Below are 56,757 nucleotides of genomic sequence, written 5' to 3' on the forward strand. Positions count from 1 at the left end.
CCGGTTTTTTTTTTTGTTGGGGCGGCGGCCATCCAACCCCCCCGCCCGCGGGGGGGGGGGGGGGGGGGGGGGGGGCGGGGGGGGCCCGCCCCCCCCCCCCCCCCCCCCCCCACACCCGCGCGATCCGGAAACTCAGGTGTACTGCGCCTGCTGGGCGATGACGAAGCCACCCTGCCCGTTGGCGTCCTGCCCGGTGTCGAGAACCTTGTCGTCCAGGAATGCGGCGGCGTCCTCGTCCAGGAAGATTCGCGACCCTTCGGCGGTGAGGATCTGGTCTTGCTCAGCCGGTACCGCGGCCACCTCGAGCTGCAGCGTTTCCGCGCCGTCCGCCGTGGAGATGCGCAGTCCGGCATCCTCCGGCGTGCCTTCCGCGGACGTAATGGTGCGAACGACCTCGATGGCGGTGGGGGTGAGCATCAACATATGTGGTTCCTTCCCGCTGTCGTGACAGTCAGCCAAGAATTTGGCGAACTGCGATCCCGCCGACCCGCCACGACGCCCCCATCGGCGTCGGCAGGCCATACCGGCGTTCTCTCAGGAGTAGCCATAGGCTGATTCGCGAAACTATGTTTTTCGCTGCGGATGGCATTTTCGCCGGTCAGCGGCGGATTGTGAGCCTTGCCGCACCCCTTTGACTAGCGGTCTGGCTGCCCGGCAGCAACGAGCGAAATCACGGCGTGCAGCGCTGCGGCGGCGTCGAGGAACGCGGTGGAACGCATGGTGAGAGTGGCATCCCGGGTAGCCAAGGCGGACTGCACGTCGTCGGATCGGTGAGCTGCGCGCAACTCCGGCAGCACGGCTCGCAGGTGGGTGATCGGGTAGCCCGCTTTGCGGAGTTGATGGACGATGCGGGCGTCTCGAACCTGCGCGGGGGTGTAGTGCCGTGCTCCCTGGTGGGTTCGGCTGCGCTCGGGGATCACCAAACCTTCAGCGTCCCAATGCCGCAACGTCGAGGTACGGATGCCGAGGGCGTCGGCCAGTTCGGTGATGCTCATCGAGTCGGTGCTGTGTACATCACCGATCGGCTCGAACGAGATCGCCGCGGCGGCCTGCTGGGCGTGACCCAGTTCGATGCGCTCGACGTGCAGACGCGCGTGCGCGGCGTCGAGCAGGGCGAGGGCCGCGGCGAGCGGGCCCGTGTGGATCGTCCGAAGAATCTTCTTGGCTTCGGTCGGGCCGGTAGCGGCCGCGAGTGCCCGGTAGGCAGCTGCCGAATGAAGGTGTACCTCCCCATAAACCCGGTGACCGCCCGGAGTACGAGTCGCAGGCGGCAGGACGCCCTCCCGTTCGAGGTTGCGCACCTGCTGTACCGAGTACCCGGCATGGCGTGCGACATCGACGGTGCGCACGACCTGCTGTTTGAGGTTTCGCACACAGAACTCCTAGCAATCGCACAAAAAGTCAACACAAGCACTTCAATGACACGCTGGAACCTATGACCGTAGACGAGATCATCGACTTCGTGGCAGGCCTCGACGGCGTACTGACCCTCCGCCCCACCGCAGGCGACCAGTGGCCGGAGATCAGCTGGGGCGACACCTTCTTCTACTACTCCCCCGACGGCGTCGTCCCCACCAACACCCAGCCCTTCGCCACCATCGTCACCAAGGACTACCCCGACGACCAGAGCTCGCGCCTGAACCGCCCGGACACCTTCCGAGTCAATATCGCCGCAGGAAAAGACGCCTTCGTCGACCACACCGGTCACCAACCTCGCGAGACAACCACCGCAGACGTGGACCACAGCGTCACCGACACCGTCCTTCCCCACCCCAGCTACGGCACCGCAGCCTGGCTCGCCGTCGTCAACCCCGGCCCCCGAACCGACACCGCGACCCGCGAACTACTGCACACCGCTTACCTCCGCGCACGTTCCCGCTACGAGCGGCGGGCCGCGCTGTGAGCGTCCTCCGCACTCCGCCGATCGGCCTTTGAATCGAACCAGGCCAGTTCCCAGCACAAGAAAGACCGCTTGCGAGACCAGACACTTCCTGACCTTCGCCTCGAGCCACGGCACACTCTCTAGCTGATCTTCGGCTCCACAAACGCAGTTATGGGTTTCTTGTCATACGTTTCGTGGCGCCATCATGCTCAGTCCCTCTTAAGCTTGCGATCGCAACGATAAGAGGCTGAAACGCTGGCAGATCAGGTCCCCACCTCTGTTATCGTTGCGATAACAACGATAACGCTCTCGAACACCGCGCAAACGACGTGGATGTCGAATTTCATGCCGTTAAGCTTGCGATAGCAACGATAGGAGGAACCGGTGAGCCGGTCGAAGCCCCGTCGCAGATCACGAGACGAGCCGGGACCCCTCGCCTCGTTCGGCCCCTTCATCGCAGACCGCCGACGCACACTCGGATTGACCCAGATCGACGTGGCAGACCTCGCGGACGTGGGCATTTCCTCGATACAGCACCTGGAAGCAGGGCGAACGTCACCGAGCCTCGCTATCGTCCTGCGCGTCCTCAACGCACTCGGACTCACGCTCGTCTGCATGCCGCATGCCGATGCCCGGAACCAACCCGCAGGCACCGTCGAGGTCAACGACAAATGACCACGCCGGGAGATCTCACCGAGCTTCGCGCCATAGCCGAAGCTGACGTCTACAAAGCGGGCCAACTCGCTGGACACCTACGCCGTGAACGCGACGATGTGGTGTTCACCTATGCGCAGACCTATCTCGCCGACGGGGCGACGCCACCGCTTGCGTTCACCTTGCCGAAGCAGGCAGTGACCGCCCGGGCGACGGGCGGTTCGGTTCCCGCCTTCTTCGCGGGCCTGCTACCGGAAGGCCTACGCCTGACCGCGATTACGAGAGCAACCCGCACCAGCGAAGACGACCACTTGAGCATCCTGCTCGCGGTCGGTGCCGACACCATCGGCGATGTCCAAGTGGTGCCCGCCGGAACAGCTCCCGCCGACCAACCTGCGTTGTTCGATCAAACCAACCCTGCCACTACGGATTTCACCACGCTGTTCACCCGCGCGACCTCCACCGACGCAAACGACCTCGACCGCACAGCACTACCCGGCGTCCAGGTCAAGGTCTCCGCGCAAATGATCTCGACCCCGGTTTCCACCACCCGGGGTCCGGCCATTCTCAAACTCAATCCACCCGAATACCCGCTCTTGGTCGAGAACGAGAACTTCTTTCTCGATATGGCCGAGGCATGTGGTCTTCGCGTCCCCGACCATCAACTCGCCACCGATGGGAACGGCCGCACGGCACTGTTCATCAGCCGGTTCGACCGCATCGTCGAAAACGGTGGCATCCGGCGCCTCGCCCAGGAGGACTCCTGTCAGGTTCTCGGCCGCTATCCGGCGGCCAAGTACCGAATCACGTTGCAGGAAGCCATTATCGCGCTGGCCGACGCCGTCACCACCGGGCGCGGCTCCCCCTCCCTCGCCGTCCTGCAGATGCTTGAAATCGCCGCATTCAGCTACCTCATCGGCAACGGCGATCTGCACGGCAAGAACCTGTCGATCCGGCGCAACCCCGACGGGATTTGGGAAGTCACCCCCGCCTACGACCTGCTCAGCACGCAGCCGTACCTGAGCTGGAACGATCCCATGGCCCTCATGCTGTACGGACGCGACGCAAAATTGACCTACCGCTGGTGGACAGAGGCGGCCGTCCGGCTCGGCGTGACGGAGCGAGCAATCAAACGCAGCTTGGCACGGATCGTCGCCGCGTCGGAACCGTGGGTCGACCGCCTTCCCGGCATCGGCTTCGACGACAAGAGCACTCACCGGCTGGCAGCGCTCATCACGAATCGCCGCGAGGAGCTCCGACAGCCGAGACCGTGACCGAACGTACGATCCAAGATCGCAGACTGACCGCGCCTGATCCATATCGGCTGATCTGGGGTCACGCAGGTTGCCGAAGCAGCGGTACAGCCACACCGAATGCGAGTTGCGTTCACAGCACGCGGAGAGCTGTCAGCCGCCAGCCGGCGCGGGTGCGGGCAATGCGTGCGGCCAGCGCATAATGACGGTGGCCTCGGTCGTACGAGGCGCACAGCTCCGCAGCGGCACCAGTGACCATCACGACGTCGACCCGTCTCAGTACCGCAGTACCCAACTCGGCGCCGGGCACAAAGCCACCCTTGACCACGGTGCGCACCATCGACACCACCGGCGGGTCGGCAATGGCGCCGAGGTGCGCTAGCGGTCGGTGTCGATCTAGCACCTCCAGAGCGCATCGCAGCACGCGGTGGGCGAATTCCTTTGCCTCGCTATCCGATTCATCGACCAAGCGCGAACCGAGATGCCCGGCCCGCAGCATTCGACGCGGGGCCACCCTACCCAACCGTTGCGACCGCTCCTGGTGTGGCGCGTCACCGGATGACCGACTCGCGGACGAGGCCGCACACTGCCGACGGTCTTCCCTCGGTGCGGCATTCAGCGCAGGCGATCCCGCAAAGCAATCCACTTCAACTCCCCCTCGGCTCACGTCGCGTCCCCCGCGATCGAATCGCGAAAGCATGCCACGCACATTCCGCCACGTCTACCAACCAAGCGACCACTCTTCTACGACCGATCTCAACCACTGGCCCGAGTAGACCGGCCACGGCTGGTGGTTCTCGCCGTTGAAGGTGCACCGTCTGGTCAGCACGCAGTGCGGTCCCCTCCCCGCCAAAATGGGGATCGTCTTGCTTGAACCAGGCGGTACACCATCAACGGCGAGAACGACATAGGTGTGTACGCGTCGGCGTGACGAATGTGGTGTGGCATTCGGCGGACTGGTCGACCGGGCCGTTAAGGGCTTGCACCCTAAGGGTTTCCACTCATCACGAATGCAGACTTTGACCACGCACAGGCTACTCAACGGTCTTGCGCGCAAATACTGACGCGGCCAGCGACTTTCGATGATCCGGAAGAAGGAACATTTACGGCTTGTAGCACTTACCGTACGTCCCATTACATTCCGAAGGACTGCCTGTGCGGCGGCGGACCCTGACGGTGTTACCGCGTCTCAACGAGCATTGGGAATGGCGTGGGATCGTCTGCGCTCTCCCCGGCGATCTGCTCTGCGGTCATGCCCATTCGAATTCGGTAGCTGACCATCGGACTACGAACCTGGAGGCAGTAGTCGGCGACCGAGGGCGCGACTTGCCTGTCAAACCCGAGCAGGGGCGAGCCGGACCGGCAGGTGCTGCGGGCCTGCGGTCAGTATCGACTCGACCATCGGGAGGTCGGCGGGGGCGGTGGCGAGAGACAAGTCGGGGTAGCGCGCCAGCAGAGCTCGCAGTGCCACCTGCCCTTCGAGCCGGGCCAGTCGCGCACCGATGCAGTAGTGCATGCCGAGACCGAACGCGAGATGAATCGGGCCACTGCGCTCGCCCAGGTGCACGCGCAGGGGGTCGTCGAAGACCGCGGGATCGGTGTTGGCCGCGCCGAGCCCCACGATGACCACCCGACCCGGCGGGATCTCCACCTGCCCCAGCGTCAACGGCGCGGTGGTGTACCGCATGGTGGCGAACGGTCCCGGGCTCGCGATGCGCAGCACCTCCTCGACATAGGCGTCGATACGGTCCGGGTCGGCGACGAGTTCGTCGCGAAGCTCGGGTGTCAGGAGCATGATGCTGTTGGCGATCAACCCGCGCGTGGTTTCGTACCCGGCGGCCAGGAGCACGGTGGTATTCGTTGCGATCGCCCGGTCGGCCACGGCGATCCGGTCGGCCGTCGGCAACCCGGCAGTCGCGGGGTCTGCCACGACTGCGGCATCGCAGCGAATGATCAGCGTGCCGAGCAGATCCGTCGGCAGCGGGTCGGCCGAGGTCCAGGACACCAGATCGGCGCGCTGCCTCCGAAGACTCACCTGGCCCATGAGGTAGTACGCGAACTTCTTGCTCGCGCGAGCGCGTTCCTGGCCCGGGTTCTGGGACAGCAACATCGTCTGCACCCATTCGCCGAATTGCCGGTGGTCATCCGCTGGGACGCCGAGGATTTCGCAGATCACTTGCACCGGCAGCGGTGTGGCGTACGCCGGTAGCAGGTCGGCCGGCTCGTCGGCGGCAGCGGCGAGGCCGGTGAGCAGTCCGTCGGCGATCTCCTGTACCCGCGGCCGGAGCGCGGCCACGGTCCGGGGAGTGAATGCGTCGGCTACCAGCGCCCGCAGACGGGTGTGCTCGGGCGGATCCGACCACGGCAGTCGCTCCGCCATCGCGAGCGCGGGCAACGTGAGGTCAGCGAACTGCTTGACCTCGGGGCTGGTGGTCGCGGAAGGGTTCTTCCGCAGGCTCTCCTCGCCAAGTGCCTGGCGGGCCAGCTTGTAATCAGTGATCAGAATCGCGGTAGCACCACCGGGGAAGGTCACCTCATGGACGCCACCGGCTTCCCGCAAGCTGGGGTAGATCTCGTACGCGCGCCGGAAGAAATCGTCGGGCAACTGCGCCCTCGGCGGCGGATTGTGCGAGGTGGTCATCCGTGGGCCTCTGTTCGCTTGTCTCAATCGGCACAGCCAGGAATCAACCTCGCTGGAACGATCATGCAACACAAACCGCAACAGGTTCCAGTTTCGCACTGCACCGGTAGCGTGAGCGGGCGGATCAACCCAACTTCTACCGAAACTATTGAACCGCTGGCACATTGGGTTCCCGACCCAACTCCACGGTCGCGTCATCGAGTCGCGGGGCAGCTACGAATCCAAGTCCTCCGCAGCAAACTGCTGCACTGTCCTGACCTCGTATTACCTACAGCGCACGGCACACGCTGCGCATTGACACGCGAAGGAAGGCGGTCTGAGATCTCAGCCTTCGGCAGCGAGCTGTCCGCAGGCGGCGGCGATTTCCTGACCGCGGGTGTCGCGGACGGTGCACGGCACACCTTGGGCGTTTACGCGCCGAACGAACTCCGCCTCAACGGGTTTCGGCGAGGCGTCCCACTTACTCCCCGGGGTCGGGTTCAACGGGATCACGTTGACGTGCACGCGGGAGCCCAAGGCCTTGTGCAACTTCTGCCCCAACATGTCCGCACGCCACGGCTGGTCGTTGATGTCGCGGATCAGCGCGTACTCGATGGAGACACGGCGACCGGACTTGTCGGCGTAGTAGCGGGCCGCGTCGAGGACCTCGGCGACCGGCCAGCGGTTGTTCACCGGGACGAGGGTGTCACGCAGCTCGTCGTCCGGGGTGTGCAAAGAAACGGCGAGGGTGACCGAGAGGTCCTCGTCGGCCAGTTTGCGGATGGCGGGAGCCAGCCCGACGGTCGAGACGACCACGTTGCGCTGGGAGATGCCGAAACCATCCGGTGGTGGGGAGGTGATGCGGCGGACCGCGGCGACGACCCGCTTGTAGTTGGCCAGCGGTTCGCCCATGCCCATGAAGACGATGTTGGACAGCCGGCCCGGCCCGCCCGCGACTTCACCGTCGCGCATCGCGGCCGCCGCGGCGCGAACCTGGTCGACGATCTCGGCGGTGGACAGGTTGCGGTTCAGTCCGCCCTGGCCCGTCGCGCAGAACGGGCAAGCCATGCCGCAGCCTGCCTGACTGGAGATGCAGAGGGTGGCGCGGTCGGGGTAGCGCATGAGCACGCTCTCCAGCAGGGTGCCGTCGCCCGCTCGCCACAACGTCTTTCGCGTTTCGCCCGCGTCGCAGGCGACGTGCTTCACCACCGACATCAGCGGCGGGAACAGCGCCTCGCCGATTTTTTCGCGCACCGGCGCGGGCAGGTCGGTCATCTGGGCCGGGTCGGCCTGCAACCTGCCGTAGTACTGGCGGGCGATCTGGTCGGCGCGGAACTTCGGCAGTCCCAGCTCCTCGATGGCTGCCCGCCTGCCCTCGGCGTCGAGGTCGGCGAGGTGCCGGGGCGGCATGCCACGGCGCGGAGCATCGAAAACGAGGGGCAGGGAGACGGTCATAGTTCCCCCATTCTCCCATCTGGGCGAATGTGCCGCACACTCGCCCGCACGCGGCGGCTCCGACATGGCCGGTTCGTCGCCGGGAAATACGTGTAACTGTCATAGCAGTGGGCAATGATCGAAATATGTCCACCAATGCTGAGCACCTGCCTGAGCCCGATCCGGATCTGACAGACGAGCGCACGGCGCCGACACCACCGACCGCACCGCCGGCCACCACCCCGCCGAGCACCGTCCCGGCCAAGCACCGCCAATCGCTGTCCACGCGCACCGGCACCACCTGGATGAGTCTGATCGCGGGCGCTCTCATCCTGATCATCCTGCTTGTCTTCATTCTGCAGAACCTCGATCAGGTCGAGGTCGGCTTGTTCTTCTGGCACTTCTCGCTGCCGCTCGGCGTCGCAGTGCTGCTGTCGGTCATCGGCGGCGCACTGGTGATGGCGCTGGTCGGCGGCCTGCGCATCCTGCAGCTCCGCCGCGTCGCGAAGAGGTAGCTCACCGCGCCCGGCGGAGGCAGCGGACCGTCACGGCGTGAGAGCACGAACAAGCGCACGGGTGCGCGCCGGATTTCCGGTGCACCTCCGCAATGCGTGTCCCGGCTGGTCGAAGTGCTCACGCAGCAGATCGAGTGCCTCGGTGAACATGGTTCCGCTGGGCCAGGATGTCCGGTCCGCGTATCCGCATTCGAGCAGGCGCGCGATGTCTTCGGCGTCACGCGGAGTGAAGCGGTGCAAGTAAGCGAAGACTTTGAGGCAGATGGCCGTTGCGATGTCCGGGATCGCGACGGTAGCGGCGGTCCGGGTGCCATCGATCAGCGTGGCGCGCAAGGCGATCCACACCGGCTCCCGAGCCAACGCCACATGCAGCGCCGGGATACCGTCCACCGCGATCGGTCCCCCGTCGAGATCGGGGACATGCCGATTGGTGAACGACGGCGCCAGCAAGTCGATCGTCGCGGCTGTTCCACCGACCGAGCGCTCGAATCGGTTGCCCGCCCGTGGATTGTCATAGCCCATGCCGCGCAAACGATCCAGCAGAGCTCCGTCCCGGATGGTGACCAGCTCTACGGCGAGATCGGCATCTCTGGTCGCGCGCAACGGAACCGATACCCCGCTGCGCAGCACATGAAGATTGACCATGTGCCCACCGATCACCGCCCACGATTCCAGCGCGGCACCGACGGCCGCGGCGTCGGCCAGGGCCAGATACGCACCATCCTCGGCCCGCGAACCACTGAACACCTCCAGTTCGATCACGCAACACGCCCGAGCTCGCTTCGGGCGGCGAGGAAGCGCTGTTCGAGTTCGGCTACGGCTTCGGCAGTATCGGGCCCGTCGCCGGTGAGCAGGTGCCGGGCGATCTCGGTAATGGGTGCGAGGGGCCACGCTCGCGCAGGCGGCCCGCCCATCGCCGCGGCGATCGCCGGGTCCAGCCGCAGTCCCGGCGCGAGCTTGCCGACGTTCACCACGATGGTCGCATCGGCGGGACTCGTTTCGACCGGAACGAAACCCGCTGCTCGCAGGTCCAAGTGCCCGTCGGCGTGCAGATAGACGATATCCGGGATTCGCCACGGCGCGACCCGGTCCGCCGCCCAATCGCCGCAGACCTGCAGCGAAATCTGTTGGTCGGAGGCGTGTTCCAGTGCCAGCTCGATCTGCCGTTGCATCGTGTCGAGGGCGTACCAGGACTCGACGACATCGACCTTGGGCGGACGGGCGGCGACAAGACGCTCGAACAGCTCACGCGGACGGCGAACCTGCCAGCCGTCCGGGCCACGTTCGGTCCAGCCGATCGCATCAGCGGCGGACAGGATTTGCGACACTCGCGCCTGCGTCACACCGGTGGCTTCCGCGATGCCGACCTGCCGCTGAGCAGCAGGACTGCCGAGCAGAAACGACAGCACAGCCACTTCGGCACGCGACAGCTTTTCCTCGGACATCCTGCGAGTATAAATTTTCGCCGAGCGAGTGGCAAGAATTTATAGTACCAGGTCAGAGCAGGGTTGAGAGAACCAACCAGGAGACGAAGGCGGAGGGGAGCATGGAGTCGAGGCGGTCCATGATGCCGCCGTGACCGGGGAGCAGGGTGCCCATGTCCTTGATGCCGAGTTCGCGTTTGATCTGGGATTCGATGAGGTCGCCGCAGGTGGCGACCAGGACTAGGCCGACGCCGAGGACGACGCCGATCATCGAGTTGGCTTCCAGCAGCAGGGTGACGGTGAGCAAGCCGCCGATGACGGTGAAGACCAGTGAGCCGCCGAAGCCTTCCCAGGACTTCTTCGGGCTGATCGACGGCACCATCGGATGCCTGCCGAACAGCACGCCTGCCACGTAACCGCCGACGTCGGAGCAGACGACCAGAATCATGAAGGTCAGCACCCGCAGGTTGCCGTCCGGTTCGAGCAGCAGCAGCGTCGCGAACGAGGCGAGCAGCGGGATCCAGGCCAGCGTGAAGATGGCGATGGCGGTGTCGCGCAGGAAGTTTCGCGGCGCGGTTTGCAGTCCGTGGTCGAACAGGCGCCACACCATGCAGGTGAGCGCCGTGCCCGCGAACGCGCCCGCGACCCCGCTGGCCCCGTAGGGCCAGCCGAGCCAGAACACGGCCTGCCCGCCGACGATGAGCGGAATGCGCGGCACCAGGACGTCGGCTTCGCGGAGGCGTTTGGCGACCTCCCAGGTCGCGACACCCACCGCGACGCCGACAACACCGATGAACACCTTCGGCACGAAAAGCAGGATCGCGATGAGCGAGAGCCCGAGACCGAACCCGACCGCGAGCGCCGCGGGCAGATTCCGACCCGCGCGGGAGCCGGGCGCGGGCGGGGCCGCGAGCACCGCGTTGGGACCGTGCGCCTCCGGATCATGCTCGGCCGCCGAGGCCGCCGGCGCCTGTTCGGTGCCCGCGGCACCCGATGCCCACATGGACGTTTCGTCCACCCGGGCCGGTTGCTGCACTTCGGCACCGTCGAGACGGGCGGCCGGGCCATCACCATCGGCCGAAGCGTCGTGACCGGACGCCGCAGCAGAGGCTAACGGCTCGTGACCCGACGCTCCCGCATCGCGCACGTGCTCCTGCCTCGCTTCAGCTGTGCCGCTCACCGGCCTCGGCTCCTCAGCCGCACCGGTCGCGGCGGCGTTCTCGGCCACGATTGTCCCGTCGCTCAACTCGTCGTTCCGTTCGTCCCCCGCCCGGGCGGGCGTGCTGCGGTGTCCCATCGGCGGCATTCCCGGTGCCCATCGCTCACGCCACCGGCGTCAGACCTCGAGCAGTTCGGCTTCCTTGTGTTTGACCAGTTCGTCGATCTGGCCGACATACTTGGCGGTGGTCTTGTCGAGGTCCTTCTCGGCACGACCGACCTCGTCCTCGCCCGCCTCGCCATCCTTCTGGATGCGCGACAGTTCGTCCATGGCTTTGCGGCGGACATTGCGGATCGACACCTTCGCGTCCTCCCCCTTGCCCTTGGCCTGCTTGGCCAGCTCGCGGCGGCGCTCCTCGGTGAGCTGCGGTACCGAAATCCGAATGATGTCACCGTTGTTGGTGGGATTGACACCGAGATCGGAGTTGCGGATCGCGGTCTCGATCGCGCCGAGCTGTGCCTGCTCGTACGGCTTGATCACGACCATGCGCGGTTCCGGCACCGTAATGCTGGACATCTGGGTGATGGGGGTGGGCGAGCCGTAGTAGTCCACGACGATTCGAGTGAACATCCCCGGGTTGGCACGTCCGGTGCGGATGCCTGCGAGATCGTCCTTCGCTACCGTGACAGCCTTTTCCATCTTCTCCTCGGCGTCGAAGAGCGCTTCTTCAATCACGACCGTTTCCTCCACAGCATCGTCATCGTCATGATCCGCGGGTCGCGGGGTCAGGACCGAACCAATGTGCCGATCTTCTCACCGGCGACCGCTCGGGCGATATTGCCCTTGGTCAACAAATTGAACACCAGCATCGGCATCTGGTTGTCCATACAGAGGCTGAAGGCCGTCGCGTCGGCGACCTTGAGGCCCTGTTCGATGACCTCTTTGTGGGTGATCTCGGAGTACATGGTGGCGTCCTCGTCGACCTTGGGGTCGGCGGTGAACACCCCGTCGACCGCCTTGGCCATCAGCACCACCTCGGCGCCGATCTCCAGGGCGCGCTGGGCGGCCGTGGTGTCGGTGGAGAAGTACGGCATGCCCATGCCCGCGCCGAAGATGACCACGCGACCCTTCTCCAGGTGCCGCTTGGCGCGCAGCGGGAGGTAGGGCTCGGCGACCTGGCCCATGGTGATCGCGGTCTGCACTCGGGTCTCGATGCCCTGCTTCTGCAGAAAGTCTTGCAGCGCAAGGCTGTTCATCACGGTGCCGAGCATGCCCATGTAATCCGAGCGGGCCCGCTCCATGCCACGCTCCTCGAGCTCGGCGCCGCGGAAGAAGTTGCCGCCGCCGATCACCACGGCCACCTGCACGCCGGTGGCGACCACCTCGGCGATCTGCTCGGCGACCGTCTCCACCACATCGGGGTCGAGACCGACACGGCCGCCGCCGAACATCTCGCCACCCAATTTCAGAAGCACCCGGCGATATCCTGGGCGGTCGTTCCCCGGGTCCGTCATGGGTGTTCTTCTCCTTCGGCGGTCAACGTGTTCTCGGCAGGCAAGTGCGTCAAAGAATTCGGCAGCTCGGAAAGGCTCCTCAACACGGAGCGGCCCCTATCCTGCCCTATGTGTGCTCGGCGGCATAGGAAGACCCCCCGTCAACCGGCATATCGGTCGACGAGGGGTCTGCTCTATGTAGCCATGGACGGCATTCAGACCAGGTCCCGCGTCGGGATCCCGGCGGCTGCCGGGACGACCATGCGGGGCGCGATCAGTTCGAGCCGACCTCGAAGCGGGCGAAGCGGGTAACGGTGACCCCGGCCTCGTCCAGCAGCGCCTTGACGGTCTTCTTCGAATCGGTGACCGACGACTGCTCCAGCAGCACGACGTCCTTGAAGAAGCCGTTGACGCGGCCCTCGGTGATCTTCGGCAATGCGGCTTCGGGCTTGCCCTCTTCGCGAGCGGTCTGCTCGGCGATGCGGCGCTCGTTCTCCACGACGTCGGCCGGAACCTCTTCGCGGGTCACGTACTTCGCCTTGAGTGCGGCAACCTGCATGGCGGCGGCGCGAGCGGCCTCGGCCGCGGCGTCACCCTCGCCCTGGTACTCGATCAGCACGCCGACAGCGGGCGGCAGGTCCGAGGCACGCTTGTGCAGGTAGGTCGCGACCGGGCCGTCGAACGAGATCACCCGGCGCAGCTCGAGCTTCTCGCCGATCTTGGCGGCCAGCGCCTGCACGGCCTCGTCGGCGGTCTGGCCACCGAGGTCGAGCGCCTTGAGCGCGTCCAGGTCGGCGGGCTTGGCCGTCGCGGCGGCGGCCACGATCTGGTCGGCCAGCGCCTGGAACTCCGCGTTCTTGGCGACGAAGTCGGTCTCGGAGTTGATCTCGAGCATGACGCCGCCCTTGGCGGTGACCAGGCCCTCGGCGGTGGTGCGCTCGGCACGCTTGCCGACGTCCTTGGCGCCCTTGATGCGCAGGATCTCGACGGCCTTGTCGAAATCACCGTCGGTCTCGGCCAGCGCGTTCTTACAATCCATCATCCCGGAGCCGGTGAGCTCCCGGAGCCGCTTCACATCGGCAGCGGTGTAGTTCGCCATCGGGGGCGAGCCTCCTTCGGAGAAAGTACTTGAATACTGGGCAGCGGTGATCACCATCGCACGCGATCGTGATCACCGCCGGAACAGTGCCTGAACGGCGGCGTTCGCTGTCCCTACGTGGTTACGCAGGCTACCGGCGCGCGCCGCCGTGGGTTGAGAAGACTCAGGCCTCGGCCGGGGTCTCCACCGGGGCCTCGGCGGGGGCGGCCTCGGCGGCCGGCGCCTCGGCCGGGGTTTCGGCAGCGGCTTCGGCAGCCGGTGCGGCCGACGCGAGCAGCTCCTGCTCCCACTCGGCGAGCGGCTCGCCCGCGCCCGACTCCGGCTTGTCGTCGCCGGAGGACAGGCCGGCCCGCGCCTGCACGCCCTCGGCCACCGCGGAGGCGACGACCTTGGTGAGCAGCGCGGCGGAACGGATCGCGTCGTCGTTACCCGGGATCGGGTAGTCGACCAGGTCGGGGTCGCAGTTGGTGTCCAGGATCGCGATGACCGGGATGTTCAGCTTGCGCGCCTCGCCGACGGCGATGTGCTCCTTGTTGGTGTCGACGACCCAGATGGCCGAAGGCACCTTGGCCATGTCGCGGATACCACCGAGGGTGCGATCCAGCTTGTTCATCTCACGCGTGAGCATGAGGATTTCCTTCTTGGTGCGACCCTCGAAACCACCGGTCTGCTCCATCGCCTCGAGCTCCTTGAGGCGCTGCAGGCGCTTGTGCACGGTGGAGAAGTTGGTGAGCATGCCACCCAGCCAGCGCTGGTTGACGTAGGGCATCCCGACGCGAGTCGCCTCGGCCGCGATCGACTCCTGGGCCTGCTTCTTGGTGCCGACGAAGAGAACGGTGCCACCGTGGGCGACGGTCTCCTTGACGAACTCGTAGGCCTTGTCGATGTAGGTCAGCGTCTGCTGCAGGTCGATGATGTAGATGCCGTTGCGGTCGGTGAAGATGAACCGCTTCATCTTCGGGTTCCAGCGCCGTGTCTGGTGCCCGAAGTGCGCGCCGCTGTCCAGCAGCTGCTTCATGGTTACGACAGCCATAGCTCCCGTATCTCTCTTTCGTTTGCCGGTTGACGCAGCGAATCGGTGATCCACTGCCCTGGCGCCTCCGAACCGTCGGACCCGACCGCGAGGGTGGGGACCAGCCGACGACTCCCTGCTCCGCACAGACACCGTCGCGAACCGATGGATGATTAGCTCGATTCGAACAGCGCCGTTGCGAACAAGCACGGGGTGGCGCGCGAAGTCGGTCCATGCAGGCACAGACCGCTCGATCAGTCTATCGGGTTCCAGGCCAGCTACTAAATCGGCCTGTCAGGGGGTACGCGGTGGCGGTTGCGGCAGGTGGAACGGGGGATGTCCACAGTCGAGAAAGTTGTCCACATTCGGGGTAGCGGGGGTTCCGGGATCGGTTCGGCCGGATGAGGCTTTGTGGCATGCCTTCGAAACCGATCTCGTCCATGATGACGCTGGTCATACCGCTTTTCTTCGCGCTCGCCGTGTTGACGGCGCCGCCGGTTGCGGCGGGTGGGCTCGGGCCGCCTGTGCCGATTGCGGTGCCGCGAGATGCGGGAGCAGCGAACGTGGTGTGCGCGGGATTGGTCTGTGAAAGGGAGTGGTTGGCGCGGCCACATGCTGTGGGTCAGCCGTTCGTGACCTGCTCGGGTTCTTGCTGCGGGATGGCTCAGCCTGCGCCGGTACGTGCTGCGGCTGAGCGGGTGCCGCCGACCGCGCCCGAGACGTGCACCGGTTCGTACTGCGGATCGGTGCAACCCGCGCCGAGCCGCGTCGCCGACAACCAGGGGCCACAGGACATAGGCGCCGCCCTTGCGAGGTGCACGGGTTCGCCCTGTGGGTTGCTGCGCCCGGCGCCGATCCGCGTCGCAGACAACCGGGCGCCACGGGGCATAGGCGCCGGCCTCGCGAGGTGCACGGGTTCATCCTGTGGGTTGGTACGCCCGGCGCCGTTGCGCGTCGCGGAAGATGGGGCGGCACAGGGAATGGGAACCGGTATGGACCCGTTTGCGATATCTCCGCTGGACCCTGAGTTCTGCGAGTATGTGGGTCCTGCACCGTTTTTCATGTCGCCGAGCGATTCCGAGTTCTGCGGACTCGCCTCGCCTGCTCCGCTGACGTTGCCACCGGTCGCGACCAATTGATCTCGCGTGATGGGGAGCAACACTGCCCGTCGGGCCGTCGTTCTGATCGGTCTCGTGTTGATCGTGCTGCTCTGTGTGGAACCGGTCTCGACAGCCGCGCCCGTCGGCGGGTTCGGCTGGCCGCTGCAGCCTAGACCGACCGTGCTGCGGCGGTTCGACAAACCTGCGCAGAACTGGCTGCCGGGGCATCGCGGGGTGGATCTGGCGGGTGTGTCCGGGCAGGGCGTGCTGGCCGCGGGCGACGGGATCGTGGTGTTCGCCGGGACGGTGGCGGACAAGCCGGTGGTGTCGATCGATCATGCGGGCGGATTGCGGACAACGTATGAGCCAGTGCGGGCGGAGGTTTCGGTCGGGCGCAGGGTGCGGCGAGGCGACCGGATCGGCACGCTGGAGGCCGGGCACGAGGGGTGCGGAACGTGTTTGCACTGGGGGTTGCGCAGCGAGGGAGGTGGTCGGCGCCGAAGGGAATACCTGGATCCCCTCGGGTTACTGCACCTCACTCCCCTGCGCCTGAAACCCGTGGCACCGTCATGAGCCTGGGCGCTCCGTGTCGAAACCGACGCCGCGTAACGCTTCCCAACCGGGCCGGCCGGGGTGAAGATCAAGGCATGGAGCATGGGCCCAGCGATCCGCCGTTCACCTACTCCGAAGTCGGGGCCACGAGCAGTGAGCTGCCGGCGGGGTATCACGGGTTTCGGTTAAGACGGCAGATCGGGCACGGCCGGGCGCTGTTCGAGCACGCGGCGGTGGCAATCCTGGAGTACCGGATGCAGAAGGGCACCGGCGTCTTTCACGAGGCATCGACCCCGACGGCCGAGCCCGGTACGCGCCTGACGGTGCGGCTCGGCATCGGGCCGTTGGCCATCACCGCGCCGTGCCGAGTGGTGTACGTGCTGGCCGCGCCGAACCAGCGCGGCTTCGCATACGGCACGCTGCCTGGGCATCCGGAGAGCGGCGAGGAATTGTTCGCCGTCGAATACGACCCCGCCGACGACGCCGTGTACGGAGTGGTGACCGCATTCTCCCGACCCGCAACCTGGTACACCAGGCTCGGAGGCCCAGTAGCGCGCCTGATCCAGCGCTTCGCCGCCGGCCGATACATCAAGACCCTCCCAACCTCGCCCTGACGCTCACGGCTTGTGGCTTCCGACTACCAGCTACCGGCTCGCAGCCACCAGCTCGCTGTTACCAGCCACCGGACACCGGCTCGCGGCCACCAGCTTCCGGCTCGCGACTTGCGGCTACCAACTTCCGACTTGCAGCCTGCGACCACCGGCTTGCGGCCACCGCCATGAATTCCCGGCTTACGGCTTAGCCAACGGCCACCAGCTCGCGGCTCGCGGCTCGCGGCTCGCGGCTCGCGGCTCGCGGCTCGCGGCTCGCGGCTCGCGGGGATGGGAGCTAAACGAGCCGGTCGATCATCATGCGGGCGGCACCGAACCCTGACTTCGATCACTTCCGTTGACTTGGTTGTGGTCTCAGAGCAAGTTTGCCAACGCCTCGGCTTGCACACTCAACTCTTCGGCCTGGTCCGCGCGCCCGAGTGCTTCGTACTTTTCGGCGGCGGTGCGGCGTTCGGCGATCTCCGCGCGCACGATCTGTTCGATGTCGCCCTCGGTCAGCTCGCGTCGGGCAACTTCGGCGACGCCCAGGCCGACTGCACTGCCCTCCACGGCACCTGCCCGATGCTCACCGACATCAACGGCCTCCGCGTTGTCGATGGCACCCAGCGTGGAACGCAAGGCGGTGATCGCCTGCCGGTTCCGGGATTTCATCGCTACGGACAGTGCGGTGCGCAGGCGCGCACGCAAGGGTTCGGTCGACGGGTCGGTTGACATGATCACCACCGTAGGGAGAGTTGTTTGCGGAGTCGAACAATTTTGGTGGGCGACCTAGCCGACCGTGCCGCGCGGCGTGACGATGGGGAAGTCCGGGTCCGGGGCGTCGAATACGCCTACGAGCTCGGCCAGCTTGGTGACATCGCCGTCGATGAGGATGTCGCCCGCGGCCGCTGCGACCCCGAAATCCTCGCCCGCCAACAGCACTCGGATGAGCGTCGCCTTGCTCAGGGTGAAGGTCGCGTCGGGTTCCGGCAGTGGCACGCCGTCGGGCCGGGCGTAGTGGGTCAGCCGCCCATTGCGCAGTTCGAGGCGGTGCACCCGATCCTCGTCACTGATCTGCCACTCCGCGACGACCCGCTGATTCCACGCCTTCGGCCCGTCGACGCGCAGCGCCATGGCGTCGAAGATCTGCTCGACGGTCAGTGCGGCGAGCATGGTCGGCGAGCTGGCCTTGGTCGGCGTGCCGAACGAGCCGTAGCGCAGTTCGTAGGCGCCACTGAGGTAGAAGTTGCGCCAGGTGGCGTTCTCCGCGCCGTAACCGAGTTGCTCGAATGTGCTGGCTTGCAAGGCTTTCGCCGCATCATTGGTTGGATCGGCGAAGATTACGTAATTGACCACCTGGGCTACCCAGCGATAGTCGCCCGCCTCGTAGGACTCGCGCGCCTTGCGCAGCACCTCCTCGGCGCCACCCATGAATTCCACATGCCGGACAGCGGATTCGGCCGGCGGATGCTCCCACAGATGCGCCGGGTTGCCGTCGAACCAGCCCATATACCGCTGGTAGATGGCCTTGACGTTGTGACTGACCGACCCGTAGTACCCGTGTGTGTGCCAGCTGCCCTCGATAGCCGATGGCAGCGTGAGCATTTCGGCGATCTCGGCGCCGACGTAGCCCTGGTTCAACAGGCGCAGGGTCTGGTCGTTCAGATACCCGTATAGATCACGTTGCAGCGCAAGGAATTCCACCAGCCGCTCGGTACCCCAGGTGGGCCAGTGATGGGAGGCGAACACCACGTCGGACCGGCGCGCGTACAGGTTGATCGCCTCGGTCAGATACTTCGCCCAGACGTGCGGATCGCGGACCAGGGCGCCGCGCAGCGTCAGCAGGTTGTGCAGTGTGTGCGTGGCGTTCTCGGCCATGCACAGGGCGCGGCGCTCGGGGAAGTAGAAGTTCATCTCGGCGGGCGCTTCGGTGCCGGGAGTGATCTGGAAGACGATCCTGATCCCGTCGACCGTCTCCTCCTGCCCGGTCGCGGTGATATCGACGGTCGGCGGGATCAGCGTCACCGTGCCGACCGAGGTGGTCTGCCCGAGCCCCGCGCCGACGGCGCCCAGCGGTCCACGGGGCAGCACCGCGCCGTACATATACCCGGCCCGGCGTGCCATCGCGGTGCCCGCGTACACGTTCTCGGCGACCGCGTGCTCGAAGAAGCCCGCCGGGGCGAGCACCGGACAGCGCCCTGCCGCAACGTCTTCGGTAGTGGTCACGCCCATCGCACCACCGAAGTGGTCGACGTGCGAATGGGTATAGATGAGACCCGTCACGGGCCGGTCGCCGCGGTGCGCGCGATAGAGCGCGAGCCCGGCGGCGGCGGTCTCCGCGGAGATCAGCGGATCGATCACCAGCACACCGGTTTTGCCCTCGACGAGCGTCATATTGGACAGGTCGAGCCCACGAACTTGATAGATCCCCTCGGTCACCTCGAACACGCCCTGCTTGATGACCAGTCCGGCCTGCCGCCACAGACTGGGATTGACCGACGCAGGACAGGATTCGCGCAGGAAGTCGTAGGAGTCGTTGTCCCACACCACGGTTCCGTCGCTCGCCGTCACAACGCCGGGCTCCAGCGCGGCGATGAACCCGCGGTCGGCGTCCGCGAGATCGGCGGTGTCGGCAAACGGCATTGCGGCCGCGACACGCCGCTGCTCCGCAACGATGAAGTCGCTCGGCTCGGTCGCTGTGCTCATGCCCGCACCCCGCTGACACCCGACTCCGGCATGCGCCACACCCGCCGACACACGATCCGCTTGCTTCGTTCGCTCATGTCATCCTCCTGAGAGTCGGTGCAACGTCGCTGTGCCGATGTAGCTCTAGGGCCACGAATCGGGAAGTTGGATGGCTGCCGCGAGACCGGCCACAACCACCACCACCGCGGTCGTCGCGCCGACGACCCGGCTGCCGTGGCGGTAGTCGCCCTGATGCAAGCTGCGGTTGCGCAGGTAACTCATGCCCGCCAGCGCGGCCATAGCGATCGCCGCACCGATCGGGGCGGTCATCGCGGGACGCCACCCGCTGCTCACTGCATGGTTCAGCAACAGCGCGCCGGTGATCATCGCGGCCACGGCAGTTCGTCGCCAGGCCAAGGCGGTACGTTCCGCGGCGAGCCCGACGCGGCTCATCGCAGCAACACCGCAACGCCCGCGAGCACCGAGACGACGGCGATGCCCGCGGACAGGATCGGCACCAGCACCGTGTCGGGCAGCGGACGCCCCCGCCGCATCGCCACACCGACTCGGCGCCAATGCACGTACGCGCCCACCGCGACGATCACCGCCAGCACCAGGCAACTCAGCGCGAGCGCACGCCGCACACCGCCCATCCGGAACGGCTGCACCAACGTGTGCACCGCGACACCGCCGGCGAGCAGGCCGAGTGAGGTGCGCATCCACGCCAAGAACGTGCGCTCGTTGGCGAGGGTGAAGCGGTAGTCGACCTCTTCTTCCCCGTCCTCCGACACCGCGTCGGGGCTCGGCAGCGTCATGCCGCCCCGGCTCGGACTGCGGTCTTGCGGCGCACCCACAACCAGGTCGACGCGAGCATGACGACCAGCGCGGGCTTGCCGAAGACCAGGGCGAAGGCGCCAACCTTGTCGGCCAGGTATCGCGGCACCACCACCGCCACGTGCGCCGCCCAGAACCCGAACCAGACGAGCGTGATTCGGCGATGCAGGTGCTGCCGGGCCGCAGCGTCGGCGGGCTCGGCCGGTTCGAGCCGAATCCTGCGGCTCACCGAGCAACTGAGCGGCTTCCCGGTGAGCAGTGTCGCGCCGAACAGCACGGTCATCACGACACTCAACGCTACTTCGGGCAGATAGAAACCGCGCCCCTCCCCGGTGATCTCGACGAACAGCGAGAACACCAGGATTACCAGCACCGCGCCCGCAACCACTCGCACCGAATCGCCGCGCATCAACCGCACAGCGCCCAACACGACCGCGATCAGGATGGCGAGGAAAACGCCGACCTCCGCACCGGCCACGGGGTATCCGATCAGAAATCCGAACGCCGGAGCGGCGCCATCCGGCATGTGCTGCGGACCGTGCCTCGCCAGAAACTTCGCCGACATCTCGGCCACGACTCCGTGTGATCCCGCCGGGCTCTCGCCTGGATCCAGCACCTTGCGCTGGTTGTCGGGGTTCACGGGCACCTCTCCCACACAGGTCGGTTCGGGCTGCGAGCGAATAGTCCGCTGTGTCACCGTTATGCGAGCAAACAATCCGCTACGTCACCCTAACCGGCCCTTCGCAGAGCGTCCACGAACCGCGCGCGGCCGTGATCATGCGGTTATCGACCGAGGTCGGGCTGGTGGTAGCCGTGGTGGCTTACACAGGAACGGCGTCCTCGAAGGTCATTGCCAACTGGGCGATGGTGGACGTCATGAGCGCACGCCGGGGCAGGCCGAGCACCTTCAGTTCGTGGGCGATGGGGTGGTCACCAAGAGACAGGGTGGCTCCGCCCAGACGGGCGCGCATGCCCGATGGCTCCATCCGCCACGGCGTGCATCGAGTGACGCCGTCGATGTGTGCGTAGGCGTCGAACGAGGAGGCGGTGCTCCGACGTTGCGGGGTGGGAAAGCCTTGGCGAACAGTCAGGTCGACGATGAGCGCACCGCCCTGGCGCAGCGCACCGTGGCGCACTGCCCCGTCGTGCCGCACGCTGAAATCGGCGAGTTCCTTGGGGAAGCCCCAGATTCCGCGGCCCGCCGCGAGCGTGAAGTCGCCGTCGACCGGCAGTCGATGGATGAAGACTCCGGCCTGGTTCGTCGCCAAGGCCCGGACGTCGCCGAACGGGGCGGTCGGCGCGGCGGTGTGGTGTCGGACCATGAAGGAGACGCCGAACTCGTGGTACGGGCCGAGATCGCCGTCGACGTACTCGACGAAGACGAGCGAGCACATCGCACGACCGCCCGCTAACCGCAGCACCCGCAACCCGCAGTAGTCGATCAATTGCTGCGCGGCGTCGGCGGGAACCAGGTAGGTCGCCATGAAAGCGTGTGCGAGCCGGATACGAACCGGCATGTGAACTTCCTGACCGAGGACGGTGTGGGTGCTCACTCGAACGCCTTCCCGCGTGCCCGCTACTAGTCGTGGGCGCACCGTTTCGCTGAACCATAACCGGCAGCAACTAGAACCTGTTTCAGTCTAACAATATAGTCCCCGCGGGCGCCCGAATAGCTGGAACTGCGGCGATCACGGGAAGGTCAGAATCACCAGGGCGTTTCGACGGGACTCCTATCGCCATCGGCGCTCGTCCGGCGCGCTTGTCCACCGCCCGGCACGACGGGGTGAACGCTCGGCACGATGGGGTCGAGTACCCCCTACACGCCCTCGGCTAGCAGCGGCTGACGGGCGATCGCGAGGACGCCGAGCCGACGCCCCTATCCATCGGAACGACGACTCGCCTCTTCGGCGGCACCGCGCAGACGGTGCTGAAGACCGTCGAGCAAACACAGCAATCCGAAGTCGAACGCCATCGCCCGCGAGACCTCGGTGTCCTCCGGAGTCGCCTCCTGGTAATCCGCGAGCAGCTCGGGATAGTCCTCGGCCACGCCTTCCATCGTTCGCACGATGACGTCCCGGTCGATCTCCACATCCCCATACGTCTTGCTCCAGGCGATCTCCGGCGTCACCACGCCGAGCACATAGGACATCACCGTGCCGCTGGCGAAGTAGATGTCGACGCCGCGGAAGCCCGCGCCGACGTACGCGCGACGCAGCCGATCGGTGAGCCGCAACGCATTCGGCCCCAGGCTGGGTAGCTGACCGATGAGGGTCGCGCCCCAGGGATGTTCGCGCAGCGCGGCGCGGAAGTTGTATGCGAACGTCGTCAGCACCTCACGCCACGGCGCCTGATCCGGTTCCGGAACCTCCACCATGCCCCAGAACTCGTCGAGAACCCATTCCAGGAGCTCATCTTTGTTGGCCACGTACCAGTAGAGGCTGGTGGCGCCCGCGCCGAGCTTGGCACCGATCTTGCGCATGCTCAACGACTCGAGGCCCTCGGCGTCGAGGAGCTCGACGGCGGCGCCGATGATCTGGTCGAGGCGTAAACCCGACGCCTTCGGCTGACGGGGTTCGCGGATCCATACCGAGGTGAACTGCTTGGGCACGAGTCGATCCTATATTCACTCGCACATCGTTCGAGTCTCTCGTACGCTGTTCGAGTGGAATCGAACGTTGTACGAGACCCTCGCCGTTGGTGGATTCTGGGGGTCCTTTGCCTGTCCTTGCTGGTGCTGATGCTCGACAGCACTGTGCTCAATCTCGCTATCCCGTCGCTGATCCGGGAACTGGGTGCCACACCGTCGGACGTGCAGTGGATCCTGGACGCCTACGTGCTGGTCTTCGCCGGACTCCTGCTCACCGCGGGCAGCCTGTCCGACCGATTCGGCAGGCGACGGATGCTGATCTACGGCCTCGCCCTGTTCGGCGTGGCATCGCTGGCCGCGGTGCTCGCCACCGAGCCGTGGCACGTCGTCGCCGCCCGCGTGGCGATGGGCGTCGGCGGTTCGCTGCTGATGCCGTCGACCCTGTCCATCCTGATGACCACCTTTGCCGAGGACGAGCGGCGCAAGGCGATGGCCGCCTGGTCGACCGTCTCGATGGTCGGCATCGTGGCCGGGCCGACGCTGGGCGGCCTGCTACTGCAGCACTATTGGTGGGGGTCGGTGTTCCTGCTCAATATCCCGGTGGCGGTGCTCGCCATCGTGGCCGCGCTGGTGCTGATGCCCGAAACCTCCGGTGAGCAGCGGCCGGTCGACCTGGTCGGCGTGCTGCTGTCCATCGTCGCGCTGGTGTCGACGGTCTACGTGATCATCGAGCGGGAGTGGAACATCGGCATGATCGTGCTGGCCGTGCTGACCGCGATCGGGTTCGTGGTGTGGGAAAGCCGGTCGGAGCATCCGATGTTGCCGCTGGCGGTGTTCCGCAATCGGGACTTCACCGGCACCGCGTTCACCCTGCTGCTCATGGTGTTCGGGATGGGCGCGGTGATGCTGATGCTCACCCAGTACCTGCAGTTCGTGCTCGGCTACGGGCCGATGAAGGCCGGGTTGGCGCTGCTGCCGTACGCGGTGGCCGCCGCGGTGTGCAACGGCCTCGGCGCGACCTTGGGCAAGAAGATCAGCAATAAGGCGCTGATCGTCTCGGGGCTGTCGATCATGGCGGGGGCGTTCGCGATTCTCGCTGTCGGCGAGGGCTACCTGTGGATCTTGGTCAGCATGCTGGTCATGGGCATCGGCGGCGGTTTGGCCGGCCCCGCCGCCTACGCCTCGATCATGAGCGCCATTCCGCTCGAGCACGCCGGTGTCGGTTCGGCCATGAACGACACCTTGCAGCAGGTCGGCATGGCGATCAGCATCGCCATCCTCGGCAGCGTGCTCGCCGGTGTATTCACCGATCACATGCCCACGGACGCACCCGATGCGGCACGCGAATCCATCGGTGCCGCCTTCCAACTCGGCTTCGGTGAAGCCGCGAAGGAAGCCTTCACCACCGCCATGTCCACCGGCTCGTGGATCAGCGCGGGCTTCTGCGTCGCGGCCGCGATACTCGGCCTGACCCTGCTCCGGACGCGGAAAATGCCGACCGGGCAACCGCAGGCAGACACGGTAGAAGTCAGCTGACTCCCAGTAGGGATCCGCGCCACTTCTAGGGATCCGCACTCTTCAGCGGCCCGGAAGTGGCGAGGTTCCCCAAAGCGGCGATGCAGGTGGTGAGCGCCGTGTACTGGCGAGGCGGTGGCGATCCGTGAATGCCCTCCTCCCAGAGCTGGTCCCGGTCTCGCGCCGGGACCAGCGCGGTCACTGCACTCTGGCCACCATTCGGCACAGCGGCCGATCGATTCAGGCGCGAGGGTGCGCTTGGTCGTGCACCTTCTTGAGACGTTCGATGGAGACGTGGGTGTAGAGCTGAGTGGTGGCCATGCTGGCGTGACCGAGAAGTTCTTGGACGACGCGCAGGTCGGCGCCGCCTTCTAGCAGGTGGGTGGCGGCGGTGTGGCGTAGACCGTGCGGACCCATATCGGGCGCACCCGGGATGGACGACACCACCTCGTGGACCACGGTTCTGGCTTGGCGTTGGTCGAGGCGTTTGCCGCGGCGGCCGAGCAGCAGTGCCCGGCCGGACTCGGCGGTCGCGAAGGCCGCGCGACCGTGTTGCAGCCAGTGGCCGATCGCCTCGTCGGCGGGGATGCCGAAGGGAGCCGAGCGTTCCTTGTTGCCCTTGCCGAGCACCCGAACCACCCGGCGTTCGCGGTCCACGTCGTCGATGTCCAGGCCGCACAGCTCACTGACTCGAATTCCGGTGGAGTACAACAGTTCCACGATGAGCCGGTCGCGCAGTGCCATCGGGTCATGCTGTGCGGCACCGGATTCCGCGGCGCCCATGACGCCGAGCGCCTGCTGCTGACCGAGGACCGCAGGCAATACCCGATGCGCTTTGGGGGAACCCAGCCGCAGTCCCGGATCGACGGCCAACCGTCCGGTCTGCGTGAGCCAGGCGGTGAAGGTCCGCGCCGCGGACGCCCGCCGCGCCATCGTGGTCCGCGCCGCCCCCGCGGTCGACTGCTGCGCAAGCCAGGACCGCAGCAACAGCAGATCCAGTTCCCGCACCGCGGAATCCGCCGATCTGGCGTACAGGTGCGCCAGCAGCGAACGCGCGTCCCCCAGGTAGGCCCGCACCGTGTGCGCGGACCGGTTCCGCCCGAGCCGCAGATGCCTGCCGTACTCCGTCAGCAGTGCTTCCAGGTCCTCGGGTAGCTCGTCCATCTCACCACCGTCCCGACAGTAGGCTCCGTTGGCAAGCCACCGCGCCGATCGGCGGTCGTCGGGCCGGACCCGGAAGGCCGCGGCACCGGTCGATGGCCGGATCGCGCGAAAGTCCTTGCGATCGAGGGTAAGGATCACGGCAGTTTCCTTCTCGGGGTGGTTCGCATTCGTTCACTTGTCCTCTGAGTTGCGGCGGCCGACTACTTTTCGGAACCAACCGCCGCCGTCCGTGCCGACCAACTCCGCGAATTCGAGGGCAGGCAGTGCTGCTCGTACAGCGGCCAGCGACAGTCCGGACTGCTGGGCCAGTTCGCGAGGAACGCGCGAACCGACCTCCGGCATGGCGGCAAAGACAAGCGCTTCGTCGCCCGATAAGGCTTCCGCACGCCGATCGACCGGACCGGCGACGCCGGGCATGGGCAGCTGGAGCGGGCCCGCCTCGTCGATGACCTCCTCGGCCCGCGTGACGAGCAGTGCTTCCCCTTCGCGGATCATCCGGTGGCAACCGACGGACGCGGCCGAGCTGACCGGGCCGGGGACGGCCAGCGCCGGACGGCCGAGGCGGCGTGCCCATTTCACCGTGTTGCGCGCGCCGCTGCGCAATCCGGCCTCGACGACCAGGACGCCGTCCGCCAACGCGGCGACCAGTCGATTTCGGGCCAGGAATTGGTGCTTGTGGGCGGTGGTGCCCGGTGGATACTCACTGACCACCAGTCCGGTCTCGGCGATCTCGGCCAGGAGCCGATCGTGCTGTGCGGGGTACGGCCGGTCGACGCCGCAGGCCAGCACCGCGATGGTGCGCCCGCCGACGGCCAAGGCCGCGCGATGCGCCATCCCATCGATCCCGAAGGCGGCCCCGGACACGATAGTCCAGCCTTGGGCCGCGAGGTCGCCGGCAATCTCGCCGGTGACCCGATTTCCGTACCCGGTGCTGCATCGTGCGCCGACGACGGCGAGTGCGCGCTCGCTCGACTCCAGCAACGACAGCGGCCCACGCACCCACAGCACGAGCGGCACCGCGCCGTCCCGGTCCCGATCGGCGCCGAGCTGGGCGAGTCCCAGTAGCCGCCACGCGGGCCACTCGGCATCCTCGGGCGTGACGACGCGCCCGCCCATCCGCTCGATCGTATCCAGATCCCGTGCGGCCGAATCGGTTCGGCGCCGCTGCTCGGTGGGCCCGCGCAGCGACGCGGGCAGGTCGCACTCGCGCACGGCCCGTGCCGCCTCGAGCACCCCGACCGACTCGATCAATGCCGACAGCGCCGCGCACGGCCCGGTCACCACCCGGGACAGATACACCCACGCCAGCCGCCGCTGGTAGGCGTCGAGATCGATGGGCACGGAACACCCTTCCGTGTTGTCCGCCGAGAGCTCTCCACCGACGTACCCCGGAAGCGACACCGTGCCGCCCGTTCGCACGACCTGTCCGGCACTCACTGCGCACCCCGCTGACGAAAGTTCAATGCCGACAGCACATCCTGCGCGGTCGGCAGCTCAGCGCCACGCAAATCGGCGATGGTCCACGCCACTCGGATAGCGCGGTCGGCCCCACGCGCCGACATTCGACCGAGACGCAAAGCCGTCTCGACCGGAGCGATCGCCTCCCGCGGTAGCCGGAATTGTTGGCGCAGAATATGTCCGGGAACTTCGGCGTTGGTCAGCCAGCCGAACTCCTGCCAGCGCCGCAGCGCCGCTTGCCGCGCCTCGGCGACCCGCTCGCGCACCACCGCGCTGCTCTCGGCTTCGTCGGTACTGAACGCGGCACCGGACTGTCCGCGCATCTGCACCCAGATGTCGATGCGATCCATCAGCGGACCGGACAGTTTCCCGAGGTAGCGGCGCCGGGCGAGCGGTGCGCAGATGCAGTCGACGTCCCGTGCCGGTGCGCACGGACAAGGGTTGGCGGCGAGCACCAGCTGGAACCGCGCCGGATACCGGGCGACGCCGTCGCGGCGGGCGATGCGAACCTCGCCCTCTTCCAACGGAGTTCGCATCGCCTCCAGAACCTTGGTTCCGATCTCGGCGCATTCGTCGAGGAACAGCACGCCGCGGTGCGCCCTGCTCACCGCACCAGGCCGTGCGGTGCCCGAGCCGCCGCCGATCATCGCGGTCACCGACGTCGAGTGGTGTGGTGCGACGAACGGCGGCATCGTGATGAGCGGATGATCCCCGGACAGCGCCCCCGCCATCGAGTGGATGGCGGTCACCTCCAGGGATTCGGACTCCGACAGCGGTGGCAACAGCCCCGGCAGACGTTGCGCCAGCATGGTCTTCCCGATCCCCGGCGGACCGGTGAGCAGCAGATGGTGCCCGCCGGCCGCGGCCACCTCCAACGCCCAACGGGCCTCGTCCTGTCCGACCACCTCGCTCAGGTCGCCGCCGCAGCGCACCGGATCGGGCAGCTGCCCTTTCGGTTCGGGCAGCGTGCCTTCACCGCGTAACCAGGCCAGCAGCATGCGCAGGCTCGGCGCCCCGAAAACGTCGACACCGGCGACCAATCCGGCTTCGGCCAGCGCCGCTTCCGGCACCACGACCGCAGGCCATCCCGCATTGCGGGCCGCGATCACCGCGGGCAGGATGCCGCGCACCCGCCGGACCCTGCCATCCAGTGCGAGCTCACCGAGCAATACCGTCTTCGCCAGCCGCTCCGACGGAACGACACCCGACGCGTCGAGCACCGCGATCGCCAGGGCCAGATCGTAGATGCTGCCGATCTTGGGCAGCGTCGCAGGCGACAGCGCCAGGATCACCCGCCCGTCCGGCCACTTCTCCCCCGAGTTCGCCACCGCCGAACGCACCCGGTCCCGCGATTCCTGCAGAGCGGTATCCGGCAGGCCGACCAGGTGCACCGAGGGCAGCCCCTGCCCGATGTCGGCTTCGATCTCGACGAGTAGACCGTCCACCCCGGTGACCGCGACCGAATGAGCCCGGCCGAGGGCCATCAGAACACCGCCGCGAGATGATCGATCTGCGGCTCGTGCCCGCGGATCAGCAGCACCGAGACGACGTCGAACCGGATGTGCCGCCACGGCCCGTCCTGCTCGGCCAGCCACAGCAGCGCGAGCCGCCGAATGCGCTGCCGCTTGGTGAAGGTGACCGATTCGGCCGGTATCCCGAATCCGAGCCCGGAGCGGGTCTTGACCTCTACGAATGCGGTGACGTCGGCGTCCCTGGCGATCAGGTCCAGTTCGCCGTATCGGCATCGCCAGTTTCTGCTGACGATCTCCATCCCCGCGGCCTGCAGGTACCGTGCCGCCAGTTTCTCGCCGTACGCGCCGAGCGCCCTTGTGTCTGTCACTCGGTCAGCGTCCCCGGCCGGGCACCGCGCTTTCGGGCGTCGACCTGGGCAAAGACAAAACCTGTTGATAGCCGAGGCCCTGTGGACAACTCACGCTGCGCAGCGTGAGTTGTCGGTGGGCAGGGCTGGCGGGCTACTCCGGCAGGCGCAGGTCCGGCTTCTCCAGCTCTTCGATGTTGACGTCCTTGAAGGTGATCACCCGGACGTGCTTGACGAAGCGGGCCGGGCGGTACATGTCCCACACCCAGGCGTCGCTCATCCGAACCTCGAAGTACACCTCACCGTCGGCGTTTTGCGGGCGCAGCTCCACGGAGTTGGCCAGGTAGAAACGACGCTCGGTCTCCACCACGTACGAGAACTGACCGACGATGTCTTTGTACTCTCGGTACAGCGAGAGCTCCATCTCGGTTTCGTACTTCTCGAGGTCCTCGGCACTCATCGGGTGGGACGTCCTCCTTCTCGCCGCGCTGCGTCGTGTGCTGACATCATCGCGCATGGGTAGCGCCGGTAGCCACTCGGCTATCCGGACGCACGACTTGGAACTCCTCGGACATCATCGGGTCGACCTCGCCCGCGAGTACCGCATCGGCCTCCTCGGCCACCGTGGCGACCGGCCGCAGGCCCGCCGCCTCCCGCACATTGCGCCAGGAACGCCGGTGTTCGTCGCTGGGGCCGAGGCGGTGCAAGGCGGCGATGTGGTCGGGCGTGTTGTAGCCCTTGTGGGACGCGAAACCGTAGCCGGGGAACCGCTCGTCGAGCTCGACCATCATCCGGTCCCTGGTGACCTTCGCCAGGATGCTGGCGGCGGCGATGCAGGCCGCGGCGGCGTCCCCGCCGATCACCGGCAGCGACGGCGCCGGAATGCCCGGAACCCGGAACCCGTCGGTGAGCACATAACCCGGCGTCCGGCCGAGCCCGGCGACCGCGCGGCGCATGCCTTCGATATTGGCGACGTGGATGCCGATCGAGTCGATCTCCCAGGCCGGGATGACCACCACGTTCCAGGCCAGCGACAGCCGGGTGATGATCGGGTACAGCTCTTCCCGGACGGGCTCGGTGAGTTTCTTCGAATCATCGAGCCCGGCCAGCTTGTCGTAGGCCTTCGGCGCCAGCAGGCACGCCGCGACGACCAACGGTCCCGCACACGGTCCGCGACCCGCCTCGTCGACGCCGGCCACCGGGCCGAGCCCGCTGCGGATCAGTGCCGCTTCCAGCGTGCGCAACCCACCGGCCTTGCGCATGACCACGCGCGGCGGCCACCCATTGCTCTGTACCACTCGACCCTGCCCCACCGTCCAATTATGCTGCGGCCGCTGATGGTCTAGTTTTCCTGGGCGTTCTCCGAACGCACCGGACCGATCCGCCCGGGCGGCCAGATCTTGAAGACGGCCTTGCCGCGGACGTTGTCCACCGGCACCGTGCCCTGGAGTTCGTCCTTGATGTGGGCGCGCGAATCCCGCGACTCGTTGCGGTTGTCGCCCATCACCCACAGATGCCCCTCGGGCACCTTCACCGGCTTGAACTCGCGCCCGCCACCGGCGCCGAACGGCTGGCCGGGGGTGTACGGGACGATGTAGCGGGCGTACGGCTCGTCCAGCGGCTTGCCGTCGACGATGACCCGCCCCTGCGGATCACAGCACTCGACCGTCTGGCCGCCGACCGCGATCACGCGTTTGACCAGGTCGTTCTCGTCCGGCGGGACCAGACCGAAGAAAGAGAAGAAGTTTTGCACGCCGCGCACCACGGCGTTGTCCGAACGGATCGACCGGTAGGTGTCGTTCCAGGAGGGCGGCCCGACGAACACGACGACGTCGCCCGGCTTCGGATCACCCCAGTAGTAGCTGAGTTTCTGCACGTAGATGCGGTCGCCGGTGCAGCCGGCGCAGCCGTGCAGGGTGGTCTCCATCGACTGGGACGGAATCACGTACGGGCGCCCGATGAAAGTGACCATGAGGGCTGCGATCACCGCCGCGATCACGACCAGGATCGGCAGCTCCTGCCAGAACGGTCGCTGTTTGCGCTGCTTTCCGCGCCGCCTGCTGCGCGGACGGTTTCCTTCGTCGTCCGACCCGGACACCGCAATCGACCCGCTTTCGTCTGCCACGCGGACTAGATTAGCCCGCTCATTGGGGGTGCTGCAGTGGAGTACTGCTTCACGTCCACTGAGGCGACCTTCGAGTACTGCCCGTCGGTTGATCATGCCCGACGTTCGGGTGGCCATCGATCAGCCGACGCGGGTGTTCCCACCCAGGTAGGCGGCGAGCCCGCCCCCAGAGGCATGCCACGAAGCCTGCCCGCGCGGATTCGGGCGTGGCCCGGCACCTTCACCGAGCCGGCCACGCCGGGTGCTCGCGCCGACCAACCGGCGCGACCCTTCTAGCCCCGGACAGACGAATAGCCCGACATCCTCAGATGTCGGGCTATTCGAGATATCTATGCGTGGTGACAACCACGAATTGCCGCGCGAAGCGACAGTCAGCTCAGCGCTTTTCCTTGATCTTGGCGGCCTTGCCGCGCAGATCGCGCAGGTAGTACAGCTTGGCGCGACGGACGTCACCGCGGGTGACGACCTCGATGTGGTCGATGTTCGGGGTGTGCACCGGGAAGGTGCGCTCCACGCCGACACCGAACGACACCTTGCGGACCGTGAAGGTCTCGCGGATGCCGCCGCCCTGGCGTCGGATGACGACGCCCTTGAAGACCTGGATGCGCTCCTTCGAGCCTTCGATGACCTTTACGTGCACATTGAGGGTGTCGCCCGGCCGGAAGTCGGGGACGTCGCTGCGCAGCGACTTCTCGTCGACGAAGTCAAGGGTGTTCATTTCCATCCTTATGGGTTCGCGCGAACAGAGGACCCTGGCGGCACATCGCGTGCTCGGCCGGTTCATGCTCCGATTCAAGGGGATGCGCCTGGTCCACGATCACCCAGGGCAACCTGAGTATTGTGCCAGATCAGCGGGTCGCGAGAAAAATCGACCCCCGGAACGGGCTATGCACCGTCGTTGCCGTCGCGCAGGGAACGAATCATCGTCCGCATGATCCGGAACGCGGCCGACTGCTCGGCCTCGGTCAGGTCGGCCAGCATCCTGACCTCGACGGACCGGACCGCCGCGCTCGCCTGCTCCAGCTTCCGTCGGCCGAGCGGCGTGAGCCGCGTGGGCAGAATCTTCCCCACGGGGGCCTGCGCGGGCCTGGTCACGTGACCCTCTCGTTCCAGCGCCTGAAGCAGCACGTTCATCGACTGCCGCGTCACGAACGCACCCCGCGCGAGTTCGGAATTCGACAGGCCCGGTCGCTGCGCAAGCAGTTCGAGGCAGGAGTAGTGCGTCACCGTCATGTCGAGCGGCCGCAGCACCTCCTCCATGGCCGCGCGCAGCGCGCTTGACACCTCTTTCAGCAGGTAGCCCAGCGACTTGTCCAGGTCGACGCCGTCTTGACTCATGTCAGTATTCTGACATACATTGGGCCGTGTCAGAAGACTGACACGCAACGAAGGAGCATCATCATGCCCGCCACCGGCCCCGACTTCCTCTCGCTACAAGCGCGTGACCTCAACGCTTCGCAGGCGTTCTACGAGCAGTACCTCGGCCTCGTCCGCTCGCCAGCCGGACCTCCGCACGCCGTCGTCTTCGAGACGAAGCCGATCGCCTTCGCACTCCGCGAGGTCATTCCCGGCACCGATCTCGCCTCCATTGCCCAGCCCGGCATCGGGGCCGCGATCTGGCTGCACGCCACCGACGTCCAGGCCATTCACGATGCGCTCGTCGCCGACGGGCACACCATCGTCGCCGCGCCGATCGACGGCCCGTTCGGCCGGACATTCACCTTCGCCGACCCCGACGGCTACCAGATCACCCTGCACGACCGCATCTGACCGAACGAGCACCAGCGGTTACGTCGGCGCCGCGGCGGTTAGCAGCCTGAGCCCACCGCACCGGTCCGTGTCCGGTCGCTCACTCACGATCGGGCGCGTGCGCCACCGGCTCGGCGTCGGCCGGGTCCGCCACCGGCTCGTGGTCCGAGGAGAACAGGGACAGGTGGTGGCGGTGGGGTGCCGGCGGGGCGGGCACGACGGTGCGGGTGAGCTCGGCTTCGGCTGCGGTGCGGACGTGTTCGACGTCGGGTTTACCGGCGACCAGGTCTTGGACGAAGATTTTGGCGCGAATGACGGGGCGCCGGTAGCGGCGTTCGCGGACGATGGCGCGGTACATGAGGCGGCGGCGGTCGGCGTAACGCCAGCGGGCCCATGGGGCGCCGGGCCTGCTGAGCCGGAGCGCGCCGACCACGAGCAGCGGCAGGAAGAACATGCCGAACAGGCCGGTCCAGATCTTGCCCTTGGCGATGACCATCGCCGCGAGCCCGAGGTTCACCACGGCGAAGGCGACCACGAACACCCGGACTTCGATGCTCGGGTCGCTGCGGAAGTCGTTGATGTCCAGCAGCCAGAGCGGGTGAAAACCCAGTAGTAGCAAACCGGTTACCGCGAGCGCGACGAACACCGCGTCCACCGAGGTGCGTCCCTGCTCCTCCCAGTACACGTCGCGCAGATAGAAGATCAGCGCGAACTCGTCGAGGGTGAGCGCGGCACCGACACCGAAGGCGGCGGCGAGCACGGCGGCAGTGGTGGTGTCGGCGGTCTGATAGACGGTGACCATGCCGACGCCGGACGCCAGCACCAGGATCACCCCGAACACCATGTGGTGAATGTGCACCCCGCCGGACCGCACGTTGCCCGGCCACCAGCGCACCTGTTTCCGGATCAGCCGGACGCTGAGCCGGATCAACAGGAAGCCGACGATGAACCCTAGAAGGAAGCACAGCAGCGGGAGCCTGCCCTGCGCGATCACATCCTCACTGAGCCACCGTCGCATGGCCGCCTGAATCCTCCGTCCGAACTACTGCCCGAAACCCGCCCGGCGCAACGCATCCGCCATCGAACCGGTGGGCGCGGGCGCGTTGCGGCGCTGATTGCCACCGCCGCGAGCCTGGCCCTGGCTCCGCTGACCCTGATTGCGGCCCTGCTGGTTCTTGCCCTGCCCATTCTGCCGCTCCGGTGCGCCACCCTTGCGCTCACCGTGGCCACGCTGCCGATTCTCGCCTCGTTCACCCTTGGCGGCGACGCCCGGTTCATCGTCCAGCCGCAGCGACAGTCCGATGCGCTGCCTGGCGACGTCGACCTCGAGCACCTTCACCTTGACCACGTCACCGGTGTTCACCACCTCGCGCGGATCCTTGATGAAGTTGTGCGACATGGCCGAGACGTGCACGAGCCCGTCCTGGTGCACACCGATGTCGACGAACGCGCCGAACGCGGCGACGTTCGTGACGACCCCTTCGAGCACCATGCCGGGCTCGAGGTCGGCGACCTTCTCCACGCCCGCGGCGAACTCCGCGGTCTTGAACTCCGGTCGCGGGTCGCGGCCCGGCTTTTCGAGTTCGCTGATGATGTCGGTGACGGTCGGCAGACCGAAGCGTTCGTCGGTGAACTCGTCGGCGCGCAGCGAGCGCAGCACGGTGGTGTTGCCGATGACCTCGGTGATGTCGCGGCCGGTCTTCGCCATGATCCGCCGGACCACCGGGTACGCCTCGGGGTGCACCGCGGAGGTGTCCAGCGGGTCGTCACCGCCGCGAATGCGCAGGAAGCCCGCGCACTGTTCGAACGCCTTCGGCCCGAGCCGCGGCACCTCGAGCAGCGCGGTCCTGCTGCGGAACGGCCCGTTCTGATCCCGATGCGCCACAATGCTTTCCGCCACCGAACCGGCGATGCCGGACACCCGCGACAGCAGCGGCACCGAGGCGGTGTTCACGTCGACGCCGACCGCGTTCACCGCGTCCTCGACCACCGCGCCGAGCGAGCGCGCCAGCAGCGTCTCGGACACGTCGTGCTGGTACTGGCCGACGCCGATCGACTTCGGATCGATCTTCACCAGCTCGGCCAGTGGGTCCTGCAGGCGGCGCGCGATCGACACCGCGCCGCGCAGCGACACGTCCATGTCGGGCAGTTCCTGGGTGGCGTAGGCGGAGGCGGAGTACACCGACGCGCCCGCCTCGGACACCACGATCTTGGTCGGCTTGTTCTCCGGAATGCGCGAGATGAGCTCGGCGGCAAGGGCATCGGTCTCCCGCGAGGCGGTGCCGTTGCCGATGGCGATGAGCTCGACGCCGAACCGGGCGACCAGCGCGCCGAGCACGGCAAGGGACTTCTCGGTCTGCCCCTGCGGCTTGTGCGGGTAGATCACCTCGGTGGCGACCGCCTTGCCGGTGGCGTCGACGACGGCCACCTTCACACCGGTCCGGTAGCCGGGGTCCAGACCCATGGTGGTGCGGGTGCCGGCCGGCGCGGCGAGCAGCAGGTCGCGCAGGTTCGCCGCGAACACGTCGACGGCGTCCTTCTCGGCCGCCTGCCGCAGTCGCATCCTGGTGTCGATGCCAAGGCTCACTTGCAGTTTGGTCCGCCACGCCCAGCGCACGGTGTCCAGCAGCCAGGAGTCCGCGGCGCGGCCCTTGTCGGCGATGCCGAACTTGACGGCGATGCGGCCTTCGTAGATGGAGCGTTCGCCCGGCTCGAGCTCTTCGGTGTCCGGCTCGAGGTGCAGCGACAGCACGTCTTCCTTCTCACCGCGCAGCAGCGCCAGGATGCGGTGCGAAGGAAGCTTGGTGAACGGTTCGTTGAACTCGAAGTAGTCGGCGAACTTGGCGCCCGCCTCCTCCTTGCCCGCGCGCACGGTCGACCGGACCTGGCCCCGGTTCCACATCAGCTCGCGCAGCTCACCGACCAGGTCGGCGTCCTCGGCGAACCGCTCGACCAGGATCGACCGCGCGCCGTCGAGCTGCTCGGCGTTGTACTGGGCGGGATCGGTGGTCGGGTCGTTGATCAGCGCGTCGGCGACCGGCTCGTGGCCCGCCTCGCGGGCGATCTGCGCCTTGGTGCGCCGCTTCGGCTTGTACGGCAGGTAGATGTCCTCGAGCCGGGCCTTGGTCTCGGCGAGCATGATCTGCTGGTGCAGCGCGTCGTCGAGTTTGCCCTGGCCGCGGATGGATTCGAGGATGGCGCCGCGGCGCTCGTCGAGCTCGCGCAGGTAGTGCAGACGCTCGTCGAGCAGGCGCAGCTGCGCGTCGTCGAGGCCGCCGGTGACTTCCTTGCGGTATCGCGCGATGAACGGCACGGTCGAGCCCGCGTCGAGTAGCTCGACGGTGGCACGCACCTGGCTCTCCCGCACCGCGAGCTCGTCGGCGATGCGACGGTTCACGCTCGCTTGGCTCGCGACACCGACGGGCGTCGTGGCGGGGAGCACGGCGGGGTCGGACTCTGCACTTACAGTCTCGGGCGCTGTCGTCACGTCCGCAGACACTACCGGGACCACCCGACAAGGGGCCCGCACCCAGTGGAACCGGGTCGCACGTGCCGCGTCACCGCTGGTCCCGGCCTTCGGCACGACGCGACGAACCAGGCCGAGCGCACTCGGCCTGGTTCGATAGTTCGCGCAGCCGGACCCAATTGCCTACGGCAAGATCAGTTCCGGGCTGTACATCCGGATGAGCCCGTTGCCGTCCTTGGTGATCTCGGTGAAACTGACATACCGATGTCCCGGCTTCGCCAGGGCCTGGTCAACAGTCAACGGCGGGGAGGGGTATCTGCCGTTGGTGCACGGGAATGGCCCGCTGGTCGCGACGTGTTCAGTGGTGCCGCCGTTGGCCAATGCGTCTTTATCCACGACGGTCACCACCATGGTGCAATTCTTCGAATTGATGGAATCGTTTTTGAAGGTGATTCCACCGAATGCCCTCGGCACTCCGTTCTCGGCATAAATGCAGGACTCCACTTCTGCGGAGCCGTCGCTCGTCAAATAAACACCCGAGCAGCTGTAGGGGCTGTCCGGCGCCGCGGAGGCGGCCGGTGCGACCATGAGCAGTGGCGCGGCGCCGACGAAAACGCAAAACAGGACACGTGATAACGAACCGATGGACATGCAAGACCTTTCGATATCAGATTTGTCAATCCCCGAAAATGACCTTGTTCCACCATATGTGGATCACCAACTGCTCACACGACCACACTATTCGGGGCATCCGCCGTGTTAACGCCGCTCACCAGCAGCGATATCGGACTTACTCGGCCAAACCGAGGAGCCCGCGCGACAATTCGCGCATCTCCGCCTTGCGGATTTTGCCCGTGACGGTCATCGGAAACTCCTCGACCACGTGCACATAGCGCGGAATCTTGAAGTGCGCCAGCTTACCTGCGCAGAACTCGCGCACGGCCTCGGCGTCCAGCGGTGCCGCCCCCTCCCGCATCCGGACCCAGGCCATCAGCTCCTCGCCGTATTTGGGGTCGGGCACGCCGATCACCTGGGCATCCAGGATGTCGGGATGGGTGTAGAGGAACTCCTCGATCTCGCGCGGGTAGACGTTCTCGCCGCCGCGGATGACCATGTCCTTGATCCGGCCGGTGATCGCCAGGTAGCCGTCGTCGTCCATCACGCCGATGTCGCCGGTGTGCATCCAGCGGGCGGTGTCGATCGCCTCGGTGGTCTTGGCCTGGTCGTTCCAGTAGCCGAGCATCACCGAGTAGCCGCGGGTGCACAGCTCGCCCGGCTCGCCGCGCGGCACCGTGAGACCCGTTGCGGGGTCGACGATCTTGACCTCGAGGTGCGGGCCGACCCGGCCGACGGTGGCGGTGCGTCGGTCGATGCCGTCGTCGCGGCGGGTCTGGGTGGACACCGGCGAGGTCTCGGTCATGCCGTAGCAGATGCACACCTCGTGCATGCCCATCCGGTCGATCACCCGCTTCATCACCTCGACGGGGCATGGCGAGCCCGCCATGATGCCGGTGCGCAGGCTGGACAGATCCGGCGTCGCGGAGTCCAATTCGGTGAGCAAGGCGATGAACATGGTCGGCACGCCGTAGAGCGAGGTGCAGCGTTCGGACTCGACGGCGGCCAGGGTCGCCACCGGATCGAACGCAGGCGCCGGAATCACCACCGCCGCACCGTGACTCGTGCTGGCCAGGTTGCCCATGACCATGCCGAAGCAGTGGTAGAACGGCACCGGCACGCAGATCCGGTCCTGTTCGGTGTACCCGCACAGCTCGCCGACGAAGAAGCCGTTGTTCAGGATGTTGTGATGGCTGAGCGTCGCTCCCTTGGGGAAACCTGTTGTCCCCGAGGTGTATTGGATGTTGATCGGATCGTCGATGGACAGCTCCGCACCCAGCGCGGCCAACCGATCCGCGTCGATCGCGGTGCCCGCCAGCTCATCCCATTCCGGCGTACCTAGCACCAGCACCTGCTCCAGCGCCGGGCAGTTCGGTCGGACCTGCTCGATCATCGCGACATAGTTCGACGTCTTGAACTCCGGCGCCGCGACCAATACCCGTACCCCCGCTTGGCGCACCACGTATTCCAGCTCGCTGGTGCGGTAGGCGGGATTGATATTGACCAGGATCGCGCCGATCTTCGCCGTCGCGTACTGCACGAAGAACCATTCCGCGCAGTTGGGCGCCCAGATGCCGACCCGGTCGCCCTTCCCGATGCCGCGCGCGGCGAGGCCGGTGGCCAGCGCGTCGATGGCGGCGCCGAGCTCGCGGTAGGTCCAGCGCCGATCGGTGGGCTTGTCCACCAAGGCTTCCCGGTCCGGATAGGCGGCGACGGTGCGGTCGAGATTGCCGCCGATGGTGTCGCCGAGCAGCGGGGTCTGCGAGGTGCCGGACGCGTAACTCGGCAGCGCCATCACTTGTTCCCCTTCTGCCGCAGCACATATCGCTGTACTTTGCCGCTCGGCGTCTTCGGCAGGCTCGCCACGAAGTGCACCGTGCGCGGGTAGGCGTGGGCGGCGAACTTCTTCTTCACCAGATCCTGCAGTTCGGCCTCGAGCTCGACGCTACCGGTGAACCCGTTGCGCAACACCACGAATGCCTCGAGCACCTCACCGCGCAGCTCGTCGGGCATGCCGACCACCGCAGCCTCGGCGACCTGGTCGTGCAGCACCAGCACGCTCTCCACCTCGAACGGGCCGATCCGGTAACCGGCCATGATGATCACGTCGTCGTCGCGCGCGGAGAAGCGGAAGAAGCCGTTCTCGTCCTGCGAGCCCGCGTCGCCGGTGAGGTACCAGCGGCCGTCGGAGGTGTAGCGCTGGGCGGTGCGCTCCGGCGCATCGAGGTAGCCGAGAAACCACATCAGCGGGCTGTTTTCGGTGTCGATGGCGACCCGGCCGAGCTCACCGGTGGGTGCGATGGTGTCGCTGTCATCGGACAGCACCGCGCACGTCCACCCGGGCAACGCCCGGCCCATCGAGCCCGCGGGTACCTCGGTGTCGAGCGCCTCGTGCCAGGAGTTGCAGATCAGCATGCCGTGCTCGGTCTGCCCGTAGTGGTCGCGCACGGCGACCCCGAGATGCTCCCGCGACCACGCGACGACCTCGGGGGTCAGCGGCTCCCCGGCGGAGGACGCGCGACGCAGTGCGGCATGCATCGATGACCCGGCGCTGTCGGCGCGCAGCGCGCGATACACCGTCGGGGCGGCGGTGAAGTTGGTGACGCCGAAGCGTTCCAGCACCTGCCAGGTGAGCGTCGGCGAGAACGCGGCGTGCAGCAGGATGCTGCGCACCCCGCTGGCCAGCGGCGCCATGATCGCCCAGTACAGCCCGTAAGCCCAGCCGGGATCGGCCGCGTTCCAGAAGACGTCGTCTTCGCGCACGTCCAGCGCGAACTCCTGATACGCCTGGAACGACGCCAGCGCGCGCAACGGAATCGGCACACCCTTGGGCGTTCCGGTGGTGCCGCTGGTGAACAGCTCGACCAGCAGGCCGTCGCCGCCGATCACCGCGGCCGGTGCGTGCTGCGCCTCGTCGGCGAGCAGATCTACCATGCCGAGCGTGCCCTCGGGCGCGTCACCGCTGACGATGAGCTGCCACGGCGGGTCGGCGGGCAGATCCGGGCCGGGCGCCAATTTGGCCGCCTGATCCGCGTCGGCGATGACGATCGAGGCGCCACTCGCCTCCAGGCGGAAGGCGATGGCGGGCGGCGCGAACGCGGTGAACAGCGGAACATGCACCGCGCCGCGACGCCAGATCCCGAGCAGGGCCACCACCAGATCGGTGGATTTCCCCATCAACGTCGCGACCCGGTCGCCCTGCTGGATCCCCAGTTCGGCCAGGCCGGTGGCGAAACGCGCCGAACGCTCGCGCAGTTCGCCGTAGCTGAGATCGATCGAGGACATATCGCGATCGATGATGGTGAAGGCGATCGCATCGGCCGGATGCCGGTCACACAGCAGCTCCGCCGCGCACGCGTCGGGCCGGTCGTACATGTCCAGCAGTTCGCGCACCCGCGCAGTCAGGTCGGTGCCCATTTCCGCCACTCCTCATCATGATCCAGCTCACCCAATAGGATGTGGGTCACATCGATCACCCACTACCCCCGAAAAGGGGTGAGTCCCATGACCCACAGTTCACTGCTGCGTCCACGCGACGCCGACGCCTTGCGCGCCGAAATCCGCTGGGTAGCGGGCACGGCGCGGGTGCCGGTGGCGTTCGGCGGCGAAGTGCACGGCGATGCACTGCTGCTATCAGAATTCGTCGGCACCCTGACCAACGGCCTGCGCGGACTGTCCGTGCTGCGTGCCTCGGGTCTGGGTGGCCGAGTGATGGATTCCGGCCGCCCCGCCTCGGTCTCGGATTACTTCAACACCTCCAGCATCACCCACCACTACGACGGACCGGTCTCCGGCGAAGGGCTGCGCTCGATCGTCGCCGTGCCGGTGGTGGTCGGCCAACGCTCGCGCGCGGTGCTCTACGCGGCGACGCGTGGTGCGAGCCCGCTGGGCGATCGCACCGCCGACCTCGTCGTGCAGGCCGGTCGCCGGCTGGCCACCGAGATCGCCATCCGCGACGAGGTGGACCGGCGCCTGCGGCTGCTGGAGGCGACCAACCCCGCCTCCGACACCGCACCCGCAATGGCCGAGGAGCTGCGCGACATCCACGCCGAACTCCGCGGCATGGTCCACTCGGCCGACGACCACCTCCGCAACCGCCTGCACACGGTCTGCGAACGCCTGACGCGCGTGATGGTCGGCGACCCGGCCACGGATGCTCCGCACCTGTCCCGGCGCGAGTTGGACGTGCTCGCCCAGATCGCGCTCGGCTGCACCAATCAGGAAGCCGCCCAACGGCTTTCGGTCGGACCGGAGACCATCAAGAGCTACCTCCGCAACGCCATGACCAAGCTGGACGCGCACACCCGCCACGAAGCCGTGGTCACCGCGCGCCGGCACGGGTTACTGCCGTAGCCAGGTGCTCTCGGCGCGCGAGCGCCGTCGGGTTCAGTCGGTGCCGGAAAGCAGGTCCGGGCGGCGGTCGCGGGTGCGCTCGAGGGCTTGCTCGTGGCGCCAGGCCGCCACCTTGGCGTGGTCACCGGACAGCAGCACCGAGGGCACCTCGAGGTCGCGCCAGACGACGGGACGGGTATAGCTGGGGCCTTCGAGCAGACCGTCGGAGAACGAATCCTCTTGGTGGGATTGCTGATTGCCCAGGACACCGGGCAGCAGGCGGACGACGGCTTCGGTCATCACGAGCACGGCGGCCTCGCCCCCGATGAGGACGTAGTCGCCGATGCTGACCTCTTCGACCCGGACTCGGCGGGCGGCGTCGTCGAAGACGCGCTGATCGATGCCTTCGTAGCGGCCGCAAGCGAAGACGAGATGATCTTCGGCGGCCCAGCGGTGCGCGGTGTCCTGGGTGAACGGCACGCCGGCGGGCGTCGGGACCACCAGCAGCGCGTCGTCGGGGCAGACCTCGTCGAGTGCGTCACCCCAGACCGTCGGCTTCATGACCATGCCCGGCCCGCCGCCGTAGGGCGAGTCGTCGACGGACTTGTGCACGTCGTGGGTCCACCGGCGCAGGTCGTGCACGTCCAGCGAGATCAGGCCCTTGTCGATCGCCTTGCCCAGCAACGCCGTTCGCAGCGGCTCCAGGTATTCCGGGAAGATCGTGACGACATCGAGTTTCACGCCGACCTCATTCCGGATCGAGGAGTCCTTCGGGCGGATCGATGACGATCAGCCGGTCCGCGAGGGACACCGTTGGCACGATGGCGGTGACGAAGGGGATCAGGATCTCCCTGCCGTCTTCCGCGGCTGTCACCGAAAGCAGTTCTCCCGCAGCGGAATGCAGCACTTCGCGCACGGTGCCGACCACGGTCGCATCGGTGAGCTGGACGGTCAGCCCCTCGAGTTCGTGGTCGTAGTACTCGTCCGGGTCGTCGGACGGCGGCAGGTCCTCGCTGTCCACCACGAACAGCGTGCCGCGCAATGCGTCGGCCGCGTCCCGGTCGGCGACGCCGGCGAGAAACACGAGAAGCCGGCCCGAGTGCTCCCGGGCCGACTCCACGGTGAAGTCGCGGACTTCCTTGGATCGCGGCAGCCGCCCGCGCAGCGTGCTGCCCGGGGCGAACCGGGCGGCCGGATCATCGGTGCGTATCTCGACGACCAATTCACCGCGCACGCCGTGCGACTTGGCGACCCGTCCTACGACAAGTTCCATCTACTGGTCGGTATCGACCACGTCGACCCGGATGCCCCGGCCGCCGATACCGGCGACGAGGGTGCGCAGCGCGGTCGCGGTACGACCGCCGCGACCGATCACCTTGCCCAGGTCGTCGGGGTGCACATGCACCTCGACGGTGCGCCCGCGGCGGCCGGTGATCAGCTCGACGCGGACGTCATCGGGGTTGGCGACGATGCCGCGAACAAGATGTTCGACAGCATCGGCGACGACGGCACTCATTACTCGGCGGCCTCAGCAGCGGCGGGCGCCTCGGCGGCCTCTTCCTTCTTGGCGGCCTTCTTCTTCGGGGTGACGGCCTCGTTGGTCGGGGCGTTGTCGGCGGCGGCCAGCGCGGCGTTGAACAGGTCCAGCTTGGACGCCTTCTCCGCCTTGGTCTTCAGGGTGCCCTCGGCGCCCGGCAGGCCCTTGAACTTCTGCCAGTCACCGGTGATCTCCAGCAGGCGCTGGACGGGCTCGGTCGGCTGCGCGCCGACACTCAGCCAGTACTGAGCGCGCTCGGAATCGATCTCGATGAGCGACGGCTCTTCCTTCGGGTGGTACAGGCCGATGGACTCGATGGACCGGCCGTCCCGGCGGGTGCGCGCGTCGGCGACGACGATGCGGTACTGCGGGTTGCGGATCTTGCCCAGGCGGGTGAGCTTGATGCGAACAGCCATGCTTGTTCTGCCTCTTTCGTAGGTTGGTCACGGCGCAATTCAGCGACCCGCACGGTCTGCGAGCCCGGTTTAGCGCATGGAGTGTGTGACCGCCGCGCGGTACGTAACCGGAGACGGGCTGACACTTGTCCGGAAGGACGGTTGTTCATTGTGCCAGATGGGTCACCGTCCCCAGAAATCGCGTGCCCTGAAGACGGGCCGGCCCTGTTACGGCCGCCGGTAGCGCAGCAGGACCACCCCGGAGTTGAACGGAAGCGTCTCGATGAGGCGCAACGCCGGGATCCGCGCGGCGTCGGCGAACAATCGCCGGCCCGTGCCCTGGACCACCGGATAGACGAACAGGCGGTACTCGTCGACCAGGTCGGCGGCGATCAGGGCGTGCACCAGCTGGATGCTGCCGGTCGCGACGATGTCCTTGCCCGGCTGCTCGCGCACCGCGCGGAGCTCGTCGACACCACCCAGGATCACCGTGTTCTCCCACTCGGGGTCCGCCAGGGTGCTCGACACGACGTATTTCGTCGTCTTGTTCAGGTGGTCGGTGACGCCGCTCGGATCGTCGATCTGCTTGGGCCAGTATCCGCGCATCTCCTCGAAGGTGACCCGGCCGAACAGCACCGCGTCGGAACTCGCCATATGCGTGCCGAGCACCGCCGTGAGGTCGGACTGATCCACCCCTTCGGCGTTGGCCACGGCGAACCACTCCGCGGCTTCGATCACACCGTCCAGGGTGATGTTCTCGGTCACTATCAGGTCGCGCATCGCCGCTCCTACCCGTCGGGAATGTGTCCGCTACTGAAGACGTGCCGCGGCAACGGAATTCATCGGTGCCGCGGGAATCCGCGCGACGCACCGCGCCGCGCGCTCAACTCGCGGGTGGCGCCTCGGCGGTGAGCGCGTGCGTCTTCGTCCATGGCCCGCCCCACCACAGCTGCCAGCCGAGGGTGCGCGCGCTGAGCGTCTCCGCACCGTTCGCCGTCAAGGTCGACTCGTATTCGCCGGTCCGGCCGATGTCGACCAGCACGAGGTGCCCGCCGGGACGCAGCACGCGCAGGGCCTCGCGCACGGCGGCGGCCCGACGCGCGGGGGCTTTGATGTTGTGGATGGCGAGGCTGGAGACGATCACGTCGAATTCGCCGTCGCGGAACGGCAGGGCGGTCATGTCGCCGGTGTGCAATTCGATGCGGTCGGCGACGTTTTCGGCCACGGCGTTCCGCTCGGTGGTTGCGAGACTGTTGCCGGACTGGTCGACCGAGCGCCACAGGTCGATGCCGACCGCGCGTCCCCTCGGCAGCCGTTTCGCGGCGGCCAGCAGCACCGCACCGCGACCGCAGCCCAGGTCGAGCAGGCGTTCGTCGCCGCGCAGCCGGAGATCGTCGAGCAGGCGTTCCCAGGCGCGGAACTTGCCGCGCCGGGTCGCGTGCAGGAACAGTCCGAACTGCGCGGCCATGGCGAGGCCGCCCAGCAGGGTGAGCCAGGCCGGTGCGGCATTGCCGACCAGCGCGTTGCCGACGGCGGCCGCGAGGAAGCCGACCGCGAGGACACCCAATGTGAGCATGACCGGCGGCGCGTCGAAGCCGTAGGACGCGCGCCGCGGTGTGGTCGTCGTCACAACCTTGATTCTATCGAGCCCAAAAGTTTTCGCGCCCCAGCACTTTTCAGGGCCTTCGATACTCAGCGGACCAGCGGAGCAAGGGCGCGTCCGGCCAGTTCGACCGCGCCGGGCTGGTGACCGTTGGTCACCATGTTCACGATGATGCCCTGCACACCGTGGTCGAGCACCCTGGTCTGCAATTGTTCGGCAACCTCATCGGGAGTACCGGCGAACTGACGGTCGGCGATGGACTGCCTGCGTTCTTCCTCCGACAGCGCGGACAGATCGATATCGATGCCGCGCAAGAAGTCCCGTTGCTGTTCGCGTGCCCGGTCGCCGTCCTCGTCGACCATCAGGAAGCACAGGTAACTCACCTCCAACGTGGCCGGATCGCGGTCGATCTCGGCGCAACGCTGATGCAGCGCCGCCATCTTCCTCGGCAGTTCGGAGGCGTTGCAGATGATGTTGAGGTGGTCGGCATGGCGGGCGGCCAGCGCGAAGGTCTTCTTCTCCCCCGCGCCGCCGAGCATGATCGGCAGATCGTCGCGCAGCCGTGGCTCGTTGATGGCGTCGTCGGTGCGGTACCACGCGCCGTCGAAGGTGCTGCGCTTGCCGCGCAGCATCGACTCGATGATCTGCAGCGCCTCGCCGAGCCGCTCGAAACGCTCGGTGACGGTACCGAATTCGAAGCCATAGGACTTGTGCTCCAGCTCGAACCAGCCCGCGCCGATGCCGAGGATCGCGCGACCGGCACTGACCAGATCGAGTGTGGTGACGGTCTTCGCGAGCAAAGCCGGATTACGGTAAGTATTGCCGGTCACCAACGCGGACAATTGAATTCGCTCCGTCGCGGCGGCAATTCCGGCCAGCGCGGTATAGGCCTCCAGCATCGGATCCTCCGGTGCGCCGAGGCCGGGCAACTGATAGAAATGGTCCATCACGAACACCGTGTCGAACCCCGCCGCCTCGGCCTCCTTCGCCTGCGCGACAACGGTCGGGAACAACTCGCGAACTGGCCGGCCGTAACTGAAGTTGGGCATCTGATAACCGAGGCGAATGCTCATAGCGCCCGACCCTACGCGGGCACCAGGGACGCGATCATGATCACCGGAAAATGGTGGCGGTAATCGCAGCGGCGGTCGATTACCGGTGGCCGGTGACGGGCGTGTGATCGGCGTACAGGCGGCCGCGCAGGACTACGGCGTACGGGGTGGTGAGCGTCTCGGGATGCGTACGCGGATCCTCCTGGTACACAACGAAGTCGGCGGGAGCGCCGTGTTCGATGCTCGGGCGCCCGAGCCAGGTACGCGCGTTCCAGGAGGCGGCGCCGAGGGCGTCATGGGCGGACAGGCCTGCTCCGGCCAGGGCGGTGATCTCGTCGGCGATGCGGCCGTGCCGGATGGAACCGCCCGCGTCGGTGCCCGCGAAGATGGGCACCCCCGCGTCGTGGGCGTTGGCCACCGTGCCGCGGACCCGGCGGTGCAGGTCACGCATGTGCGCGGCGTAGGTGGGGAATTTGCCTGCGCTGTCGGCGATCTCGGGGAAGGTGTCGATATTGACGAGGGTCGGCACCAGGGCGGTGCCGTGCTCCACCATCATCTCGATGGTGTCGTCGGTGAGGCCGGTGCCGTGCTCGAGGCAGTCGATCCCCGCGTCGATCAGGCCGGGTAGCGCGTCCTCGCCGAAGACGTGGGCGGTGACGCGGGCGCCGTTGGCATGGGCGGCGGCGATCGCCTCCTTGAGGATGGCGTCGCTCCACAGCGGCCGCAGGTCGCCGACGGAGCGATCGATCCAGTCACCGACGATCTTCACCCAGCCGTCGCCGAAGCGGGCCTGTTCGGCGACGATCTCCGGCAGGTCGCGCTCGTCGTCGAGTTCGATGCCGAGCTCGCGAATGTAGCGGCGCGGGCGGGCGATGTGGCGCCCCGCGCGGATGATCCGCGGCAGTTCCTCGTGGTCGTCGATGAACCGGGTGTCGATGGGCGAACCGGCGTCGCGCAACAGCAGCGCACCGGCGTCGCGTTCGGTCTCGGCCTGCGCGATGGCGCCGTCGTGATCCTCGTCGCCGCCGCCGTAGCGGATCCCGACGTGGCAGTGCGCGTCGACCAGACCCGGCACGATCCACCCGGTGCGGCACAGTGTTTCAGCGCCGGGCACCGGTTCGAACGACACCAGCCCGTCCCGCACCCACAGATCGCGGACTTCCGCCCCGGGGAGAACCACACCGCGCAGATGCATAGCAACCTCCAGACGACGTCGGCTGCCTCCAACCTAACGTCCACGCCCCCTGACAGTCACGCATCGGATCCAAGAGGCATGGCACAGCACACCGCCCCGCACCGGCGATCTCGGTGCGGGGCGGCGGAAGGACTTCTACTTCTTCGGGAACTTCAACTTCGACAGGTCGAAGCCTTCGAGTCCGGGCGGCAACTGATCCAGCCCGGCGGGCATGTTGGAGAGGTCCGGCATACCGGCCGGCATTCCCGGCATGCCTGCGGGCAGACCCGGCATGCCACCGCGGACCTTCGGCGGCGTGGGGCCGCGGCCACCCTTCTTGCCCTTCTTGCCTTTTTTGTTGTTGGCGCGACGGGAGCCGGGCATCCCCATCTGACGGCCCATCATCGCCATCATCTTCTTCGCCTCGAAGAAGCGGTCGACGAGCTGGTTGACCTCGGATACCTGCACGCCGGAACCGTTGGCGATGCGCAGTCGGCGGGACGCGTTGATGATCTTCGGGTTGGCCCGTTCGGCCGGGGTCATGCCGCGGATGATGGCCTGCACCCGGTCCAGCGACTTGTCGTCGACGGCGGCCAGCGCGTCCTTCATCTGGCCCGCGCCGGGGAGCATGCCGAGCAGGTTGCCGATCGGGCCCATCTTGCGGATGGCGAGCATCTGGTCGAGGAAGTCCTCGAGCGTCATCTCGCCGCTGCCGATCTTGCGGGCGGCTTCCTCGGCCTGTTCCTGGTCGTAGACCTGCTCGGCGTGCTCGATCAGGCTGAGAACGTCGCCCATGCCGAGGATGCGGCTGGCCATCCGGTCCGGGTGGAAGACGTCGAAGTCCTCGAGCTTCTCACCGGTGGAGGCGAACATGATCGGCGCGCCGGTCACCTCGCGCACCGACAGCGCGGCGCCACCGCGGGCGTCGCCGTCGAGCTTGGTGAGCACCACACCGGTGAAGCCGACGCCGTCGCGGAAGGCCTCGGCGGTGCTGACCGCGTCCTGACCGATCATCGCGTCGAGCACGAACAGCGTCTCGTCCGGCTGCACGGCGTCGCGGATGCCCGCGGCCTGGCGCATCAGTTCTTCGTCGATGCCGAGGCGACCGGCGGTGTCGACGATGACCACGTCGTACTGCTTGGCGCGGGCCTCTTCGATACCGCCGCGGGCGACCTCGACCGGGTCGGCGGCGCTGACGCCGAGAGGCCCCGGGGTCGGGTGTCCCGATGGACTCAGCCCGCCACCGCCGATGGAGGTGCCTGCGTGCGGGGCGAACACCGGCACGCCCGCGCGCTCACCGACCACCTGCAGCTGGGTGACGGCACCGGGACGCTGCAGGTCGCAAGCCACCAGCAGTGGCTGATGTCCTTGTCCCTTCAGCCATTTGGCGAGCTTGCCTGCCAGGGTCGTCTTACCGGCACCCTGCAGACCGGCGAGCATGATCACGGTCGGCGGGGTCTTGGCCAGGGTGATCCGGCGGGTCTCGCCGCCGAGGATCCCGACGAGTTCCTCGTTGACGATCTTGACGACCTGCTGCGCCGGATTCAGCGCCGCGGAGACCTCGGCGCCCTTGGCGCGCTCCTTGATCCGGGCGATGAAGCCGCGCACCACCGGCAGCGCGACGTCGGCTTCGAGCAGGGCTAGCCGGATCTCGCGACAGGTGGCGTCGATGTCGGCCGGTGACAGACGCCCCTTACCGCGCAGATCCTTGAGGGCACCGGTAAGCCGGTCGGACAGGGATTCGAACACCGATCGCGCTCCTGATCTCGGGGGACGTCAATTGTCTCCCAGGGTAATGGGATCACCCGCCTGGCCGCGCACGGGGCGGCCCCGCGCATGCGCGCTCGCTGCGGACACGCGAGAAATCGACCGGGCTGCTTCGCCTCCCGGTCGCGGTGTTTCCCACTCGAGCGGCGTGACTATTCCAGCGATCGGCGACGCGGTTTGACGGTCTTGCGATAGTCGTGATTTTCCTGGGCCACCATGTAGACCGCCTCACGCGCGGTCAATCCCAGTTCGAGGGCCAGGTCGTCGAGAATGGCCCATTCCGTGGTGGTGGGGATTCGTGAGTTGGCGACCGTGGAGGCGATGGTCATGGCGGTCACAGCCTGTTGTCCGGTCAATGTGCGACCCGGTAGCCAGGAAACAACCCAGCGATCTCCGCCGACACACCGCGCCATATGCGTGGTCTCGTCGCTCGTCATCATCGACGCCGAAACAACTTCAATTGCCACCGACGTGCTCCCCTCATGCTAGCGATAGCCAGACGCTCTGATACTAGAACGTGAGGGGGCCTCGAGATATGGGTTCCAGCAAATCACGTGCAACAGATTGGTTACCGCAGGTACCGGTCAGGATCCGATGATCTCCGGACCCGGCATACCGTTCTCCGGCTTCTTCGGCGCAGGCCTCGGCACGACGGCAAGGATCGCCTTTTCGATGGCCGCCCTGCGGTCCGGGGTGTCCTCGCTACCGAGGTCGACGCAGAAGGTGTCGACGACGGCCGAACCCATGGTCACCACCTTTGCCCAGCGCACGTCGGCTCCGCAGGCCTCCAATGCGGCGGCGAGGCGGCTCAATACACCGATCCGGTCCTCGGCGCGCAGCTCGAGCAGCACCTGACCGGGCACCGAGGTGCCGGACCAGAGCACCCTCGGCTGCGCCTGGGCGTACTGGCCCGGCCCGATGCCGCCCGCCTCGCGCTCGCGCTTCGCGAGCACCGCCGCCACGTCCAGATCGCCGGCGATGGCGCGGATGAGTTCCTGGCGCAACAGCCCGGCATCCGGCGGGTCACCGAACTTCGGCGACACCACGAAGGTGTCGATGGCGGCGTCCCCTTCGACGCCGAGCGAGGCCGAAAGCACCCGCAACGAGTGCAGCGCGAGCACCCCGGCGGCGTCGGAGAGCAGGCCCGCGGCGTCCGGCGCGATCACCGTGACCGTGTAGATGTATTTGCCCTCGCCCGGCTTCAATTCGACGTGCACGCCGCCCGACTCGGCCTTGGCGACCAGCTCCGGCGCGATCGGTTCGGGCTCGGGCAGCTCACCGCCCGCCATCACCAGGCGGCAGCGGCGCACGAGGTCGCCGATGAGCGAGGCCTTCCAGTCGCCCCAGACACCGGGGCCGGTGGCCAGCGAATCCGCCTCGGCCAGGGTGTGCAGCAGCTCCAGCAGCTCCGGGTCGCCGTCGAGCAGGTCGACCACGCGCTGGACGGTGGCCGGGTCGGCCAGGTCGCGGCGGGTCGCGGTGTCCGGGAGCAGCAGGTGGTGGCGCACCATGGCGCTGAGCGTGCGCACGTCCGAGGGCCAGAGGCCGAGCCTGCGGCCGATATGGGTGGCCAGCTCCGCGCCGACGACACTGTGGTCGCCCGCGCGGCCCTTGCCGATGTCGTGCAGCAGCGCGCCGAGGGCGAGCAGGTCCGGCCGGGCGACGCGGGTGCTCATCGCGCTGGCGTAGGACACCGTCTCCATCAGATGACGGTCGACGGTCCAGGTGTGCAGCGCGTCGCGCGGCGGCAGGTCGCGGACGGCGCCCCACTCCGGAAGGAGCCTGCCCCACAAGCCCGTTCGATCCAGCGCCTCGATCGCGTCGATGGCGCCGCGGCCCGCGCCGAGCAGCACGAGCAGGTCGTTGAGGGCGTCCTTGGGCCACGGCTCGCGCAGTTCGGGCGCGTCTTCGGAGAGCCGGTTCAGCGTGGTGGCCGACATCGGCAGCCCGGTCTGCGCCGAGGCCGCCGCCACCCGCAGGATGAGGCCGGGGTCGCGCTGCGGTCGCGCGTCCCTGGCCAGCACCACCTCGCCCGCGTGCTCGACCACCCCCTCATCGAGTGGTCGGCGCACCGGCATGCGGCGCAGGCGAGCCAGGCCTCGGCGCGGCAAAGCGTTTGCCGCCGTACGCAATCCGACGTCCACCGAGTAGCTCACCGTGCGCGCGGAATCGCTGAGCGTGCGCGCCAGATCGAACCGGTCGCCGATCCGCAGCGCCGCGCCGATCTCGTCGGCGTCCTGGGCGCGCAGCTGGTCCCTGGCTCGACCGGCCACCCGGTGCAGCTCGGTGCGAACATCCAGCAAACGCCGATGTGCTTGGCGCAGACCGCCACCGGGCACCTCGGGGCCGAGTCCCGGCATGGCATCGGTCAATTGGGCGATGGCGAGCGCGTCGAGCAGTTGGATGTCGCGCAGGCCGCCGCGTCCGTTCTTCAGGTCGGGTTCGGCGCGGTGGGCGATCTCGCCGCTGCGCTGCCAGCGCGCCTCGGCCTGGGCGATCAGCTCGTCGAACCGGGTCCGGATGCCGGTCCGCCATTCCCGGCGCACCCCGCCGATCAGCAGATTGCTGAGCTCCTGGTCGCCGACGATGTGCCTGGCCTCCAGCATGCCGAGCGCGGCGATCAGATCGTCGGAGGCCACCCGCAGCGCCTGCGGGACCGTCCGCACGCTGTGGTCGAGCTTGATGTGGGCGTCCCACAGCGGATACCAGAGCTGGTCGGCGACCTCGGCGACCCGGGCCGGGTCCACGTCGTCGTGCAGCAGCACCAGGTCCAGATCGGAGTACGGCAGCATCTCCCGGCGGCCCAGCCCGCCCACCGCGACGACGGCGAGCCCGCTGTCCCCGGTGATACCGAGTTCGGTGCCTTTACTGGTCAGCCACAGCTCGTAGAGATCGACCAAGGCTTGCCGCAGGGACTCGGCGTCCAGGCGCGGATTGCGTGGCATGCCGCCGTCGAGCAGTTGGGTTCGAGCGCGGACCAGATCGGCCGCTCCATTGGACACCTTGCCGCCCTCGGCCACCGTTCGGTCACCGCCGTGCTCGTCACTACCCACAACCCACCGCCCATTCATGCGCCGCGGCCCCGCCCCGACCGGTTCGCCGGTGGGAGGCGGGGCCGCCGTTCGATCGATATCTGTCCTACAGAGCGTCGGTACCGCGTTCGCCGGTCCGCACCCGGATGATCGTGTCGACCGGAGTCACCCAGACCTTGCCGTCACCGATCTTGCCGGTGCGCGAGGCCTCCACGATCACCTCGACGACCTTCTCCACAGACGCGTCGTCGACGACCACCTCGACCCGTACCTTGGGCACGAAATCCACGGAGTACTCCGCACCGCGGTAGACCTCGGTGTGCCCCTTCTGGCGGCCGTAACCCTGGACTTCGCTGACAGTCATGCCGAGCACGCCCGCCTGCTCGAGCCCGGTCTTGACGTCCTCGAGTGTGAACGGTTTGACGATTGCGGTGATCAGTTTCATGTTGGTCATGCCTCCTTGACGGCCGAACGTGCCGTGTTGCCCACAGCGGCGAAATCGTAGGCGGTTTCCGCGTGCTCGGACTCGTCCAAGCCCACCGACTCGGCTTCGTCGCTCGCGCGCAGCCCAATGGTGAACTTCACGATATAGGCAATGATCAGGCTGGCGACGAAGGAGAAGGCAAGCACCACACCGGCGCCCACCGCCTGACGCCACAGCTGGTCGACGCCGCCGCCGTAGAACAGGCCCGTCTTGGCCGCACCGGTCTCGGGCGCGGCGACCAGGCCGATCATCAAGGTGCCGACGATGCCGCCGACCAGGTGCACGCCGACCACGTCGAGCGAGTCGTCGAAGCCGAACTTGTACTTCAGGCCCACCGCGAGGGCACACAGCGCGCCTGCGACGCCACCGATGGCGAGCGCGCCGAGCACGTTCACCGACGAGCAGGCCGGGGTGATGGCGACCAGACCGGCCACGATGCCCGAGGCCGCGCCGAGCGAGGTCGGCTTACCGTCGCGGAACTTCTCCACCAGCAGCCAGGCCAGCAGGCCCGCCGCCGTCGCGATGGCGGTGATGACGAAGGTGGAGCCGGCCAAGCCGCCCGAGGTCAGCGCGGAGCCCGCGTTGAAGCCGAACCAGCCGAACCACAGCAGACCGGCGCCGAGCATGACGAACGGCAGGTTGTGCGGGCGGAACGGGGTGGCAGGCCAGCCCTTGCGCTTGCCGAGCACCAGCACCAGCGCGAGCGCGGCGGCACCGGCGTTGATGTGCACCGCGGTACCACCGGCGAAGTCGACCGCCATCAACTTGTTGGCGATCCAGCCGCCCTCGTGGATGACGTTGCCGTCGGCGTCCTTGGCGTCGAAGTCGAACACCCAGTGCGCGACCGGGAAGTAGACGACGGTGACCCAGATGCCCGCGAACAGCAGCCAGGAACCGAACTTCAGGCGGTCGGCGACCGCGCCCGAGATGAGGGCAACCGTGATGATGGCGAACATCAGCTGGAACGCGACGAACACCGTCATCGGAATCGTGCCGAGTAGCGGGATGTCGGTGGCCGCCGTGGTGACGGTGCCACTCGCGTCCTTGACCTCGGCTACCGCGTTACCGCCGATCAGTCCCTTCAGTCCGAAGAACTGCGCGGGATCGCCGATAACGCCGAACTTGTTGTCACCGAATGCCATCGAGTATCCGTACAGCGACCACAGCACGCCGACGAGGCCCATGGCGCTGACGCTCATCATGATCATGTTCAGCACGTTCTTCGAGCGGACCATGCCGCCGTAGAAGAATGCCAGACCGGGCGTCATCAACAATACGAGCGCTGAGCTCGCCAGCATCCATGCGGTGTCACCGGTGTCCGGTGCACCGGTAAGGGGAAATGCCACCTTGAAGTCCTCCTCATCTCGGGCCCTGCCGACTCCGGCAAATGGACCTGCACAGAAGGGTCCTCACTTGGTGTTTCATCCACAGAGCTGGCGTGTTTCGCCTGCGTGAACGGATGGGCCAGTTGTGTTGCTTCCACGTTTCGTGGTTTACCGGGCAAGTTTTCGCGAGGCTCGAAACGCGACTCCGGACAAAAGGGATTTGCGGCTACTGACGAGTAGAGCTAGCAAACATTCCGTTTGCTACGCGTTTCGCCGCAAACACCACGGGCCGGGCGAGATATTTCGCCCGGCCGCGGACAGCGTTACTCAGCCCAGCAGTGCGTCCACGAACGCGCCCGGCTCGAAGGGGGCCAGGTCGTCGGCGCCCTCGCCGAGGCCGACCAGTTTCACCGGGACGCCGAGCTCGTGCTGGACCTGGAAGACGATGCCGCCCTTGGCGGTGCCGTCGAGCTTGGTGAGCACCACGCCGGTGATGTCGACCACCTCGGCGAACACGCGGGCCTGCATCAGGCCGTTCTGGCCGACGGTCGCGTCCAGCACGAGCAGCACCTCGTCGACGGCGGCCTTCTTCTCTACGACGCGCTTGACCTTGCCGAGCTCGTCCATCAGGCCGGTCTTGGTGTGCAGGCGGCCCGCGGTGTCGATGAGGACGGCGTCGACGCCGCGCTCGATGCCCGCGGTCACCGCGTCGAAGGCGACGGCGGCCGGGTCGGCGGATTCCTTACCCCGGATGGTGTCGGCGCCGACGCGCTCGCCCCAGGTCTGCAGCTGGTCGGCGGCGGCGGCGCGGAAGGTGTCGGCCGCGCCGAGCAGCACGCGACGGCCGTCGGCGACCAGCACGCGCGCGAGTTTGCCGGTGGTGGTGGTCTTTCCGGTGCCGTTGACGCCGACGACGAGCAGGATCGACGGGTGATCGGGGTGCGGGAGGGCCCGGATCGAGCGGTCGAGTTCGGGGCGCAGCGCCTCGATCAGCACATCGCGCAGCACCGCGCGCGCCGCCTCGGTGGTGCGGACACTGCGGGAGGCCATCTCCGCGCGCAGCCGGGCCACCACGGCGGCCGTGCTCGCGGTGCCCAGGTCGGCGAGCACCAGGGTGTCCTCGACCTCCTCCCACGACTCGTCGTCCAGATCGCCGCCGCCGAGCAGGCCGAGCAGGCTCTTGCCGACCGCGTTCTGGGAGCGGGACAGGCGGCCGCGCAGGCGGACGAGACGGCCTGCGGTGGGGTCGATGTCTTCGAGGGGGATCGGAGCTTCGGCACCGGCGGCGGTGTCGGGAGCGGCGGGGGCGGTATCGGACGTGGCGGCAGTGCCGGACGTGGCGGCAGTGCCAGAAGCGGCGGGGGCGGTGCCGGATTCAGTAGCCGACTTGCCCGCCTCCGTAGCCCCAGTGGTGGGCTCGGTGGGAGCGGTGTCAGCTTCAGCAGCGGCAGTACTCGATCCAGCGGACGCGGCGCTCGGGTCGGCCGGTGCGGTTCCCGCTTCGACAGCACCGGCCTCGACCGACCCAGCCGTCTTCTTCGGCGCGGTCTCCGTGTCGGCGGCGGTGTCTGCTCCGGCCGACTCGGTTTCCGGCGCCTCGACAATGTCGGTCTCCGGGAGCGGGACATTGGTGATCCCCCGCTTCGGCGCGTCCCGCGGGATGGCCGCGTCGTCGCCGACGTGCGGCTGTCCATCGGTGTCGGTTCGCTCGACCGGGAGCGGCTCGGGCTTGGTCGCGGGCTCGGGCTTGGTCGCGGTGCCACCCTGACTGAAACTGAACCCACCGGACGCCGCATAGCCACCGGACTTGTCGGTCAGCTCTTTGTCGGCGGCCGGCGGCGTCAATGACACCCGGGAGCGCTTGTATCGGACAAAACCGACAACAAGCACCACCAGCAGCAGGGCAGCGGCCACGGCGATCAGGATCCAGGCTTCGGCACTCACGCGCCCATCCTTGCAGAACGGACCGACCCGCTTTACCACGCCGCCCCGGCGCAGAGACACAACCCCCGAGATTTCTTGTCCTGCGGAACTTCTCGCGAGGTGGCAATAGGATCGGCGACGTGACCGATCGAAACGTGCTTGGGGGGCCGCTGGAAGAGTGCGGCACCGATCCTCTCACCGGCTTCTACCGGGACGGCTGCTGCAGCACCGGGCCGGAGGATCTCGGTAGCCACACCGTGTGCACCGTCGTCACGGCCGAATTCCTGGAACACCAGGCGTCTATCGGCAACGATCTGAGTACGCCGCGCCCGGAGAACAACTTTCCGGGCTTGCAGCCAGGAGACCGGTGGTGCGTGGTGGCCGTGCGGTGGCTACACGCGCATGAGGACGGTGTCGCCGCACCCGTAGTGCTGGCCGCCACGCACGAAAACGCCCTGGAAGTGATCTCGATGGACATCCTGCGCAAGTACGCCGTAGACGTCCCCAACGACGTCAGCGACTTGTTGTAAGCCACCCTCGTCGACGGCAGCCCGAGACACCTCTCCGGCTGCCGCCCCGCCTGCCCGGCCGAGCCGACCCCACCCGTGCTCGATAACGTGCTCCGCCTCGCCGTATGCGGACCGTGACCATCGATGGCGCATGTCACGTGTGCGCCAACCGAACCGCCTTCACCGCAATGCGATTCAAATCACAGCCTCGCCGAACCCATCACGATCAACGGGACTGGCGACGCGCCGCCACGGCCACGTCGGCGACGCCGGGCGCATCGGCGAGGAGGCCCAGAGCGTCGCTATGTCCGTCGATCATGGTCGCCGGGCGGCAGCGCGTTGACGGTGCGCCTTTTGGCGGCAAGCTGACGAGCAATAGCGGGGGCGGCGACCGGTTCCGGTGTGCCGAACCGGTGCGTCGCATACCGGGCAGTGCGGGTAGCCGGTTTCGTTACCATCCGCTGTTTCGTTACGCGTTTCAGCGTCCGCCGAGTGATTCGTTACGACCGGCGTGGTGCGCATCGCGTCGAGGACCAACGCGGCCGCGCGATCGATCCGCCCTTCGGACCGCCGAAGCCGCTGGATGGCAACACAGCCGGTGAAAATGGCAAGCACATCGGGCACCTCGACGTCGCCGCGCACCGCACCTTGCCGCTGTGCGGCCAGCAGCAGTGCCCCCAGCGCCCGATGGAACCGCTCCCCCGCGCTCATCAGCAAGGCACGCGGCCAACCGTCGTCGGACTGCACCAGTTCGCACAGCGCCTCATTGCCCGGCGTCGACACCACCACCTCAGTGCAGAACTCGAAGAAGGCGGCACCG

Annotated in this window: 58 protein-coding genes (1 of these 58 only partly in view); 10 read left to right on the forward strand and 48 right to left on the reverse strand. The window is 67.4% G+C overall.

Annotation, left to right across the window (positions count from 1 at the left end):
* Positions 1-132 precede the first annotated feature (132 nt).
* The gene (locus ACIHA7_RS34605) at positions 133-423 is read right to left on the reverse strand and encodes a hypothetical protein (RefSeq protein ID WP_107658355.1); all 291 of its coding nucleotides are present in this window, start codon (positions 421-423) and stop codon (positions 133-135) included.
* Between the two features lie 212 nt (positions 424-635).
* Positions 636-1,373, reverse strand: a complete 738-nt coding sequence (locus tag ACIHA7_RS34610) for a MerR family transcriptional regulator (RefSeq protein ID WP_397295566.1) — start codon at positions 1,371-1,373, stop codon at positions 636-638.
* 62 nt (positions 1,374-1,435) lie between these two features.
* On the opposite strand from ACIHA7_RS34610, the gene ACIHA7_RS34615 reads away from it, so the two are divergent.
* The 3 genes from ACIHA7_RS34615 to ACIHA7_RS34625 all read left to right on the forward strand — a co-directional run bounded on the left by ACIHA7_RS34615 (position 1,436) and on the right by ACIHA7_RS34625 (position 3,810).
* Positions 1,436-1,903 (forward strand): DUF6194 family protein, encoded by a 468-nt coding sequence (locus tag ACIHA7_RS34615; RefSeq protein WP_397295567.1) that lies wholly within the window; start codon positions 1,436-1,438, stop codon positions 1,901-1,903.
* A 363-nt stretch (positions 1,904-2,266) separates the two neighbouring features.
* Positions 2,267-2,557, forward strand: a complete 291-nt coding sequence (locus tag ACIHA7_RS34620; RefSeq protein ID WP_397295568.1) for a helix-turn-helix domain-containing protein — start codon at positions 2,267-2,269, stop codon at positions 2,555-2,557.
* Positions 2,554-3,810: a type II toxin-antitoxin system HipA family toxin gene (locus tag ACIHA7_RS34625; RefSeq protein WP_397295570.1), complete on the forward strand. Its 1,257-nt coding sequence runs from the start codon at positions 2,554-2,556 to the stop codon at positions 3,808-3,810. Before ACIHA7_RS34620 ends, ACIHA7_RS34625 begins: the two co-directional genes overlap by 4 nt.
* Positions 3,811-3,922: 112 nt before the next feature.
* Here ACIHA7_RS34625 and ACIHA7_RS34630 read toward each other — a convergent pair whose 3' ends face one another.
* The 3 genes from ACIHA7_RS34630 to rlmN form a co-directional block, all read right to left on the reverse strand.
* The gene (locus ACIHA7_RS34630) at positions 3,923-4,258 is read right to left on the reverse strand and encodes an Rv3235 family protein (RefSeq protein ID WP_397295572.1); all 336 of its coding nucleotides are present in this window, start codon (positions 4,256-4,258) and stop codon (positions 3,923-3,925) included.
* 864 nt (positions 4,259-5,122) lie between these two features.
* On the reverse strand, positions 5,123-6,430 hold the full coding sequence (locus ACIHA7_RS34635) for a cytochrome P450 (RefSeq protein ID WP_397295574.1): 1,308 nt from the start codon (positions 6,428-6,430) through the stop codon (positions 5,123-5,125).
* A 324-nt stretch (positions 6,431-6,754) separates the two neighbouring features.
* Positions 6,755-7,864 carry a 23S rRNA (adenine(2503)-C(2))-methyltransferase RlmN gene (gene rlmN / locus ACIHA7_RS34640; RefSeq protein ID WP_135232419.1) on the reverse strand — a complete coding sequence of 370 codons (1,110 nt, stop codon included), beginning with the start codon at positions 7,862-7,864 and terminating at the stop codon, positions 6,755-6,757.
* Positions 7,865-7,989: 125 nt separating this feature from the next.
* Here rlmN and ACIHA7_RS34645 point away from each other — a divergent pair, with 125 nt between their 5' ends.
* Entirely contained in the window at positions 7,990-8,358 is a 369-nt protein-coding gene (locus ACIHA7_RS34645) for a lipopolysaccharide assembly LapA domain-containing protein (RefSeq protein WP_397295577.1), read from the forward strand.
* Positions 8,359-8,388: 30 nt separating this feature from the next.
* Here the strand turns inward: ACIHA7_RS34645 and ACIHA7_RS34650 are convergent, their stop codons facing one another.
* The 7 genes from ACIHA7_RS34650 to rpsB form a co-directional block, all read right to left on the reverse strand.
* On the reverse strand, positions 8,389-9,120 hold the full coding sequence (locus ACIHA7_RS34650; RefSeq protein WP_397295578.1) for a hypothetical protein: 732 nt from the start codon (positions 9,118-9,120) through the stop codon (positions 8,389-8,391).
* Complete coding sequence (locus ACIHA7_RS34655) at positions 9,117-9,803, reverse strand: hypothetical protein (protein WP_397295579.1); 687 nt, start codon at positions 9,801-9,803, stop codon at positions 9,117-9,119. Before ACIHA7_RS34655 ends, ACIHA7_RS34650 begins: the two co-directional genes overlap by 4 nt.
* Before the next feature lie 52 nt (positions 9,804-9,855).
* Complete coding sequence (locus ACIHA7_RS34660; protein WP_397295949.1) at positions 9,856-10,785, reverse strand: phosphatidate cytidylyltransferase; 930 nt, start codon at positions 10,783-10,785, stop codon at positions 9,856-9,858.
* Positions 10,786-11,118: 333 nt separating this feature from the next.
* A complete protein-coding gene (frr, locus tag ACIHA7_RS34665) occupies positions 11,119-11,676 on the reverse strand; it encodes a ribosome recycling factor (protein ID WP_107660775.1) in 558 nt (185 codons plus the stop codon).
* Positions 11,677-11,726: 50 nt separating this feature from the next.
* Positions 11,727-12,455, reverse strand: coding sequence for a UMP kinase (pyrH, locus tag ACIHA7_RS34670; protein ID WP_107658365.1), 729 nt, complete (start codon positions 12,453-12,455; stop codon positions 11,727-11,729).
* 253 nt (positions 12,456-12,708) lie between these two features.
* Positions 12,709-13,533, reverse strand: coding sequence for a translation elongation factor Ts (gene tsf, locus ACIHA7_RS34675; RefSeq protein ID WP_397295580.1), 825 nt, complete (start codon positions 13,531-13,533; stop codon positions 12,709-12,711).
* Positions 13,534-13,696: 163 nt separating this feature from the next.
* On the reverse strand, positions 13,697-14,566 hold the full coding sequence (gene rpsB / locus ACIHA7_RS34680; RefSeq protein ID WP_397295582.1) for a 30S ribosomal protein S2: 870 nt from the start codon (positions 14,564-14,566) through the stop codon (positions 13,697-13,699).
* Between the two features lie 1,127 nt (positions 14,567-15,693).
* Between rpsB and ACIHA7_RS34685 the strand changes: the two genes are divergently transcribed.
* The gene (locus ACIHA7_RS34685; RefSeq protein WP_397295584.1) at positions 15,694-16,218 is read left to right on the forward strand and encodes a M23 family metallopeptidase; all 525 of its coding nucleotides are present in this window, start codon (positions 15,694-15,696) and stop codon (positions 16,216-16,218) included.
* A 74-nt stretch (positions 16,219-16,292) separates the two neighbouring features.
* Positions 16,293-16,811 carry a DUF1990 family protein gene (locus ACIHA7_RS34690; RefSeq protein ID WP_397295586.1) on the forward strand — a complete coding sequence of 173 codons (519 nt, stop codon included), beginning with the start codon at positions 16,293-16,295 and terminating at the stop codon, positions 16,809-16,811.
* Between the two features lie 351 nt (positions 16,812-17,162).
* On the opposite strand, the gene ACIHA7_RS34695 is transcribed toward ACIHA7_RS34690, so the two are convergent.
* From ACIHA7_RS34695 to ACIHA7_RS34725, 7 genes are all read right to left on the reverse strand, one after another.
* Complete coding sequence (locus ACIHA7_RS34695) at positions 17,163-17,522, reverse strand: hypothetical protein (protein ID WP_397295587.1); 360 nt, start codon at positions 17,520-17,522, stop codon at positions 17,163-17,165.
* A gap of 54 nt (positions 17,523-17,576) precedes the next feature.
* A complete protein-coding gene (locus ACIHA7_RS34700; protein WP_397295589.1) occupies positions 17,577-19,493 on the reverse strand; it encodes an alkyl/aryl-sulfatase in 1,917 nt (638 codons plus the stop codon).
* A gap of 123 nt (positions 19,494-19,616) precedes the next feature.
* A complete protein-coding gene (locus ACIHA7_RS34705) occupies positions 19,617-19,925 on the reverse strand; it encodes a DUF202 domain-containing protein (protein ID WP_397295591.1) in 309 nt (102 codons plus the stop codon).
* Positions 19,922-20,287, reverse strand: a complete 366-nt coding sequence (locus ACIHA7_RS34710) for a YidH family protein (RefSeq protein ID WP_397295593.1) — start codon at positions 20,285-20,287, stop codon at positions 19,922-19,924. Before ACIHA7_RS34710 ends, ACIHA7_RS34705 begins: the two co-directional genes overlap by 4 nt.
* Positions 20,284-20,946 carry a DUF3159 domain-containing protein gene (locus ACIHA7_RS34715; protein ID WP_397295595.1) on the reverse strand — a complete coding sequence of 221 codons (663 nt, stop codon included), beginning with the start codon at positions 20,944-20,946 and terminating at the stop codon, positions 20,284-20,286. Before ACIHA7_RS34715 ends, ACIHA7_RS34710 begins: the two co-directional genes overlap by 4 nt.
* 181 nt (positions 20,947-21,127) lie before the next feature.
* Positions 21,128-21,823 (reverse strand): acetoacetate decarboxylase family protein, encoded by a 696-nt coding sequence (locus ACIHA7_RS34720; protein WP_397295597.1) that lies wholly within the window; start codon positions 21,821-21,823, stop codon positions 21,128-21,130.
* Between the two features lie 359 nt (positions 21,824-22,182).
* Positions 22,183-22,914, reverse strand: a complete 732-nt coding sequence (locus ACIHA7_RS34725) for a TetR/AcrR family transcriptional regulator (protein ID WP_397295599.1) — start codon at positions 22,912-22,914, stop codon at positions 22,183-22,185.
* Between the two features lie 54 nt (positions 22,915-22,968).
* On the opposite strand from ACIHA7_RS34725, the gene ACIHA7_RS34730 reads away from it, so the two are divergent.
* Positions 22,969-24,429: an MFS transporter gene (locus tag ACIHA7_RS34730; protein WP_397295601.1), complete on the forward strand. Its 1,461-nt coding sequence runs from the start codon at positions 22,969-22,971 to the stop codon at positions 24,427-24,429.
* Positions 24,430-24,648: 219 nt separating this feature from the next.
* On the opposite strand, the gene ACIHA7_RS34735 is transcribed toward ACIHA7_RS34730, so the two are convergent.
* From ACIHA7_RS34735 to ACIHA7_RS34775, 9 genes are all read right to left on the reverse strand, one after another.
* Entirely contained in the window at positions 24,649-25,572 is a 924-nt protein-coding gene (locus ACIHA7_RS34735) for a tyrosine recombinase XerC (protein ID WP_397295951.1), read from the reverse strand.
* 171 nt (positions 25,573-25,743) lie between these two features.
* The gene (gene dprA / locus ACIHA7_RS34740; protein ID WP_397295603.1) at positions 25,744-26,913 is read right to left on the reverse strand and encodes a DNA-processing protein DprA; all 1,170 of its coding nucleotides are present in this window, start codon (positions 26,911-26,913) and stop codon (positions 25,744-25,746) included.
* Positions 26,914-27,005: 92 nt separating this feature from the next.
* Positions 27,006-28,514 carry a YifB family Mg chelatase-like AAA ATPase gene (locus ACIHA7_RS34745; RefSeq protein ID WP_397295604.1) on the reverse strand — a complete coding sequence of 503 codons (1,509 nt, stop codon included), beginning with the start codon at positions 28,512-28,514 and terminating at the stop codon, positions 27,006-27,008.
* The gene (locus ACIHA7_RS34750) at positions 28,514-28,870 is read right to left on the reverse strand and encodes a YraN family protein (protein WP_397295606.1); all 357 of its coding nucleotides are present in this window, start codon (positions 28,868-28,870) and stop codon (positions 28,514-28,516) included. Before ACIHA7_RS34750 ends, ACIHA7_RS34745 begins: the two co-directional genes overlap by 1 nt.
* A gap of 133 nt (positions 28,871-29,003) precedes the next feature.
* Complete coding sequence (locus tag ACIHA7_RS34755) at positions 29,004-29,309, reverse strand: DUF2469 domain-containing protein (protein ID WP_011210678.1); 306 nt, start codon at positions 29,307-29,309, stop codon at positions 29,004-29,006.
* 46 nt (positions 29,310-29,355) lie between these two features.
* On the reverse strand, positions 29,356-30,111 hold the full coding sequence (locus tag ACIHA7_RS34760) for a ribonuclease HII (RefSeq protein ID WP_397295953.1): 756 nt from the start codon (positions 30,109-30,111) through the stop codon (positions 29,356-29,358).
* Between the two features lie 80 nt (positions 30,112-30,191).
* Entirely contained in the window at positions 30,192-30,974 is a 783-nt protein-coding gene (lepB, locus tag ACIHA7_RS34765) for a signal peptidase I (RefSeq protein WP_397295608.1), read from the reverse strand.
* 376 nt (positions 30,975-31,350) lie between these two features.
* On the reverse strand, positions 31,351-31,692 hold the full coding sequence (gene rplS, locus ACIHA7_RS34770) for a 50S ribosomal protein L19 (RefSeq protein ID WP_029893064.1): 342 nt from the start codon (positions 31,690-31,692) through the stop codon (positions 31,351-31,353).
* Between the two features lie 167 nt (positions 31,693-31,859).
* A complete protein-coding gene (locus ACIHA7_RS34775) occupies positions 31,860-32,312 on the reverse strand; it encodes a MarR family winged helix-turn-helix transcriptional regulator (RefSeq protein WP_397295609.1) in 453 nt (150 codons plus the stop codon).
* Between the two features lie 63 nt (positions 32,313-32,375).
* Between ACIHA7_RS34775 and ACIHA7_RS34780 the strand changes: the two genes are divergently transcribed.
* On the forward strand, positions 32,376-32,744 hold the full coding sequence (locus tag ACIHA7_RS34780; protein ID WP_397295611.1) for a VOC family protein: 369 nt from the start codon (positions 32,376-32,378) through the stop codon (positions 32,742-32,744).
* 79 nt (positions 32,745-32,823) lie between these two features.
* Here ACIHA7_RS34780 and ACIHA7_RS34785 read toward each other — a convergent pair whose 3' ends face one another.
* The 5 genes from ACIHA7_RS34785 to ACIHA7_RS34805 form a co-directional block, all read right to left on the reverse strand.
* Positions 32,824-33,741 (reverse strand): hypothetical protein, encoded by a 918-nt coding sequence (locus ACIHA7_RS34785; protein ID WP_397295612.1) that lies wholly within the window; start codon positions 33,739-33,741, stop codon positions 32,824-32,826.
* Positions 33,742-33,765: 24 nt separating this feature from the next.
* Entirely contained in the window at positions 33,766-36,165 is a 2,400-nt protein-coding gene (locus ACIHA7_RS34790; protein ID WP_397295955.1) for a Tex family protein, read from the reverse strand.
* A 207-nt stretch (positions 36,166-36,372) separates the two neighbouring features.
* Entirely contained in the window at positions 36,373-36,840 is a 468-nt protein-coding gene (locus ACIHA7_RS34795; protein WP_397295614.1) for a hypothetical protein, read from the reverse strand.
* Positions 36,841-36,979: 139 nt separating this feature from the next.
* On the reverse strand, positions 36,980-38,599 hold the full coding sequence (locus ACIHA7_RS34800) for an AMP-binding protein (RefSeq protein ID WP_397295615.1): 1,620 nt from the start codon (positions 38,597-38,599) through the stop codon (positions 36,980-36,982).
* Positions 38,599-40,221: an AMP-binding protein gene (locus tag ACIHA7_RS34805; RefSeq protein ID WP_397295616.1), complete on the reverse strand. Its 1,623-nt coding sequence runs from the start codon at positions 40,219-40,221 to the stop codon at positions 38,599-38,601. The genes ACIHA7_RS34800 and ACIHA7_RS34805 overlap by 1 nt, the downstream gene beginning before the upstream one ends.
* A gap of 87 nt (positions 40,222-40,308) precedes the next feature.
* Between ACIHA7_RS34805 and ACIHA7_RS34810 the strand changes: the two genes are divergently transcribed.
* A complete protein-coding gene (locus tag ACIHA7_RS34810) occupies positions 40,309-41,157 on the forward strand; it encodes a LuxR C-terminal-related transcriptional regulator (protein ID WP_397295617.1) in 849 nt (282 codons plus the stop codon).
* A gap of 33 nt (positions 41,158-41,190) precedes the next feature.
* On the opposite strand, the gene trmD is transcribed toward ACIHA7_RS34810, so the two are convergent.
* The 14 genes from trmD to ftsY form a co-directional block, all read right to left on the reverse strand.
* Positions 41,191-41,877 carry a tRNA (guanosine(37)-N1)-methyltransferase TrmD gene (gene trmD / locus ACIHA7_RS34815; RefSeq protein ID WP_397295618.1) on the reverse strand — a complete coding sequence of 229 codons (687 nt, stop codon included), beginning with the start codon at positions 41,875-41,877 and terminating at the stop codon, positions 41,191-41,193.
* A 7-nt stretch (positions 41,878-41,884) separates the two neighbouring features.
* Entirely contained in the window at positions 41,885-42,409 is a 525-nt protein-coding gene (rimM, locus tag ACIHA7_RS34820) for a ribosome maturation factor RimM (protein WP_397295620.1), read from the reverse strand.
* Positions 42,410-42,652, reverse strand: coding sequence for an RNA-binding protein (locus tag ACIHA7_RS34825; protein WP_011210690.1), 243 nt, complete (start codon positions 42,650-42,652; stop codon positions 42,410-42,412). It lies immediately after the preceding gene.
* Positions 42,652-43,089: a 30S ribosomal protein S16 gene (gene rpsP, locus ACIHA7_RS34830; RefSeq protein ID WP_397295621.1), complete on the reverse strand. Its 438-nt coding sequence runs from the start codon at positions 43,087-43,089 to the stop codon at positions 42,652-42,654. The genes ACIHA7_RS34825 and rpsP overlap by 1 nt, the downstream gene beginning before the upstream one ends.
* A 207-nt stretch (positions 43,090-43,296) precedes the next feature.
* The gene (locus ACIHA7_RS34835) at positions 43,297-43,848 is read right to left on the reverse strand and encodes a dihydrofolate reductase family protein (protein WP_397295623.1); all 552 of its coding nucleotides are present in this window, start codon (positions 43,846-43,848) and stop codon (positions 43,297-43,299) included.
* Positions 43,849-43,951: 103 nt separating this feature from the next.
* On the reverse strand, positions 43,952-44,698 hold the full coding sequence (locus tag ACIHA7_RS34840; protein WP_397295625.1) for a class I SAM-dependent methyltransferase: 747 nt from the start codon (positions 44,696-44,698) through the stop codon (positions 43,952-43,954).
* Between the two features lie 62 nt (positions 44,699-44,760).
* The gene (locus ACIHA7_RS34845) at positions 44,761-45,744 is read right to left on the reverse strand and encodes an LLM class F420-dependent oxidoreductase (protein ID WP_397295627.1); all 984 of its coding nucleotides are present in this window, start codon (positions 45,742-45,744) and stop codon (positions 44,761-44,763) included.
* Between the two features lie 79 nt (positions 45,745-45,823).
* A complete protein-coding gene (locus ACIHA7_RS34850; RefSeq protein ID WP_397295629.1) occupies positions 45,824-46,918 on the reverse strand; it encodes an amidohydrolase family protein in 1,095 nt (364 codons plus the stop codon).
* 135 nt (positions 46,919-47,053) lie between these two features.
* Entirely contained in the window at positions 47,054-48,646 is a 1,593-nt protein-coding gene (gene ffh, locus ACIHA7_RS34855; protein WP_397295630.1) for a signal recognition particle protein, read from the reverse strand.
* A 170-nt stretch (positions 48,647-48,816) separates the two neighbouring features.
* Positions 48,817-49,131, reverse strand: a complete 315-nt coding sequence (locus tag ACIHA7_RS34860; protein ID WP_397295632.1) for a hypothetical protein — start codon at positions 49,129-49,131, stop codon at positions 48,817-48,819.
* 117 nt (positions 49,132-49,248) lie between these two features.
* Positions 49,249-51,717, reverse strand: a complete 2,469-nt coding sequence (locus ACIHA7_RS34865) for a [protein-PII] uridylyltransferase (protein ID WP_397295634.1) — start codon at positions 51,715-51,717, stop codon at positions 49,249-49,251.
* 85 nt (positions 51,718-51,802) lie between these two features.
* On the reverse strand, positions 51,803-52,141 hold the full coding sequence (locus tag ACIHA7_RS34870; protein ID WP_107660780.1) for a P-II family nitrogen regulator: 339 nt from the start codon (positions 52,139-52,141) through the stop codon (positions 51,803-51,805).
* Positions 52,142-52,146: 5 nt separating this feature from the next.
* Positions 52,147-53,526: an ammonium transporter gene (locus ACIHA7_RS34875; protein ID WP_397295636.1), complete on the reverse strand. Its 1,380-nt coding sequence runs from the start codon at positions 53,524-53,526 to the stop codon at positions 52,147-52,149.
* A 306-nt stretch (positions 53,527-53,832) separates the two neighbouring features.
* Positions 53,833-55,449, reverse strand: a complete 1,617-nt coding sequence (ftsY, locus tag ACIHA7_RS34880) for a signal recognition particle-docking protein FtsY (RefSeq protein ID WP_397295638.1) — start codon at positions 55,447-55,449, stop codon at positions 53,833-53,835.
* A 119-nt stretch (positions 55,450-55,568) separates the two neighbouring features.
* On the opposite strand from ftsY, the gene ACIHA7_RS34885 reads away from it, so the two are divergent.
* Complete coding sequence (locus tag ACIHA7_RS34885) at positions 55,569-55,958, forward strand: DUF2237 family protein (RefSeq protein WP_040737431.1); 390 nt, start codon at positions 55,569-55,571, stop codon at positions 55,956-55,958.
* Between the two features lie 294 nt (positions 55,959-56,252).
* On the opposite strand, the gene ACIHA7_RS34890 is transcribed toward ACIHA7_RS34885, so the two are convergent.
* On the reverse strand, positions 56,253-56,757 hold the 3' portion of the coding sequence (locus ACIHA7_RS34890) for a TetR/AcrR family transcriptional regulator (protein WP_397295956.1). 200 nt of this gene lie beyond the right edge of the window; only the last 505 of its 705 coding nucleotides appear in the window; its start codon lies off the right edge, out of view; it ends in the stop codon at positions 56,253-56,255.

Source organism: Nocardia sp. NPDC052316 (genome assembly GCF_044547795.1).
Lineage (GTDB): Bacteria > Actinomycetota > Actinomycetes > Mycobacteriales > Mycobacteriaceae > Nocardia.

What these genes read in the sequence shown, in the direction of transcription:
- ACIHA7_RS34605 (WP_107658355.1), bottom strand. Translation starts at nt 423, where the DNA reads ATGTTGATGCTCACCCCCACCGCCATCGAGGTCGTTCGCACCATTACG.
- ACIHA7_RS34615 (WP_397295567.1), top strand. Translation starts at nt 1,436, where the DNA reads ATGACCGTAGACGAGATCATCGACTTCGTGGCAGGCCTCGACGGCGTA.
- ACIHA7_RS34625 (WP_397295570.1), top strand. Translation starts at nt 2,554, where the DNA reads ATGACCACGCCGGGAGATCTCACCGAGCTTCGCGCCATAGCCGAAGCT.
- ACIHA7_RS34635 (WP_397295574.1), bottom strand. Translation starts at nt 6,430, where the DNA reads ATGACCACCTCGCACAATCCGCCGCCGAGGGCGCAGTTGCCCGACGAT.
- rlmN (WP_135232419.1), bottom strand. Translation starts at nt 7,864, where the DNA reads ATGACCGTCTCCCTGCCCCTCGTTTTCGATGCTCCGCGCCGTGGCATG.
- ACIHA7_RS34645 (WP_397295577.1), top strand. Translation starts at nt 7,990, where the DNA reads ATGTCCACCAATGCTGAGCACCTGCCTGAGCCCGATCCGGATCTGACA.
- ACIHA7_RS34655 (WP_397295579.1), bottom strand. Translation starts at nt 9,803, where the DNA reads ATGTCCGAGGAAAAGCTGTCGCGTGCCGAAGTGGCTGTGCTGTCGTTT.
- ACIHA7_RS34660 (WP_397295949.1), bottom strand. Translation starts at nt 10,785, where the DNA reads ATGTGGGCATCGGGTGCCGCGGGCACCGAACAGGCGCCGGCGGCCTCG.
- pyrH (WP_107658365.1), bottom strand. Translation starts at nt 12,455, where the DNA reads ATGACGGACCCGGGGAACGACCGCCCAGGATATCGCCGGGTGCTTCTG.
- tsf (WP_397295580.1), bottom strand. Translation starts at nt 13,533, where the DNA reads ATGGCGAACTACACCGCTGCCGATGTGAAGCGGCTCCGGGAGCTCACC.
- rpsB (WP_397295582.1), bottom strand. Translation starts at nt 14,566, where the DNA reads ATGGCTGTCGTAACCATGAAGCAGCTGCTGGACAGCGGCGCGCACTTC.
- ACIHA7_RS34685 (WP_397295584.1), top strand. Translation starts at nt 15,694, where the DNA reads ATGGGGAGCAACACTGCCCGTCGGGCCGTCGTTCTGATCGGTCTCGTG.
- ACIHA7_RS34690 (WP_397295586.1), top strand. Translation starts at nt 16,293, where the DNA reads ATGGAGCATGGGCCCAGCGATCCGCCGTTCACCTACTCCGAAGTCGGG.
- ACIHA7_RS34695 (WP_397295587.1), bottom strand. Translation starts at nt 17,522, where the DNA reads ATGTCAACCGACCCGTCGACCGAACCCTTGCGTGCGCGCCTGCGCACC.
- ACIHA7_RS34700 (WP_397295589.1), bottom strand. Translation starts at nt 19,493, where the DNA reads ATGAGCACAGCGACCGAGCCGAGCGACTTCATCGTTGCGGAGCAGCGG.
- ACIHA7_RS34705 (WP_397295591.1), bottom strand. Translation starts at nt 19,925, where the DNA reads ATGAGCCGCGTCGGGCTCGCCGCGGAACGTACCGCCTTGGCCTGGCGA.
- ACIHA7_RS34710 (WP_397295593.1), bottom strand. Translation starts at nt 20,287, where the DNA reads ATGACGCTGCCGAGCCCCGACGCGGTGTCGGAGGACGGGGAAGAAGAG.
- ACIHA7_RS34720 (WP_397295597.1), bottom strand. Translation starts at nt 21,823, where the DNA reads ATGCCGGTTCGTATCCGGCTCGCACACGCTTTCATGGCGACCTACCTG.
- ACIHA7_RS34735 (WP_397295951.1), bottom strand. Translation starts at nt 25,572, where the DNA reads ATGGACGAGCTACCCGAGGACCTGGAAGCACTGCTGACGGAGTACGGC.
- ACIHA7_RS34745 (WP_397295604.1), bottom strand. Translation starts at nt 28,514, where the DNA reads ATGGCCCTCGGCCGGGCTCATTCGGTCGCGGTCACCGGGGTGGACGGT.
- ACIHA7_RS34755 (WP_011210678.1), bottom strand. Translation starts at nt 29,309, where the DNA reads ATGAGTGCCGAGGACCTCGAGAAGTACGAAACCGAGATGGAGCTCTCG.
- ACIHA7_RS34760 (WP_397295953.1), bottom strand. Translation starts at nt 30,111, where the DNA reads ATGCGCAAGGCCGGTGGGTTGCGCACGCTGGAAGCGGCACTGATCCGC.
- rplS (WP_029893064.1), bottom strand. Translation starts at nt 31,692, where the DNA reads ATGAACACCCTTGACTTCGTCGACGAGAAGTCGCTGCGCAGCGACGTC.
- ACIHA7_RS34775 (WP_397295609.1), bottom strand. Translation starts at nt 32,312, where the DNA reads ATGAGTCAAGACGGCGTCGACCTGGACAAGTCGCTGGGCTACCTGCTG.
- ACIHA7_RS34780 (WP_397295611.1), top strand. Translation starts at nt 32,376, where the DNA reads ATGCCCGCCACCGGCCCCGACTTCCTCTCGCTACAAGCGCGTGACCTC.
- ACIHA7_RS34785 (WP_397295612.1), bottom strand. Translation starts at nt 33,741, where the DNA reads ATGCGACGGTGGCTCAGTGAGGATGTGATCGCGCAGGGCAGGCTCCCG.
- ACIHA7_RS34795 (WP_397295614.1), bottom strand. Translation starts at nt 36,840, where the DNA reads ATGTCCATCGGTTCGTTATCACGTGTCCTGTTTTGCGTTTTCGTCGGC.
- ACIHA7_RS34800 (WP_397295615.1), bottom strand. Translation starts at nt 38,599, where the DNA reads ATGGCGCTGCCGAGTTACGCGTCCGGCACCTCGCAGACCCCGCTGCTC.
- ACIHA7_RS34805 (WP_397295616.1), bottom strand. Translation starts at nt 40,221, where the DNA reads ATGGGCACCGACCTGACTGCGCGGGTGCGCGAACTGCTGGACATGTAC.
- ACIHA7_RS34810 (WP_397295617.1), top strand. Translation starts at nt 40,309, where the DNA reads ATGACCCACAGTTCACTGCTGCGTCCACGCGACGCCGACGCCTTGCGC.
- rimM (WP_397295620.1), bottom strand. Translation starts at nt 42,409, where the DNA reads ATGGAACTTGTCGTAGGACGGGTCGCCAAGTCGCACGGCGTGCGCGGT.
- ACIHA7_RS34825 (WP_011210690.1), bottom strand. Translation starts at nt 42,652, where the DNA reads ATGAGTGCCGTCGTCGCCGATGCTGTCGAACATCTTGTTCGCGGCATC.
- rpsP (WP_397295621.1), bottom strand. Translation starts at nt 43,089, where the DNA reads ATGGCTGTTCGCATCAAGCTCACCCGCCTGGGCAAGATCCGCAACCCG.
- ACIHA7_RS34835 (WP_397295623.1), bottom strand. Translation starts at nt 43,848, where the DNA reads ATGCGCGACCTGATAGTGACCGAGAACATCACCCTGGACGGTGTGATC.
- ACIHA7_RS34845 (WP_397295627.1), bottom strand. Translation starts at nt 45,744, where the DNA reads ATGAGCATTCGCCTCGGTTATCAGATGCCCAACTTCAGTTACGGCCGG.
- ACIHA7_RS34850 (WP_397295629.1), bottom strand. Translation starts at nt 46,918, where the DNA reads ATGCATCTGCGCGGTGTGGTTCTCCCCGGGGCGGAAGTCCGCGATCTG.
- ACIHA7_RS34870 (WP_107660780.1), bottom strand. Translation starts at nt 52,141, where the DNA reads ATGAAACTGATCACCGCAATCGTCAAACCGTTCACACTCGAGGACGTC.